This window comes from Streptococcus sp. V913, assembly GCF_054353455.1.
Genome location: NZ_JBTHHX010000005.1, coordinates 1 through 57,671, shown reverse-complemented (window position 1 = coordinate 57,671; position 57,671 = coordinate 1). Strand labels below are relative to the sequence as shown.

The window sequence follows — 57,671 nt, the reverse complement described above, 5'->3', positions numbered from 1 at the left end:
GCTGGAAGAACAGGATCACGAGCTCGTCTTTCTCTATATCTCCTACCTACGCCAAAAACTCCAAAGTGTACAGTCTAGCTTACAAATACTTGGGGCTGCAGAAGGCCCCTTCCAATTGACAGGAGGTGACTAGATGTTTCGAAAACTACGCATCAAATTTATCGCAACGGCTACTCTTACCATTGCTCTGATTCTAACCTTCTTTCTAGTCTTGATGAATAGTATCGTCTACACTCAGACGGAGGGTAACATCCACACCGTCCTCTCTATCTTAACCAAGAATGAGGGCGAACTTCCTATTACAGACGAAATCAAAGAAAGTCTGACTGAGAAAAATATCCAAGAAGGGATTGTCTATAATTTTCAATACTTCTCCGTCAGAGAAAAGGAAAATGACTACGCCATCTCCCTTACAAATGTCCAGTCCTTAACTGAGGCTGAAGTCAAAAGTTTTCTCCCAAACATCCTCAAAAAGCAAGAAACTTATGGTTCTATTACTCATAAGGGACGCTATTTTACCTACCAAGTGAGCCAATCTACGACTGGGAAACTACTGGTCTTCTTTGAGACGACTAACTATATCCGAGAACGAGATACCTTACTTCAGGTCTCTATCTGGCTGGCCTTGGCTAGCTTACTCCTCCTCATACTGCTCTTCACCTTAATTTCAGGGATTGTTATTCGTCCTTTTATCAAAAACTATGAAAAACAACGGATGTTTATCACCAATGCAGGACACGAACTCAAAACGCCTCTAGCCATCATTTCGGCCAATACCGAGCTACAGGAGTTAATAGAGGGAGAGACTGAGTGGAGTATCAGCACTAAAGAACAGACGGAACGACTCAACCACCTGATTGGAAGACTCATCCGACTTGCTCGGCTCGAGGAGCAAGAGGATATCAAACTAGCTCCTCAAAATATCTCCGTCATCGCTGAAAAGGTTGCCTCAGATTTTGCTCCTCTCTTTACCAAAGAAGATAAAAAATTTGAAAGTTCTATTGAAGCAGACGTTGTAGAAAAAGTAGCCCAAGAAGAATTTTATGAGCTTCTTAGCATCCTTCTTGACAATGCCCGAAAATACTGCGATCCCGCTGGAACAATTCGCTTGACACTCCAACGCAAAAATTACCTACTACGCAAACGAACTTGCATCACTATTTCTAATGATTATAAAGATGGACAAGCAGCTAATATTAAGCGTTTCTTTGATCGCTTTTATCGTGCGGAGACCTCTCACAACAACCAAACCATATCTGGACACGGAATTGGTCTCTCTATGGCTCAGCATCTCGTCAGCCTATTTAGAGGTAAAATATTTGTCACCTACAAAAAACAGGTGATTACCTTTACAGTCTGGTTATAGCTATAGCTCTTTTACTCTTTATCATTTCATAAAAAGCGAACAAGTCCGCATTCTAAAAACAGAATACGAGCTTGTCCGCCTTTTTCTATGTCTACGATGTGGTTTTCACATCTCATCGTTCCAAGCGAATGCGGGTCACAATGCCGTCTGGGTCTACAAGATCCAACTCACTCAAATTTATCCACTTGATTGTTGCTTCTACCTCTTGTGCTTGCTTAACTATGTCCAAGAGTTCTTCCTTGCTTTCGACCTCAAGGACGTAGTAGGCCAAGCCAGGCAAGCCTGATTTGCGCGGAGCTAGACCTTTTCCAGCCCATTCATTGACAGCCAGGTGGTGATGGTACTGACCAGCCGCTATCCAACTAGCACTTGGAATACTAAACTTATCCTCTAGCCCTAACACCTTTTGATAAAACTGGCTCGCCGCGTGGCTATCCTTAACCGATAGATGGATATGCCCCATTCCCGTCCCTTCAGCTAGGACAAAGGGATCCACCTTTTCCCCTAACTCATAGATATCCTGTGCCGCAAGGGCTTCGGTCACACCGATAATGCGGCCGTCTTCTCGAATATCCCATGAAGACACTGGCTTATCACGGTAGAGTTCAATGCCATTTCCTTCTAAATCCTCTAGATAAATGGCCTCGCTGTATCCATGATCTGCACCCCCGACCAGAGGAATCCGTAAGTCACTTAGGTGTTTCAAGACATCTGCTAAGGCTTTTCGTGTCGGCAACAAAATCGCCAGATGGTAGAGCCCATAATGCTCCCTTACTTCACCATCCTTTTCGGCCTGAATCAAGTGAACCAAGGCTTTTTTACCAAGTCCCAAAATCGCTTCTGTCTCCGTTTGCGATAAAATCTCCAAGCCAATAATCTGGTGATAAAAAGCCGTTTGACTCGTCACATCCTTGACATTTAAAACCGCCTCTGCTAGGTAAATGTGGCTTTTGTAAGCATAAGTCATAGGGTGTCTCCTTTTTGCTGTAACTTCATATATTACATCAATTATACACTGTTGAAATAAAATGTCAACGAAGACAACTCAAAAGAGCTGGAAACCAGCTCCTTATAAATCTAAGATTTCAAAAAATTTTATATTTTTGATTACGAAGAAAAAGACGGAAGAAGATACCCTCAAAAAGGATCTCCCCCTTAACTTTAGAGTATTTTTATATCATCATTTAGAAATTTTCTACTCCAAATGATTTTTAATAGATTACGAAAATTTACATTTTCAATACTAAAAACTATTATAAAACAACATACATTTAACAACTAGCAATAAAAGGCCGTTTTATTTACGGCCTTTGTTTCTACATTATATTTATCTAGCGCCTCTTCGCTTTCCTAGTTGGCGACCCCACCGATTTGACTAGATGAAATTAGTAGAAGACCTGAAAATAATGTCAAGTATATCACCTTATTTCTAATTGATTGATTTTCCCAAAAGAGATATTCAATAACTTTTTGGTATAAAATAGAAGTAATCATAACAATGCCATTAGTAATTAGAGCGAATGATGGGGGTAGGATTCGAACCTACATTACTAATTACTTTATTCAGGTATAAATATTATAGCACAAAACAATAAATTAAGGAAGATTGTTCTAATTGTTAATATAATTACTAACTAAATGTATATGTAATTGTAATATAATGTCTATCTACCGAAGAAGCATTTATTTTTCTAACACATCAGATAGAAAAATCTAATTCTTTTTATTTCACAACAAGCTCATAACGCGTCTTACTTGTAAAAGTTTGCCCTGCTTTGAGAATGACTTGGTCTTTGAGGTCACTGTGAATGGCATCTGGTAAGGCCTGAGCTTCAAGGGCAATGCCATTGTGCTGTACCATTGGCTGACCTCCTATGACGACAGTCTCATCCACAAAGTTTGCTGTGTAGACCACAAAGCAAGGGGCCTCTGTCTTGAAAAGTAGGAAGCGACCTGAGTTTTGGTCATAAAGGAAACCAGCATTGTCATGACCTGCAGGGAGGGCAAATGGATGATCCAAACCAGATACTAGCTGGATTTGCTCATCGTCCTCTGCAAAGATATCCTTGAGCAAAGCACCATTGTAGATGTGTTTCACCACATCACGATCAGCATCTGGAGTCTTGGCCGGAACACCGTCGGGAGCGATTGGGTAAATGCCCTCCGTATTTAGCTGGAAGACATGGCGGTCAACTGTCTGCGTGAAATCACCAGACAAGTTGAAGTAGCTGTGATTAGTTGGATTGACCAGCGTATCCTGATCTGTCGTTACCTTGTAGCTGACTTCGTAGGCACCAGTTTCTTCCAAGTAGTAGCTAATCCAGATCTTGAGATGACCAGGAAATCCTCCTGTCCCGTCTGTACGTTCTGTGTAGAGAGTCAAGCCATGGTCGCTCACCTCGACCAATTCAAACAAGCTCGAATCCCAACCTGTTGAACCACTGTGGTTACAGTTGCTAGCATTGTTGACTTCAAGATTATAGGTCTGGCCATTGAGCTCAAATGTTGCACCTGCAATACGGCCCGCTACAGGTCCTACACTTGCTCCATGCTTGGGACTATTGCCTACGTAGCTAGCAAAATCATCAAAGCCCAAGATCACATTGGCAAAATTTCCAGCCTTGTCAGGTGTGACATAGCGCAAGATGGTCGCACCATAAGTCATAACTTCAAGCTGGTAACCACCATCAGTCTCAAAGCGATAGGCCAAGACATCCTTGCCCTCATGATTTCCAAATACACGCTCTGTGTATGCTTTCATTTTCATCTCCTTTTTTCTATTTCTATTAAGTAAACAAACCATAGAGAGTGTATGCACCATCTATGGTTGTAGTTTCTATTTTCAGAATCCTTTGTCAGAAAACCTTGAATATCTTCTTAACAAAAAGAGATTCTTCTATTCTTGTTTTATGCTTCCACACGTTCAGTCCATGAAGTCGCTGTTGTTTGAAGAACCTTGTTGAGTTCGTCAATGTTCTCAAATCCAGTTGTACGCAACCATTCACGAGCTGCTGCTTCACCATCTTTGATGTAGGCTTCAACTGAACCAGCCCAGGTTGCACGGCCGCAAAGAACTCCGTTGAAGTTTGCACCCGATTCGTGGGCAAAGACAAGGGTTTCTTGGAAAAGTTTAGCTGAAACCCCTGCACTCAAGTAGATGTATGGCAAGTTCGTTGCTTCATCTTGTGCTTTAAAGAAGGTTGCTGCTTCTTCGCGGCTATGGACGATTTCACCATCGCCAAAACCTTCAACGTATTTGACATTAACTGGAACTTCTACTTTCAAAACATCGATGTTAAAGCGTGGGTCTGAGAAGACCTTCATGGCACCGATAACCTTGTGTGGTTTCACTTTTGCGTATTCTGCAGAACCTGCATCAGCGATTTTTTCATCGTAAGCCAAGATTTCAAGGAAGAAAGGAATGTCTTCTGCCACACACTCAGAACCGATACGTTCGATGTAGGCTTGTTTTTCTTGGTTGAGTTCGTCAGCGCTGTCTACGTCATAGTAAAGCAAGAACTTCACAGCGTCTGCACCTTGTTCTTTAATGCGTTTTGCAGACCAAACATCCAAGCAGTCTGGTAAGCGTTTAGTGCTTGTTGTGTCGTAGCCAGTTTTCTCATAAGCAAGGAGAAGACCAGCATTTGGATCAAGCGCTTTTGTAGCTGGAAGACCATATTCAGGGTCGAGAAGCATAGATGATGCATATTTTGTCAATTCATCTGCAACCAAGACTTTGAGTTCTTCCATTTGAGCCACTGTTGGCTCTTCTGTTTGGTATTGAGCCATGAGGCGTTTCAAAGCACCACGTTGGTCAAAGGCAAGAGCTGAGATAATGCCGTTCTCGTCAGAGAGTTTTTTCAAGCAAGCTACTTTATTGGGACTTAATTGTAATTTACTCATAGACACTTCCTTATTTTTGATAGTCATGAATGATAACACCTTGTACCACACGGTTTACTGTACCTGTAGGAGACGGTGTATCTGGTTTGTTTTCCACTTTGAGCGAAGTCAACAGGGCAAAGAGTTGGGCATAAACGATGTAAGGGAAGACACGGTAAATATCATTCAAGACACCTCCACAACCAAGGGCCACTTCTTTGACATTTTCAAGACCAGAGGCTTGATCACTCAAAAGAACGACACGACGAGCAATGTGATCACCAGCAACTTCATGAACCAAGTCCAAGTCGTACTTGCGAGTGTATTCTGACGTTGTGCCAAAGATCAAAACAACTGTATCTTCATTGATAAGAGATTTTGGACCGTGACGGAAGCCAACTGGGCTTTCATACATGGTCGCCACTTGACCAGCTGTTAATTCCAAAATCTTGAGCTGAGCTTCATGAGCAAGACCAAAGAAAGGACCAGCGCCCAGGTAGATAACACGGTTAAAGTCAAGGTCAACCAGCTCTTTGACATCTGCTGCATTTTCTAGAACCTTACGCGCAAGGCTAGTCACAACTTCAAAACGTTCAGCTTTCACAGCAAATTCTGTAGGATCAAAGACCAAGAGAGCTGTCAACATCATAGACGTAAAGCTAGAAGTCATGGCAAATCCAGCATCATTAGAGGCAGCTGGTTGCAAGAGCAAAAGATTGCGCTCATCGCCATGAGCTTGAAGCGCCAATTTACCATCTGCAGCACATGTAATGGTCACTTGATAGAGGTCGTCAACCAAGGCTTTAGCCAAATCAACAGTCGCCACACTTTCAGGTGAATTCCCACTACGAGCAAAGGAAACAAGGACCGTCGCCACATCTTTTTTCAAATAAGTTTCTGGGTTGGCTACAATATCTGTTGTCGCAATAGAATTGAAATTCCATTTGCGCTCGTCATAGACTTCCTTAAAGTATGGCACCAAGGTATCTCCCACATAAGCAGAAGTACCAGCACCCGTCAAGATGACCTTGATATAGTCATGTCTATCAGCGATACCTTGCAGAAAGGCTGCAATTTCTTCACGTTTCGCTTGATAGGCTTCAAAAGCTTCTTTCCATACATCAGGCTGTTGGTAGATCTCACGAGTTGTGATTTCTGCACCCAGTTCAAGTAATTCTTCTTTTGTGTAATTTAGCATAGAGTTCCTCTAATCTATTATTGTTTCATTCCTATTGAAAATATGGGAATGGGAGTGACTCCCATTCCCATGTATATTCTATACAAGCTGTTCTAACGGTTTAGCCGTTGTCACATCTTATACTCGATGAAAATCAAAGAGCAAACTAGGAAGCTAGCCGCAGGCTGTACTTGAGTACGGCAAGGCGACGCTGACGTAGTTTGAATTTGATTTTCGAAGAGTATTATTCATCTTCGTCATCATCGAAGCCTGCTAACAAATCATTGACTTTCACAATGCTTTCTGCAGCACAGCTCTTGTAGTCCGCATCTGCACCTGTAAGGCTAGCATTGATAAATTCAATCACCATTGGAAGATTCATCCCTGCGTAGAGTTCAATGTCGCGACCTTCCATGATCAAACGGCTCACCACGTTACATGGTGTTCCACCGAGAAGGTCCGCAAAGACTAGGAAATCATCCAATCCTTCGATAGCAGCTTCAAATTTTGCAGTAAATTCTTCTGGGCCATCTTCTGGAAGAAGAGCCACTGCATGAATGTTGTCTTGTGGACCCATAATCATTTCCGTGCTACCTTTCAGTTCTTCACAGAAACGACCATGACTCACCAAAATTAACGATTTCACCATAAATTATGCGCCCATTCCAAGCAAGAATTTACCGATGAATGAAAGACCTACTGCAAGAACGATAATGATACCGATCGCTTTAGTAGAGTTCATACCTTTCTTACCAAGCAACCAGAAGATAAAGGCAGTAAAGATTGCTGGAAGCAAGCGTGGGAAGATTGAGTTCAAGATGTCTTGGAAGTCAATCATCTTTTCACCGATTGGCAATTTGTAAGAAATGTCAAAGTTGATCATTGTTGCTACAAGAGCACCCATCATGAAGACACCAAGTACAGATGCAGCATCAATCAAAGCTGTCAAGGTACTTTGCATGTTGTTGATAAGGTTAACCCCTTCTTTGTAGGCAAATTCCAATTGTTTCCAACGGAAGATGTCATAAGCAACTGCAACTGCGATCCAAAGGAAGATACCCCATGGTTGGCCGGCGATAGCCATAGTTGCTGCGATAGATCCCATGATGGCAGGTACAAGTGAACCAAAGATTGTGTCTCCAAGAGGAGCGAATGGTCCCATCAAACCTGTCTTGATACCGTTAACGGCATCTTTCGAACCTACACCATCTTTTTCTTCCATGGCAAGGTCAAAACCAGCGATAATTGTGTGGAAGAATGGAGAAGTATTGAAGAATTGAGTATGAACTTTCATCATTTCTTTCAATTCAGGAGTTCCATCCCCATACATTTTACGCAATTGAGGCAAGATCATGTAAAGGTAACCAGAAGCTTGCATACGTTCGTAGTTCCAACCTAATTGGAAAGTAAACAAGCTACGTTTGTTGATTTGATTAAAATCTTCTTTTGTAAGTTTGTAATTAGAATTCGTCATCTTCGATTTCCCCACTTTCTGATGGTGTAGAAGGTGCTGCTACAGCTACTTTTTGGCTGTTCTTAAAGTGAACAACTGCAAGGAAGATACCTACGATAGAAACACCGATCATAGACAAACCTTTGAAGTTATTAGCAAAGCCAATCTTTTCAGCAACATCAGCAGGAAGAGTACCAAGGATACCTGCAACAACTCCACCAAGACCTGTTACATATGAGTAAAGAACAGTCAACATAGCTGTCAAACCAAATCCCATTGCAAGGTAGTGAAGGTTACGTTTAACTGGAAGGTAACGAAGCAAGATTGCAAATCCAAGACCTGGAAGCATACGACCTGCAAGCGTCAAACCGTCTGCAACCCATTGGTATTCTTTAACAAGGTTTACAACACCTTGTACGAATTCTCCACCAAAAGCAAGGGCGAAGAATACTGGAAGGGCACGAGATAGAGCCCATGGAAGCGCACCAAGAAGGTAGTTGCGTTCGATTCCTTTGTAGTCAAAGCGTTCGATCGCAGCATCAATACGGTGAGCGAAGAATGTAGTAGTCATACGACCAAGTACGTCGAAGTAAGTCAAAAGTGCTGCTACTGGTACAGCGATTGTAGTGATCGCAAGGTCTGTTTCGATTCCTTGAGAAACTGAGAAAGCAGTCGCAAGAACCGCACCAGAAGTTGCGTCGATACGTGAAGCACCACCGAAGGTACCTACCCCAAGTACGAACAACTGCAAGCTACCACCGATAAACAAACCAGTTGTCAAATCTCCCATGACTAAACCAGTAATGAAACCAGCGAATACAGGGGAACCTGCAGAAGAAACGATCGTCAACTCATCACAGATTTGATAAGCTGAGTACAAAGTGAGAAGTAAAATTTGCCACCATTGTATCATAACAATGACCTCCTAAAAATTTTTTCCTATTTTAATAAGCTCAAAAAGTCTGAAACTGGATCATTTGGAACCATTTGAGCAGTGAGTTTCACACCTTTTTCTGCTAGTTTGTGGAAATCTTCCACATCCTTATCTACCACATTGATAGAACGTGTGATAGAGCGAGTTTCTGGTGTTTGAGACATATTGCCGACGTTAAGTGTTTCAAGTGGAACACCTGCTTCGACCAAACCAAGGAAACGGTCTGGTTTACGTGCAACGATAAAGAGACTTTGGCTATCGTATTTACCAGCAAGGATATTTGCTGCTGCTTTCTCAACTGGCAAGATACTGAGTTTCACACCTGGTGGTGTCGCAAGTTTCAAACCACTCTTTTCAATATCGTTGTTAACAACTTCGTCGTCTACAACCATAATGCGTGAAACATTTAGTTTTCCAGCCCAAAGATTGGCTACTTGACCGTGGATCAAACGTCCATCGATACGGCATCCTACAATTGTCATAAGTTTTCCCCCTTTATGTGTTTTAGTGTAGGTTTACGAGTTAAGTGAATCTCTTCTTTATATTCGCCTTCAGTTTCAAAGATGATGATGCGGTTAGCAGCTTCCTTGAGATAACTATGAGGGATATAAAGTGAGAGGGTCGGGCCGACATTCCAGAAACGCCCTAGGTGACGCCCATTGACAAAGGCAACTCCCTTACCAAACTCAGATAAATCTAAGTAGGTATCCTTCGGCTCTTCAACAGTAAAGTCGAAAGCGTAAAAGGCTGGTTGTCCTTCTGTCCATCCTTTTGAAAAATCAATTTTCTCAGGATTATCCAGTGGAAGTGGATATTGTTTCCAATTCAGTAAGAAATGTAGATCTTTGCAGACACCTGTACGAATTCCTTTATGTTGCGTATCTGCTAAGAACTTGTGTCCATAGTTAACACGCCCCATATTTTCGATCAGGATATCAATCTCTGAACAGCCTTCTCGGTTTCCCTGACAGTAGATGTCTTCACCAATCTCTGTCTGGTATTGAGTAGCAATCCATTGACCATCTACAAAGAGTTGAGCTCGGTCACGTCCATCGATGATACGGAGGCGTTCCTCTTCTGCATCCCAACTTGCCTCAGTGCGGTAGAGAAGGTAGCCATAGCTTTGACCAAGTTCTTCCATCGCCTTTGGATAGAGGCTTTCAGTTGGACTAGAGAGACTATCCAGGGTTTCAAACAGGGAAACTTTTTCGGCCAATGGAACTGCCTCTATCTCCATGCTTTCCTTATAGAGTGGTTCCAACTGTGGATACTCTGGGAAGTGTGTTGCCATCATCTTCTTGACTGCTAGATATTTAGCAGTTGGATTTCCTTCTTCATCGAGAAGGGCATCATAGTCGTATGATGTGACTTGTGGTAAATCCAGAGTTCCTCGAGCTGAGCAACCATTCATGAAACCAAAGTTTGTCCCACCATGGAACATGTAAAGGTTGATAGAGCCTTGCTCCAATACCTCTCGAACAGCTTCCGCCAACTCTTTTGGATCGCGTGTGATGATGGGTTCTTTCCAACGGTTGAACCAACCATCCCAGAATTCCATACACATGAGAGGCCATTTCTTGCCATGCTCATCAAAGAATTCTTGCATTTGTGAAAAGTTGTAAGGAGCCTTAGAACCGAAGTTCCCTGTCACAAAGAGATCATCTTCGATCAAGGTCCCGGCTTTCAGAGTAGCCCTCCATGGGCCATCTGAAGTAAAGAGTGGGCAATCAATCCCTCGCTCTTCCATCAATTTCCGAATTGCTCGTAGATAAGACTTATCTTCTCCATAAGAACCATATTCATTTTCGACTTGCATCATGAGAATGTTTCCGCCATTATCCAACAAGCGAGGCACAAGCCTTGGCAATAATTGGTCATAATAGCGAGCAACTGCCTCGATGTAGGCCGGGTCGGACGAGCGGATTCGCATGTCCTTGGTCAAGAGCCAAGCCGGCAAGCCACCAAATTCCCATTCCGCACAGATAAATGGAGACGGGCGTACAATGGCATAGAGACCCAAATCTTGTGCTATTTGAAGAAATCTCTCCAAATTTCTGGCACCTTCAAAATCAAATTCCCCTTCAACGGGTTCATGTAAATTCCAAGCCACATAGGTCTCGACCGTATTAAAGCCAAGCGCCTTTAAGTTATAGAGAGAATGATACCAATCCTCTGCTGGAATCCTAAAATAATGAATGGCGCCAGACAAAATCTTGAACGGTTTCCCATCTAAATAGAAATCGTCCTCAATTTTAAATCTTGTCATGTTACCACCTCTGACGAATTAAGTTTGCGCTTTCATTTATTATAATATTAAATATAATCAAATATTTTGCATTTGTCAATAGGTTTTAGAAAATTCTTTAAAATTTTTCTATTTTTTTACTTACTATTTACCAAAATTATCTAAAAATAGCATGAAAGCGATATTTTAATGTATGATAATTCACAAGGTTATAAAATGGAATTTTTTACATGTAACATAACATTTTTAGTCTATTATTTTAATTTTTTTTACCTAAATACTACTATTTTGTCTGTATTTATGGTAAAATCAGAACTGGAGAAAGAGAATCGAGGTGAAAATTATGGCTATTCCAAAATACCAATATATTAAAGATGAATTAAAAAACAAAATCATCTCTGGTCAATTTGCAAGTGGGGATAAATTTTATACAGAAGCAGAATTGATCGCGATGTACGATGTTAGTTCAATCACTGTTGTGCGTGCTTTGAATGACCTTGCAAAAGACGGCTATATTGTCCGCCAACAAGGTAAAGGGACTTTCGTTTCACGTGCACGTAAGCACAAACTCGTTGAATTTTCAGATGTCGAAATCTTTGAAACAAAAGATGATAAAGTTACTGTTCTTTCTATCGAGCGTGGAAACAAGCTTGAATACCTAGAGAAGCTTGGACTACGTGGAGATCAGTTCTATTATAAAATTGAACGTACCCGTCAAACAAATGGCGTAACTTACATCTACCACACATCTTATATTCCTGAACAATATATCAATGCTAACTATCCAAATCTTGACTATTATAGTTCTATCTATAAACGTTTCAAGCTGGATTACCGCATTCACATGACTGATGAGCATTTTGAGGAAATCAATGAAATCGCATTTCCAACACCAGAGCATGTTGCTTCTGTACTTGGAATCGATACGCAATTTCCAACAGTCTTCCAAACGAAGACTACTAAACTTGAGGCTACTGGCCAAGTCCTTGCCTATAGTGAAACTTATAAGCGAGCAGACTACTACAAAATTAAATTCCTCTCATGTAATCGAGGTCATTAAGAAAAAGCTTGAGCCTAGCTCAGGCTTTTTCTATATTCATTATAGCACGAGAAAGAAGTTGTGAAAACGCTATGGAGGACTCTTATTTAATTAGTAGCGTTTTTACTAAAAACAAGTTAAATATTGGTTTTCTCTTTCTCATTTCTAGAAATAATTTTCTTCTAAATCTTATGATTTCCTCTATTCATCAAATCTCACGGTCTCAAGCCAATGGCATTCAACGATGGTTTCTACTACGAGGACAAGGATGATGTTGAGTTTGACAAGGATGTCATCATCTCTTACTGGTCTAAAGGATGGTGGGGCTACAACCTTGCATCTCCTCAGTATCTAGCAAGCAAAGGCTACAAACTTCTTAATACCAACGGAGATTGGTACTACATTCTCGGTCAAAAACCAGAAGATGGTGGTAGCTTCCTTAAGAAAGCTATTGAAAATACCGAAAAAACTCTATTTAACCAGCTAGCTTCAACTAAATATCCTGAAGTTGACCTACCTACTATTGGTAGCATGCTTGCTATCTGGGCAGACAAACCAAGTGCTGAGTACAAGGAAGAAGAAATCTTTGAACTCATGACTGCCTTCGCAGACCACAACAAAGACTACTTCCGTGCTGACTACAATGCTCTCCGTGAGGAACTTGCTCAAATCCCTACTAACTTGGAAGGATACAGCAAAGAAAGTCTCGATACCTTAAATGCAGCTAAAGAGGCTCTCAACTACAACCTCAACCGTAGCAAACAAGCCGAGTTAGACGCTCTCGTAGCCAAACTCAAAGCAGCCCGCCTAGGCCTCAAACCAGCGGAAACTCACTCAGGAAGCCTTGATGAAAACGAACTAGCTGCCAATGTTGAAACTAAACCGGAACTCATCACAAGAGCAGAAAAGATTCCATTTGAGGTCATCAAGAAGGAAAATCCGAATCTCCCAGCCGGTCAGGAAAAGATCATCACACCAGGTGTAGAGGGCGAACGCACTCATTACATCTCTGTCCTTACTGAAAATGGGAAACAAACAGAAACTGTTCTAGATAACCAAGTAACCAAAGAACCTGTGACACAAGTGGTTGAAATCGGTGCCCCTATTACTCACAAAGGGGATGAACACGGTCTTGCTCCAGCCACAGAGGCAAAACCAAGACTAGATATCCAAGAAGAAGAGATTCCATTCACTACCGTAACACGTGAAAATCCACTCTTGCTCAAAGGGAAGACTCAAGTCCTTACCAAAGGTGTTAACGGTCGTCGCAGTCATTACTACTCTGTCAGCACTACTGCTGACGGCAAAGAAGTGAAGACTCTTGTCGATAGCCTTGTAACGCAAGAAGCAGTGACACAAGTCATTGAAGTCGGCACTGCCGTTGAGAAAGCTGAGCAAACTGCACCAACTACTGCCAAAGCAGATGAAAAACAACTCCCTGCAACAGGAAGTCAAGACTCTGCAGGCTTGATCGCAGCAGGATTCATGGCGACTCTAGCAGCCTACGGACTAACTAAGAGAAAAGAAGATTAAACCTCTTCGACAAGAATAGAAAAAAGCGAGATTGAATCTCGCTTTTTTGATTTATGATTAGTCCCCCAGTCCGAGACGGTCAAAGATGTCATCTACTCGTCTGGTGTAGTATGCAGGGTTGAAGATTTCATCGATTTCTTCTTGAGTGAGGCGTGATGTTACTTCTGGATCTGCTTCCAGAAGTGGCTTGAAGTCTACTTGGTTATCCCATGAGTGGGCTGTTTTTGGTTGAACCAAGTCGCAAGCTTGAGACCAAAAGTTGTCGGCTCAGCATGCACACCGTGGGTACGCCCCATCATGATTGTGAACTTGTGTTCTTTAGCCTTGTCAGCGATGATGTTGGTGAAGTAAAGACCGCTCCGCAGATAGCAGCCGACAGCATGCCCTCGCCGACAAAGCCAGCGTGGGAAGGCTCATGGCCGCTTCCACCACCAGAAATCAGGCCAACCTTGCCCGTCTTCTCACTCTTGCGAGCGATGATATCAAAGCCCTCGACCCGATAAACCAAATCGCTGTGAATATAGGCCAAGCCATCCAGCATCTAGTTCACAACTGCTGTTGGATCGTTGATAATTTTCTTCATAGGTGTCCTCCTTTTCTCCGCGCTTCTTTCAAATTGAGTTATTCGCCCTAAAAAGAAAGCGCTATCATTTTGACGTTGTTTTAACATCTTATCTTACTAAAAGCAAATTCTGCCGCATCTTAGACTAGAAGGAAGCATCAAATTAGTTGACAAGAAAAAGTAGACAGTGTATACTAAAGATAGATAAGTAGACAGTGTATACTTTTGGAGGAGATACATGAAACGCAATACTGCCCAACTGAAAGAACAGCTGATCCAAACAGGGATTGACGAAATCGGAAAACATGGAATTGAACAGCTTTCACTCAGGACTGTTGCCAAGATCTGCGGTGTGACTCACGGCAGCCCTTACCGCCATTTTGAGAGCAAGGAAAGCTATCTCAAAGTCGTTTTGACTCAGCTTTCGCTCTTTCTCAATCAGGAAATCAATGAAAATATTGATGCGACTGGTTCTGCGCGCGATCAGCTGACCCAGCTTGGACTTAATTTCATTATTTTTGCCAAGACCTACCCTCATTTTTTTGAAGCTCTCTTTATCAAATTTCCTTTTAAATATATGAAGGTGACGCAGGACACTATTCTCTTGGAGTCTGACTTGCCTGGATTTGATAAATTTAAGGAGCTCGTTTTAAAGCTTCGCAAGGAGGAAAATTTTAGCAATAGCGAAGCAGAAAGCCTTTTTCACTTTTGGAGCTTTATCACAGGCCTAGCCGTTCTGGCCAACAGTCCTATCGGACAAGACCTTGATCCTCAAGCCATCCAAAGCACGATTGAGCATATGCTTGACATTTATATCAAAGGAGAACAATCATGAAAACCTTGATTATTTACACCCACCCCAGCCCAACTGGCTTCAATGCTGCTATTCTCAAAGAAGTTCAAAGCAATCTTTCTAAAAAGCACGAGGTGAAAACTTTGGACTTGTATGCTGAAAATTTTAATCCGATTTTGCGCTTTGACCAAGAACATAGACGCCGTGACCTGCACAAAGACCCTGAAATGGCAAAATACAGGGATTTGATTACTTGGGCAGACCAGCTGATTTTCATTTTCCCTATCTGGTGGAGTGGTATGCCGGCCATTCTCAAAGGCTTTATCGACCGCGTCTTTGCTGCTGACTTTGCTTACTCTTATAAAAAAGTTGGTCTCCAAGGCCACTTGCAAGGCAAGTCCGGCTGGATTATCACCAGCCACAACACACCTGCTTTTGCCTTGCCTTTTGTCCAAGACTACGGCAAGGTACTGAAAAATCAAGTCCTGAAACCGTGTGGAATTACTCCAGTCAAACTGACCGTCCTCAACAGTGTAGAACGCAAAACAGACCAAGAACGCCAAGAAATGCTCAAGAAAGTCGGACAACTGGCCAGTCAAATTTAAGATAAAGAAAACGGGAGCGGGCAAGAACTCCAAACAAGTTAAAAAAAGTTCGTCTTCCCACCCCCGCTTGGAGCTTAAAAAGCGAAGGAAGATGCCAATCAACCACTGCGTCATCTATTTTTTCTAATTTATTTTCAAAAGCCTGGACTTTTTGCCCAGGCTCTTTTTTTATATTTAATCCAACCCCACGCGCTTGAAAATTTCATCTACGCACTTGGTGTAGTAAAGAGGGTTGAAGATTTCATCAATCTCTTCCTGAGTCAAACGAGAAGTGACTTCTGGATCCGCTTCGAGAAGCGGTTTGAAGTCTATTTGGTTATCCCATGAGTGGGCTGTTTTTGGTTGCACTAGATCATAGGCTTGCTCACGGGTCATGCCTTTTTCAATCAAGGTCAACATCGCACGTTGGCTGAAAATCAAACCAAATGTAGAGTTCATGTTGCGAATCATGTTTTCTGGGAAGACGGTCAAGTTCTTGACGATATTTCCAAAACGGTTGAGCATGTAGTCAATCAAAATGGTCGTATCTGGTGTGATGATACGCTCAGCTGATGAGTGAGAGATGTCACGTTCGTGCCAGAGAGCGACATTCTCATAAGCTGTAATCATGTGGCCACGGATAACACGCGCAAGACCTGTCATGTTTTCAGAACCGATAGGGTTGCGTTTGTGAGGCATTGCTGAAGACCCTTTTTGCCCTTTGGCAAAGAACTCTTCCACTTCACGTTGCTCAGACTTTTGCAGACCACGGATTTCAGTCGCCATACGCTCGATGGAAGTAGCGATGCTAGCAAGAACTGCAAAGTACTCAGCGTGAAGGTCGCGAGGAAGGACCTGTGTAGAGATTTCTTGAGCACGGATACCAAGCTTGTCGCAGACGTATTTTTCAACAAAAGGTGGAATGTTGGCAAAGTTCCCAACCGCACCAGAAATTTTACCAGCTTCCACACCAGCAGCCGCATGCTCGAAACGCTCGATATTGCGCTTCATTTCGCTGTACCAAGTCGCTAATTTGAGACCAAAAGTTGTAGGTTCAGCATGCACACCGTGGGTACGCCCCATCATGATAGTGAACTTGTGTTCTTTCGCTTTATCAGCGATGATGTTGGTGAAGTTTTCAAGGTCACGACGGATGATGTCGTTGGCCTGCTTGTAGAGGTAACCGTAAGCCGTATCCACCACGTCGGTAGACGTCAAACCATAGTGAACCCACTTGCGCTCTTCGCCAAGCGTTTCAGAAACTGCACGCGTGAAAGCCACCACGTCGTGGCGCGTCTCCTGCTCAATCTCCAAAATACGGTCGATGTCAAAGTCCGCCTTCTCGCGAATCAAAGCCACATCTTCCTTAGGGATTTCCCCCAACTCAGCCCATGCCTCGTCAGCCAAGATTTCCACCTCAAGCCAAGCACGGTATTTATTTTCTTCACTCCAAATGGTCGCCATCTCAGGGCGAGAGTAACGGTTGATCATGTTTAAGATACCAAGGGCGACTAGAAAGTGACTGAATTTTAGGAAACCAACGACGGACGCTTACGTCCTAGGAGGTTTATCTAAATTCCGAGCTTTCCGCCCGGGTTCAGTTCTGCAAACTAGATGCCCATTTCCTTTCTTTGTTTACAATTAGGATGTGCGTAAGCCCGTATTCGGTTAAAATGAAACAAGGGAATTTGTTTCTTTCTTTTTTCTGTCTATAACTGGATATATAAGAACAATTGCTTGGATACTAATAACTTTTCTTATTTCCCTTAAAGCAAGTCAATACACTCTGCTAATTCCTTTGTTCTCTTTGTATTTTTAAATAGATTTGCTGGATATGCATCTGGGTATAATTTTTCTTTTGCAATTATTAATTTCTTAATTAATTGATTATACTCTTTTTCTAAATCTGGTAACTCATTCATTTTAATATAGGTATCTTCAAAGTTTAGATTTTTATTTTTCTTTAACTCTTGAAAAATAAGATGAAGTATAAATCTATTACCATGAATTGAAATTAATTTACTTGACTGATTTTGTGGATCTTGTTGATATGCAAATTCTACCTGTTGTAATTTTCTATATACCTCTACACAATTCCACAATTTATAAGCAGATGTACCAGAATTAAAAATATGCTTATATGGTGGTTTATTAATATTGTCAAAGATACTACCATATGCTCGTTTTAGTTGCGTTGAAATAGCAAGATCATCTAAATAACATCCTAAAGCTACCGTAGCACTATCTAAATCACATCCTTCCGAAGGATCCGGGAGCTCTACTCCTTGTCTGTAAACATATTTTTTACCATCTATAGCTAGATCTTTCATCAATCTTTTTTGTTCGTTATCTTGTGCTGCAAAATCTTTATTCTCTATCCTATTTTGAGTATTAGACAGTTTAGTAATTGTTTGTCCTAAGTTATCAACATCATCTCCTAAAATAATAATTTGTACTTGCACTATAACATTAGTTAAATCAATATCTTCCGCTTTATATGCTTCGTATAATGCTCCTGTTGTTTGGGCACCATTTATTATACTTGCTCCAACTAATTTTAATGTAGTATAATCATTTGTTGATGCACCCTTCAATAATTTTTCCCCTCTCTCTGCAATAATTTTAATACCATTATTATAAAGGTAAAAATTCTGAGGTTCCTCTCTCAATACTTGGAGTATACCTTTATTAACATCTGTATTCTGCTTGAAATTTCTAATATTATTTTCAAAGATTTTATCTCCATACTGCTCTCGCCAATTTACAATATCAACAGCAGACATCCAGCCGTAATATACCTTATAGTTATCATTAGACAGTGTGGGTGACCCCCAGTTATGTAATGTTACGTTCTCTAAATCAATATTTGGGGCTACTCCCTGATTAGCCATATGGGAGTACACATCATTAAGCTGTATCAATCTGAATGTTACTAATTCATCGCTACCATCAGAATTTGTATCTTTTAGAAAATCATCAATCACCTCTTGACTATTATTCGAAAGTTTCTGATTTGAAGAGATCGAAACTACAATTTCTAGACGGTAATCAAAATCGGAAAGAGCTTCTTCTATCTCTGTTGCCTTCGCACATATCAAATCATTAAAATTTGAAAAATCAAGATTCAATATCCTTTTTACACCTTTAATAAATTTTAAAGTATCACCTTCCGAAATAGAACCACTCGCTTCATTACTAAATTTTGTTTGTATAAAATACAGAATTTTTTTATTCTTATCATTAAAAATAGCATCTATACCATTATCTTTAAAACCATCAGTAACTGATACAACTGCATCCTCAATGTTTTCTGAACCAATTAAAAATGTTGAATATGCAGCATATGCTCTGCTATACCACATTTTTTCATAATCATCTGTTTCTGGAAGAACCTTAACATTCCCCATATATATACTATTCTTGAACATTTTTTTCAATTTACTTTTTATACGGTTTATCTGAATATTTGTTGCCATTGTTTCTTATCTCCAATAAATCATTTTCTAAAACTCAACCACACTATCTGGCACACTACTAAACAAAGTCACATGTCCCATTTTACGGTTGTACTTCGCTTCTATTTTACCATACATGTGGAGGTGGGCGCTTGGATTTTCTGCGACATATTTTTCAGCGGCCTCGACATGCTGTCCGAGGACATTAAGCATAACAGCTGGGGCATGCAGTTTAATAGCTGGCAATGGTGCTCCCAGAACACCTAGGATATGTGTATCAAACTGGGAGAAGTCGCAAGCTTCGATAGAGTAGTGCCCAGAGTTATGTGGTCGTGGGGCAATTTCGTTGACGATAATGTCGTCAGCTGTCGCAAACATTTCCACGCAAAGAGTTCCAGACAGATTTAGCTGTTCTGCAATACGTACAGCCATGGCTTTGGCTTTTTCGGCTAGGCTTTCTGAAATGCGGGCTGGTACAATGGTCTTAGACAGGATATTGTTGCGGTGGATATTTTCCTGAACTGGGAAAACCGTCACGTCCTTGCCATTTCCTGATACGATGACGGAAATCTCAAGGTCAAAATTGACAAATTCTTCCAAGACACAGTCTGCTGAATCAGCCAGTGCATAGGCTTCTTCCAAATCTGCTTCCGAGCGAATAACCTTCTGACCATGGCCATCGTAGCCACCAGTCGCCGTTTTGAGGACATAGTTTTTGGACAGGTCGATATCCGCCAAGTCTTGGCTAGAAGTCACGACTTTGTAAGGTGCAACAGTGACTTGGGCCTTGTTTGAGAGAAAATCCTTTTCAAAGATGCGATTTTGAGAAATGCGGAGCAGGTCTGTCCCTTGAGGGAGTTGTCCCTCCTTGATAACAGCATCCAAACCGTCAGAATCGACATTTTCAAACTCATAGGTCAGGACATCGCAACGCTCAGCCAACTGACGGAGGGCATCCACATCGTTATAAGGCGCCACGATAATTTCCGCCACACGAGAGGCCGGGCAATCAGCCGCAGGATCCAGCGCGATAACCTTGTGCCCCATGTAGATAGCAGAAATGGCCATCATCTGACCCAGCTGACCGCCACCGATAATTCCGATTGTTTTAGATGAGCTCATTTGTTGACTCCTCTGCGATTTTTCCTTGTTCTTCTGCAAAATCCGCCAAAGCTGTCGCAATAGCCTGATCCTCTACTGAAAGGAGACGGAGGGCAAAGAGACCCGCATTTGTCGCACCTGCCTCACCGATAGCCATTGTCGCAACAGGCACACCGCCCGGCATCTGTACGATAGAGTAGAGCGAGTCCACGCCACTAAGGGCACGTGATTTGACGGGCACACCAATGACTGGAAGAGTTGTTTTGGCTGCTACCATACCTGGCAAATGGGCTGCGCCTCCAGCACCAGCTATGATGACCTTGATACCGCGACTCCGTGCTTCCTCCGCATGTCTGAACATAAGGTCTGGTGTGCGGTGGGCAGAAACAACTTTCTTTTCGTAGACTACACCGAAGCGGTCTAAGACTTCGGCGGTTTTTTGCATGGTTGCCCAGTCGGATTTTGAGCCCATGATGATGGAAATTACTGGTTTAGTCATAATTTTTCCTTTTTTTCTTTTTTTGATAATGGTCTTAGGTGGTGGGGACGGAAGCAAACCTTCGGTTTCATTCCTAAATTTTGAGCCTAAGTCTCAAAATTTCCCCCGACCAGAACATTCACTGTGCTGGTCTTTTCACCACGGCGACCATTATCGTATTTGGCGACTTCGTCGCGTTATTCTTATATCTTTACTTAATGGCCTTGCTTCCGATATCTGTTCGGTAGAAGAGGCCTTCTGTTTTTTGTTGGGAGAGTTCTTGGTAGATGCTTTCTTGGGCTTCTTTGACGGTATCTGCTGTGGTGACGAGCATATAGACACGTCCGCCATTTGATAGCAGTGCTCTGCTATTTTCTGCAAACTTAGCTCCTGCATAGTAAGTGATGATGTCGCCCTCCGTTTTTGCTGGCAAGTTGACACCTTTTTCATAGTCTAGCGGGTACCCATTGGATGCGACAACCACGCCCAGCGTCACACCCTTGTCCGTCCACGTGATCTTCGGATCCTTACCATCGAGGATATCCGTAATATTTTGTGCAAAGTCAGATGTCAAACGAGGTAGGATAATCTGAGTTTCAGGATCTCCGAAACGAGCGTTAAACTCGATAACCTTAGGTCCATCAGCTGTCATGATAAGCCCTGCGTAAAGAACTCCCAGATAAGGACGGCCTTCTTTAATCATGCCCTCTAGGACTGGCTTGACAATCGTGTCAACCGCTGTATCAACTACACTCTGTGGCAAGTGTGGAACTGGCGCATAGGCACCCATACCGCCCGTGTTAGGCCCCTTGTCGCCATCATAGGCACGTTTGTGGTCCTGAGCTGTTGGCATGATGTAGAACTTGTCACCATTGACAAAGGCAAAAAGTGAAAATTCCTCTCCTGCAAGAAACTCCTCGATAACCACACGCGCACCTGAGTCACCAAATTTATTGTCCAAAAGCATCTCATGAGCAGCTTCGACCGCTTGCTCGACTGTCTCAGCAACGACGACACCCTTACCAAGCGCTAAACCATCTGCCTTGACTACGATTGGAGCGCCTTTCTCCTCAATATAAGCCTTAGCTTCCTCGAAATCTGAAAATGTGCCATAGGCTGCTGTCGGAACGCTGTATTTGACCATTATTTCCTTAGCAAAATCCTTGGACCATTCCAGCTCCGCTGCAGCCCTAGTCGGACCAAAAGCCTTGAGGCCTGCTGCATTGAAATCATCCACTATTCCGGCGGCAAGAGCATCATCCGGCCCAATGAAGGTCCAAGCGATATCGTTGACCTTTGCAAATTCAATTAACTTAGAATGTTCGGAAATAGATATATTTACCAAATCAAGTCCATCTAAGGTCATCCCGTCATTCCCAGGTGCCACAAAAACTTGCTCAACGTCTTTAGACTCCAATAACTTCTTAGCAATCGCATGTTCACGACCACCCGAACCGACAACCAACAGTTTCATCTCTTAACCTCTTTTGCGAATTATTTACTAACATTATACCACAAACGTTCGTTTTAATCTTGTTTCACTTAGCATTTTAAGCCAAAAAAGGAAAGAAACTGTTTTCTTCCCTTTTGCTTCTTAATGTCTAAAATGTCTCACTCCTGTAAAGACCATAGTCAAGCCATATTTATCAGCCGCTTCAATAGAGTATGTTTATAAATTAAATTTTTAATAATAAAGACAGGTTTCGAAAATCTAAGTTCAAATAGAAATTGATTAAAGTAAGTCCAATATTTCTTTAACAAATTCAAGCTCATCAATCTCTAAAGCAATAGATAGGTTACGAATATTTTCTAACGATGGAATATTTTTACCGTTTTCGTAGTTACATAGCGTTTTTTCACTAATCCAATCATCACAATCAAAAAATTTTTGGCTACGATCATCTATAAATCCCTGTCTAGATTTTGGTAAATCCGTTAAGCTCGCTCTATGTTTTCTTATTAAATTTCCTATTTCTCTGTGTTGGGTTTCATTTTTTCTCAAAGTCATATTTTTATTATACCAAAAAGAACCTAGGTTCCTTTATTTATTTTTAAAAAAAGATATAATGCTAGTATAGCAATTGAAAAATCAACTTGCTGAATAAATTTTAGGAGGCTTACTATGAGCTCAACATTTAATTTTAAGGCTAGCGCCGTTCGAACTATCGAATCCCCGTCGCAAAAAGGTGTCACTACCTATTTTGTATATCTCAACTTTAGAGATCTCCCTTCCAACTTACCGATGGAAGTCAATCCGAGACAACCTAAAATGACTACAGCTGTTGCCAAATCGTTAATTAATGCTGTCAAATCGCCTGATACTGATTTCGATATCAATAATCGAGGAATAGTAATTGTTGCTAAACAATTCAAATTCACACCCAATCAAAATTTGGTATCTTTAGATCTAGGAGATGACCCTCAAAATTACGGAATCCTGGATGGTGGTCATACATACAAAGCGATTATAGATAATAGAGATCAGATTCACTCCGGACTAGATAAGTTTGTCAAACTTGAAATTATTGTTGGAGAACAATTGACAGTTTCACGTATAGCCGATGCACGAAACACTTCTGCTCAAGTTAGTGATATCGCATTGTTTGAACTAGACGATAAGTTTGATCTAATTAAAGACTCGTTGTCAAATGAACAATACGCTTCAGAGATTGCTTATAAAGATAACGAGAATAAAAGAATTCCAATTGCTGAATTAATTCGTTTGATGTTTACTTTCAATATTAAACGTTTCCCAGATGATAGTACTGCACCAGTATCTGCGTATTCTGGAAAACAAGCAGTATTCAAAGATTACCAAAAGGAATTCGGAACAGACAATAATATCTATGAAAAATTAGCACCTTTTCTTCCTGACTTAGTTGATCTTTATGAACTAATTCAAAAGGAACTTCCTAACAAATACCAAGAATACAAAAATTCTGAAGGAAAGAATGCAGCATTCGGAAGAATTCGTGGAGTTGAGGGCTCTGGAAGTTATTATACTGACTTTACTGAACAATCTATCAATTACAATATCTCTACTGGTTTTCTGATGCCTATTTTCGGTGCTTTTAGAGCATTACTTAGAGAATCCGATGGAAAAATCAGTTGGGAATTCGATCCTAAAGATGTATGGAAAATTGCTGGGACAAGACTGGTACAAAATACTTTCGATACAGATACTAACCCTCAACAAATTGGAAAAAGCAAAACACTATGGCAAGCTAATTATAGAATCGTTGATAGTGTCAGAAAAGATTTGCTTTTAGACAAGCTTTTGAATGAAAGAAATTAAGATAAAATTTTTTATAGAAGAATCTGCACAGTTTATGTAATTTAACTATCAAAAAAGCGCTCAACTTTGACTTGAGTGCTTTTTCTATATTTTAAAATTTTTATCATTAATACTGTTACACGATAAAATAAATTTAACGAAAAATGAATAAAATTTTAATGTCTAAAATGTCTCACGCCTGTGAAGACCATAGTCAAGCCGTATTTGTCAGCAGCTTCGATAGATTCTTGGTCACGGACCGATCCACCTGGCTGGATGATAGCCTTGATACCTGCTTTGGCGATTTCTTCCACATTATCCGCAAATGGGAAGAAGGCATCAGAAGCAAGCACAGCGCCGTCAAGACGGTCTTTAGCTTGGTCAATGGCAATACGGACTGAAGCCACACGGTTAGTTTGACCAGGACCAACACCAAGTGTCATGTGGTCGTTAGTCACAATGATACCGTTTGATTTAACATACTTGATGGCTTTCCAAGCAAACTCAAGAGCTGTCGCTTCTGTCTCAGTTGGTTGGCGTTTAGTAACCACTTGCCAGTCAGCTGGGCTTTCCTTGACCACGTCTTGGTTTTGCACAAGAAGTCCACCAACCACGCCTGTGTATTCTGCTTCCACTTCACTGGCCTCTTGAGCATCAAATGGCAAGGCAAGGATACGCAAGTTTTTCTTTTTGTTGGTCAAAATGGCTAGCGCTTCATCCGTATAGCTTGGTGCAATGATGATTTCAAGGAATACACCATGCATCTTCTCAGCTGTCGCAGCATCCACCTCACGGTTAAGAACAACGATACCACCAAAGATAGACACTGGGTCAGACTCATAAGCGTAGTCCCAAGCTGTTTCGATATCATCAGCTTGACCGATACCGCATGGGTTCATGTGTTTGAGAGCCACAACGGTTGGACGGTCTTTGAAGTCACGGATGATACGGATAGCAGCATCCGCATCACGGATGTTATTGAAGGACAATTCTTTACCGTTGAGCTGTTTCGCTGATGCAATCGAATAGTCAGTCGGCAAGGCTTTTTGGTAAAAGTCTGCATCTTGTTGAGGATTTTCCCCATAGCGCATGGCTTGTTTGAGGTCATAGGTCAAAGTGAGCTTTTCAGGTTTGCGTTCTCCGACTTGAGCTGTGAAATACTCTGCAATCAAGGCGTCATAAGCCGCTGTGTGACGGAAAACCTTAGCTGCCAGACGTTGACGGGTTTCGTAAGTCGTTTCGCCATCGTCTGACAACTCGTCCAAAACCACTGCATAGTCCGCAGGGTCTACTACAACCGTAACGCTAGCGTGGTTTTTAGCCGCTGAACGAAGCATGGATGGCCCACCAATATCGATGTTTTCAACTGCGTCAGCGTACGTCACGTCTGGTTTGAGGATTGTTTCCTTGAAAGGATAGAGGTTGACCACTACAAGGTCGATAAGCTCGATCTGATTATCCTTAGCCGCTTCCAAGTGGCTATCCAGGTCACGACGAGCGAGGAGCCCCCCGTGGATATTTGGATGAAGGGTCTTGACACGACCGTCCATCATTTCTGGGAAGCCAGTCACATCATCGATCGCAATGGTCTCCACCCCAGCATTGTCAAGGGCAACTTTGGTACCACCTGTTGAGATGATATCCCAACCAAGTTTTTTAAGTTCTTGGGCAAATTCAACAATGCCCGCTTTGTCTGAGACGCTGATTAAGGCGCGTTTAGTCATGTTATTTCCTTTCATTTACTTATCCAACAATTCTCTAATAACTTCTGGATACAACTTGTACTCTGCCTCATGAATCCGAGCTTCAAAGCTTTCAATGGTATCATCAGCTAGCCGTGGCACACGCACTTGTTTGATGACCTTGCCTGTATCCACACCAGAGTCCACCCAGTGAATGGTCACGCCGCTCTCACCAACACCAGCATTCCAAGCGTCCTCAATCCCATGAGCTCCCGGAAATTCTGGCAGGTAGGCTGGATGAATGTTGATGATTCGACCTTCATAAGCCTCCAATAAGGTTGGCCCAACGATTTTCATATAGCCCGCGAGGCATACCAAGTCAATCTGGTGTTCTTCCAATAGTTCAACAAGGGCTGCTTCATAGTCTGCCTTGTTCTCAAACTCCTTGAGTTCAAAGGCATAGGACAGAATGCCAAGTTTGTCTGCACGCTCTAGCACATAGGCGTCACGATGGTCTGAAAAGACAAACTCCACCGGAAACTCTTCGGCAATCACCTGAAAATTTGAGCCATTACCAGAAGCAAAAACCGCTATTTTTTTCATTTGATGATGACACTTTCGTTTTCTTTCGTGACGATGCGACCAATTTCATAGACTGGTTCATCCAGCAATTCTTTGACACGATCTACATTTTCAGGGCTAACTGCCAACATGAGTCCTACGCCCATATTGAAGATTTCAAACATTTCTTCATGCTTGATCTGACCGTATTTTTCAAGGGCTTTGAAAATTGGAAGAACTGGAACCTTGCTTTCCTCAATCTCTGCAGCCAAGTCAGCTGCAAACATTCGAGGGACATTTTCGATAAAGCCACCACCTGTGATGTGGGCAATACCGTTTACCAAGCCTTCCTTGATGAGTGGCAGAACAGCTTTGACATAGATACGAGTCGGCTCAAGAAGGACTTCCTTGAGTTTCTTGCCTTCCAATTCTGGCAAGACTTCCTCACCTGTATAGTCGGCAAAGACACGACGAACAAGTGAGTAACCATTTGAGTGAATCCCACTTGAAGCAAGCCCGAGAAGAACATCTCCTTCCGTCACTTTTGAACCATCAATAATTTGAGATTTTTCAGCCACACCAACTGCAAAACCAGCCAAGTCATAATCATCTTCACCGTACATACCAGGCATTTCAGCCGTTTCCCCACCGATGAGGGCAGCGCCTGCCTGCACACAACCTTCTGCCACACCAGCAACGACTTGTTCTAGCTTGGCTGGTTCATTCTTCCCTGTCGCTACGTAGTCAAGGAAGTAAAGAGGCTCAGCTCCTGCAGCGATGATATCATTGACACACATGGCCACACAGTCCTGCCCAATCGTATCGTGCTTGTCATACTTGATAGCCAGCATGAGCTTGGTTCCGACTCCGTCAGTCCCTGAAATCAAGACGGGCTCTTTGACACCTGTTTTTGAAAGGTCAAACATACCACCGAAACCACCAAGAGCTCCCATAACACCTGCGCGTTCCGTACGAGCCACATGTTTTTTGATTCGTTCAACTACTTCATAACCCGCTTCAACATCCACACCTGATTGAGCGTATGCATTCTTATTTGTCATTTTGTCTCCTCTTCCTTTTCTTTCATGGAGAATTTCATCTGTCTATTTGTAAAAACTCGTCTTATCCCCTAAGCTTCTACGATATTCTTCTTCATAGTCGTAGAGAGGAGTTGGGTAGTCGCCGTCAAAGTAAGCGACACAGAGACCACCGTTTGGCGCATCTGTTTCGATGCCGATAGAATTAATCAAGCCATCAATCGAAAGATAGGTCAGGCTATCTGCACCAATGATTTGGCAGGTTTCTTCTACCGTATGATTGGCAGCGATCAACTCCTGACGCGTCTGGATATCAATCCCGTAGAAGCATGGATAAGCTAGCGCAGGACTTCCAATGGCAACGTGAACCTCAGACGCACCTGCTTCTTTTAAAAGCTGAACGATACGGCGAGAGGTTGTCCCACGGACAATGGAATCATCCACCATAACCACACGTTTGCCTTTGACAACACCCGAAACGGCAGATAGCTTCATCCGAACCCCTTGCTCCCGCAATTCTTGAGTCGGTTGGATAAAGGTACGTTGGGTATATTGGTTTTTGATCAACCCCATTTCATTTGGCAGACCGGACTCCTCCGCAAAGCCCATGGCTGCGCTGAGTGAGGAATTGGGCACACCGACTACGATATCCGCCTCATGCTTAAATTCACGCGCCAATTGGGCACCCATACGTTTCCGTGCCGTATGAACATTGACACCATGGATATTGGAGTCAGGGCGGGCAAAGTAGATATACTCCATAGAGCAAATCGCGAGCTGAGTATCATTCGTATAACTATCGTACTGGATACCATTGTCGTCAATAATGACAATCTCGCCTGGTTTCACATCGCGAATCCACTCCGCACCGATGACTTCAAAGGCACAAGTTTCAGATGAAACGACAACTGCTCCATTAGCCATTTTCCCGATTGATAGAGGACGGAATCCGTTTGGGTCAAGTGCTGCAATTAACTTATCTTCAAACATCAAGAGGTAAGCGAAACCACCTTTGACAAGACTAAGTGCTTCCTTGATTTTACCCATTAGACTAGGATTGTGACTACGACGAATGAGGTGAGCCAAGATTTCCGAATCGGAAGTCGAACTGAAAATAGCTCCTCTTTGTTCCAATTCTTTCTTGAGCGATTCGGCATTGGTCAGGTTTCCGTTGTGAGCAAGTCCAAACTGCATATCGTGAAAGCGGAAGAGAAAAGGCTGGATATTATCTACAGAAGCTTCGCCAGCAGTCGCATAACGAACATGCCCAATCGCGCTCGTTCCAGTCAGTTTATCCAAATTAGCTGGATTTCTGAACACTTCTGATAAAAGCCCCATATCACGATGACGCTTCAATTGCCCCTGATCATTAGAAAGGATTCCCGCCCCCTCTTGACCACGGTGCTGAAGACTATGGAGACCAAAATAGGTCAATTTAGCAGCATCTGGATGCCCCCAGATACCGAAAACACCACATTCTTCATTAAGAGATTTTACTTCGTATGTCATTTTTTATACCTAATTTTTATTTGTGTATCATTCCTTTAGTAGAGCGGAATGATACGGTAGGAGCTCATTTCACTCGCAAAACAAACCTTTTGCAATCACCAAGAGCTAGATCTACATGACTTTTATATTACAGATACTATCTAATCTATTAGAAAATCTGTAAGTCTTATTTCCCAGTAAAGTATTTAACCGCCGACGCAAACAGATGCTGGTCTTTATTTCCTGGGATGTTTTGGAAGAGACCGTCTTCATAACGTTCTGAGTGGCCCATCTTACCGATAATTTGGCCGTTCTTGCTAGTAATTCCTTCGATGGCATTTACAGAACCATTCGGATTGTACTTAGAATCCATACTTGGTTTGCCGTCAAAGTCAACGTATTGGCTAAAGATTTGACCATTGTCGCGGAGCTCTGCGAATTCCTCAGCTGTCACGACAAACTTCCCTTCACCGTGCGATACAGGAATAGCGTGGATATCACCCACTTGCACTCCAGCCAACCATGGCGAGTTGGTATTGGCAATCCGAGTTTCCACCATCTTGGCCACGTGCTGGTTGGCATCATTGTAGAAGAGGGTTGGGCTGGTACTGTTAGCATCTTCAAAGTTTCCATATGGAAGAAGACCTGATTTGACCAAGGCCTGGAATCCATTACAGATACCGATAATCAAGCCACCACGAGCAATAAAGCTATCAATGGCCGCACGCACTTTTTCATTAAGAAGGATATTGACAATAAACTTAGCTGATCCATCCGGCTCATCCGCAGCTGAGAATCCACCTGCAAAGAAGAGAATGTTTGCCTTGCCGATATTGTCAACCATGGTTTCAACCGACTTGACAATAGCCTCTTCATTCAAGGTCACAAATGGCACCAAGTTGACCTCTGCACCTTCTTTTTCGAAGGCCTTTGCTGAATCATATTCTGAGTTGGTTCCTGGGAAGACTGGGATGTAAACCACAGGTTTTTCAATGGTTTCTTTAGCTTTGATAACTTCGTTAGAATCGACAGCTGGAACTTCTTCCAGTTCTTTAGCTTGGGCAAATTCTGTTGGGTAAACTTCTTCCAGTTTTCCTTGGAAGGCACTGTCAAGTTTCTGTCCATCTAGCTTCACACCGTTGACAATCAGTGTAAAGTCTGCTTTCGTTTGTCCAATTTTCTCTACTCCAGTAATCTCTTCAAGAGATGTGAAGACAAATCCGCCTAATTGAGCTGTCAAAGAACTTTCAAATTCAGGCAAGGTCACCTCTGCACCGATATGGTTCCCAAAGGTAGCAAGAGCCAAACTTTCAAGGATACCACCATATTTAACAGCTGATGCAGATGTCACTTTGTGATCCTTTTGAAGGGCTTCAAACTGAGCAAAATTAGACTTAATCAAGTCAAAATCAATCTCTGCTGAGAGGGCTTGACCTGGGATGTAGTAGATGTTTTCACCAGCAGTCTTGAATTCAGGCGAAAGCACCTTACGGCTATCTGCTGTCGTTACCCCAAAGGCAACCAAGGTTGGCGGTACTGTCAATTCTTCAAAGGTACCGGACATAGAGTCCTTACCACCGATAGATGGCAAACCAAGTTGAATTTGTGCTTCGATAGAACCTAGAAGAGCCGCTACTGGCTGACCGAAACGCTCGGCTTGCTTGTCCATCCGCTCGAAGTACTCTTGGTAAGAGAAGCGAGCCTTGGACCAGTTTGCACCAGTCGCAACCAAACGAGCGGTTGCTTCGATCACTGCATAGGCAGCACCGTGGTATGGAGACCATTCTGCTACATAAGGATTGAATCCTTGAGCCATAACAGACGCAGTATGAGTCACACCATGTTGAACTGGCAATTTTTGTACAGATGCCTCAGTCGGTGTGAGTTGGTAACGACCACCAAGCGGGTGATTGACTGTAGAACGACCGACCGAACAGTCAAAGATAGTTTGCAATCCTTTTTGACTCGCATGGTTGAGATCAGATAGAACCGCAAGGGTATCAGCTTCAAGTGTGTCAGCAGATGTTTGACGTTCTTCTGGAAGTTCGACATCCTTGTCCACCACCTTTGCATCAACGACTACACGCACACCGTTTGTATCAAGGAAACGACGTTCCAAGTCGACGATGGTTTCACCATTCCAGTGCATGACAAGATTTGGTTTTTCAGTCACTGTTGCCACAACAACAGCGTCAATATTTTCTTTATTACATTCTGCAACGAAGGCATCTACATCCTCAGGACGCACCACAACTGCCATCCGTTCTTGTGATTCAGAGATCGCAATTTCTGTTCCATTCAAGCCTTGGTATTTAAGAGGAACCTTGTTGAGGTCGATTTCAAGACCATCTGCCAATTCACCGATAGCCACACAGACACCACCCGCACCAAAGTCGTTAGATTTCTTGATGAGACGAGTGACATCGCCATTGCGGAAGAGGCGCTGAATCTTGCGTTCTTCGATGGCATTTCCTTTTTGAACCTCGGCACCAGCAGTCTCCACAGACTCAACCGTTTGAACCTTAGAAGACCCTGTCGCACCACCGACACCATCACGTCCTGTCTTACCACCAAGAAGGATAATCACATCTCCCGCTTCCGGTTTTTCACGGACAACATTCTCTTTTGGAGCAGCCCCAACAACAGCACCCAGCTCCATGCGTTTGGCTACAAAGCCTGGGTGGAAGTACTCACGAACGTAGGTCGTTGCAAGACCAATCTGATTCCCGTATGAAGAATAACCATGGGCCGCTGTTTTAGAAATCACTTGTTGTGGCAATTTACCAGCACGAGTTTCCGAAATCGGTGCTGTAATATCACCCGCACCAGAGATACGCATGGCTTGGTAAACGTAGGAACGGCCTGACAACGGGTCACGAATGGCTCCACCGATACAAGTAGCAGCCCCACCAAATGGTTCAATTTCCGTTGGGTGGTTGTGAGTTTCGTTTTTAAACATGAGGAGCCAAGGTTCCTTGACACCATCAACCTCCACTTCTATTTCGATTGAGCAGGCATTGATTTCGTCAGACACCTCCATATCGTCCAAACGACCATTAGCACGCTCATAACGACCAAAAATAGTCGCCATATCCATCAAGGTTTGTGGTTTCTCCGAACGCCCCAACTCATCACGCATGGCAATATACTTGTCATAAGTCGCTTGCAATTGCTTTTGGAATTTAGAAGCTGAGAAATCAATCTGTCTCAACTCTGTCTCAAAAGTCGTGTGACGGCAGTGGTCAGACCAATAAGTGTCCAAAACCTTGAGCTCTGTTTCCGTCGGCACGCGCCCGATTGACTTGAAGTAGTCTTGGATAAAGAGCAAATCGTCCACTTCCATGGCCATCCCTTGCTCTGCCTTGTAGCGGGCAAAGTCTTCTGCTGTATAGCTTTCAAAGAAAGTCAATTTTGGAATGGTCTTGTCTGACTCTGAAAATTCCTGTTTAGCAATCCCTGTCGCGATGTCCTTAAAACGAGAATCCACTGGATTGAGCAGGTAGTTCTTGACCGCTTCTAACTCAGCAGCATCAATATCTTTATTAACCAAGTAAAGTTGGGCTGTATTGACAATAACATCACTCGAACTTCCCAGCAAAAGCAAGGCTTCCTGTGAAGAAGCTGCACGCTGGTCAAACTGCCCTGGCAAGCTTTCAATAGCAAAGAAAGCATAGTTAGCAAGATCAGCCTGCACAGCCGCTTCATCCAAGACATGGTCTGTCACCTGCTCAGAGAAGATGTGCTTCTCGGCAGGCGCAAACAAGTCCTCTGCTAAATCAAAGACATCATAAACTTGCACAATGCGAATACTTTTCAAAGTTGAAAGTCCCAAGTTAAGCTGGAGCTCCCTTACCAAACTCTCTGACTTGACCTGAAAATCAGCCTTTTTTTCAACAAAAATACGTTTATCCATCAATTCTTATTCCTTTATTTCAGCTCTTGCAATGTTCCCAAACGAACTCATGGTTGTTATTTCAACTCCTGCAACTTTTCCCAGACAATCTCATAAACATCTGTCAATTCTCCGAGTCCTCTGCGGAGTGAAAAGGTCTGGGGGACCTTTTCAGCCTGAGTCCTTTTAGTTGAGAGACGAAGGTTTTCCGTTACAAACAGATTATTTCAAACTCTGCAATTTTTCCCAGACAACCTCGTAAACATCTGTCAGTTCTCCCAAGCCCCGACGGAAAACATCCTTGTCCATGTGATTGCCATCCGCATCCCAAAGTCGGCAGTTATCTGGTGAAAATTCGTCTGCCAAGATAATCTTGCCATCCTTGTCAAAACCGAACTCTAGCTTAAAGTCAATCAATTTGAGACCAATCTCAGCAAACCAAGCTTTCAAAAGTTTATTGATACGACGGGTTTCTTCCTTCAAGTAGGCAATCTGCTGGTCATCCGCAATGTTAAGGAATTTCACATGCTCGTCATTGATAAAGGGATCATCCAAATCATCATTTTTGTAGTAAAATTCGACAATCGGAGTCTCCAAAGCGATACCTTCATCTACGCCAAAACGTTTTGAAAAGGAACCAGCTGTATAGTTGCGGAGCACAACTTCCAAAGGAATAATCTCAACCTTTTTATTGAGCTGTTCCGTGTCTGAAATTTTCTCCACAAAGTGAGTCGCTACACCAGCCGCATTTAATTTCTCAAAAATAAAAGATGAAATCTGATTATTTAACACTCCCTTGCCCGCAATCTGCTCCTTCTTGACACCGTTGAAGGCAGTCGCCTGGTCCTTGTAAGTTGAAATAATGAGATTTTCATCCTCAGTTGTATAGATATCCTTGGCTTTTCCCGAATAGATTAGTTGTTTTGACATTTTAAAGTTCGCCTTTCGTTTTACTTGAGCACATTCTAACATAAAAGCATGAAAAATTCAAGGTTTTTACGAATAAATAACGTTTTTCCTATTTTAAGCGTAAAGAAAAACTGCAAGATAAGCTCCTCTTACAGTTTTAAAATCATTTATCCTCTGAAAAACACGAATATTACCCTCTATTTAAAAATTGATCCCAAAAATAACGGAGATAGCTTTTCTTTCCCGTAATCATCTGCAGGCGACCTTCTAAGCCATAGCGAAGTGTTGTAGCCTGCTCAGAAGTCAGATGGGTCTCCGCCTCAATTTTAAAGAAATTTCCTTTTTCAGTCTTGGTAGCTGTCGCATCAATACTTGTAATCGTAGAATCTAGGAAAATTTGATTCTTTGCATCATTAGTTGTAGTATAACGAACAGAGTCCCCAATCTTGACTCTAGCAACATCTTTTGAACTGAGATAAGCTGTGAGTTTAGTTTTGCCTTCTTTTTCCAAGGATGGATAGAGCTGGGCTAGCAAGGTTCCTTCTGCGACCATCGTAGATTCACTAGTCTCAGGATTAAGGTGAAGCACCCCATCCTCACTCGCTGTAATCTTCCCTTTATCTAGGAGACCTCCTTGAACCTTCTTACCCGATTCCGCCTCCAAAATTTTCTGATCTAGAAGAGTTAATTCCTGACCAACCTTAGCCAAGTGTTGTGATTTGAGGGATTCCAATTGACTATCCAGTCCCGTTGCGTAGGCTTGTTGAGCTCCAGATCCCGCATACTGCACACGATAAGTAGCTAAACTAAACTCTAGCTGGGTAATTTGTGCATCCACCTGTGCAATAACTTGCGATTTAGCTTGCGAATCTTCTACGCCTTGGTTTTTATAGGTCTGATAAAAAGAGTAGGCCGCATTTTGACTATCCAATTGAGCTCCTGTTTCAATCGCCGACTTAGCTGTTTTGTAGTCTCGGATTTTATCCTCTGTTTGGCTGATAAGATTGCTAATCTCGGCCTGGCTCTGACTTGCTGCTGCATTCTGGGACGCGATGGTCTCATTTTGCTGAGAAACATTGCTCCTAAGACCATTCGCTTGGCTGAGATAGTCTCGAAACATCTCCTGATATCCAAACTTATCCGCCTCTGGAAATTGATCACTCCCCTCTTTCAAACTGGATTGCAAATAACCCAACTGCTTTTTTTGATCCTTTAACATCTCCAATTGACTGGCATATGCTTCGACCTGGACAGCCTCCGCCCCTTGCTGGTACTCAACGAGTAGTTCGCCTTGCTTGACCAACTTGTTTTCTTCCAGATAGTTGGCCACAATCCGTTGATTGCTAGTTGACTGGATGTTGGCAATGATCCGACTAGGTTCGACAGTTGCTCGGGTAGACAAACTAATCTCTTTCTCTGCAAAAACTGCAAATCCTAACAGAAACACGAGCAGAAGCGACATAGGTAAAATCACCCGACTGGAAAAATTATGGTAACGGCGATGGTAAAACTCCGCACTTTCTAAAAATTCTGGTTTCATCTTCTCCTCTTTCTAGCTATTGACCAAATGGGCGTAAAAGCCATCCTGTGCAAGCAAGTCTGCATGGGTGCCTTCTTCGACAATCTTGCCCTGATCCAGGACAACAACCTTCTCTGTCCTCTCAGCAATAGTCAAGCGGTGGGCAATGAAAATCAAGGTCTTGTCCAAAGCCATAAGATTATCCACAATCCGCTTCTCTGTCAAAATATCCAAACTGCTGGTCGCCTCGTCCAATATCAAAACAGGTGCATCCGTTAAAAGAGCACGCGCCAGAGCAATTCTCTGACGTTGTCCACCTGAAATCCCTGCCCCATCCGAAGTTAATTCTGTTTGGTAATTCAGGGGCATGCGCTCAATATCCTCCCGAATCTCGGCCAATTCAACTGCTCGTAAGATATCTTCCTGTGTCGTCCCCTCCTTAGCTCCCAGGAGAAGATTCTCCAAAATCGTTCCGTTAAAGACATAGGGCTGTTGAGGCAGGTAGTTGATATACTGGCGCAAGGCTTTTTTATCAATCTGATTGAGATTGACACCACCCAGACTAATCTCTCCCTGACTAGGGTCGTAGAAATTAACCATCATCTTTGCCAAGGTGGTCTTACCCGAACCTGAAATCCCCACGAAGCCATCTTAGACCCTTGGGGAATCGTCAAATTGATATCTGACAAGACGTCACGACCATAGCCATACTTATAGTGAACCTGCTTAAAGGTCATATCTCCCTTCATCATGCTCAAATCCTCAACTGTTTTCTTCTCCTCAAACTCCGAAGCGACCAGATAGACCTCGTTCAGACGATTATTGGCAACCTGCGCTGTTTGAAGTTTGGTTTGCAGATTGATGATATTTTCCAAAGGATTGGTAAAGTAAACAAGCAAAGTATTATAGGTAATCAATTGCCCCAAACTCATCTTCCCATCCATGACCAGAACTGCTCCCAGCCAGAGAACGACAACATTGAGCAGGAGCTGAGCAACTTTTTTCAGTGCCTTTTGCTGGCTTTCTGCCCGACTGTAGGTAAAGGATTTTTTCAGATAAGCCACAAATTCCTTGTCAATTTTTTGGTAACGCTGACTCTCACTGGTCAAGGACTTGATAGTCTCAATACCGTTGATGTCCTCAATGATAGAAGAAGACAGAGCGGCATTGGCTTCCATGGTATCACGATTCATCCTTTCAAAAGGCTTCATAAAGGCAAAGATAATCACTGTATAGATGGGAAGCGCAAGCAGACTAATGAAAAAGAGTATCATATTTTGTGAAAACAAGACAAGCGAGATAATCAAAATCGTCGACACATCTAGGAAAATCGACAGAATGGTCGATGCCAGCGCATCGATGATACTATTGGCATCTGTAAAACGAGACACAATTTCTCCTGTCCTGCGTGTCGCAAAAAAGGACATCGGCAGGTGAAAAACATGCTTGATGTAGGACAAAATCACGTCAATTGACAACCGTTGCCCCAGAACAAGTAAGAGGTATTCCTGCGCATACGATAAAATCTGCTGGAGAATATAGACAATGACTAGTCCCATTGAGATAATGCCCAAGGTTGAACGCATCTGGTCTGGTACGTAACTGTCAATGATAGACTGCAGATAATAAGAACCTACAATGTTAATCAGGGTTACCAAGAGTGTTGCCAAAACGATATTAGCAATCAAGCCCCGCTGTTTGAGTAATATTGGCAAGAAGGATAGGAGTCCCTGTTTTTTCTCCTTATGGGGTTTATAGTCTGGAGACGGAGCCATAAAGAGACTGACTCCTGTCCATTCTTGCGCAAATCGCTCACGAGAAATCTTGGCCAGCTTGACACCAGGATCTGGATCAGCGATATGGATTGTCTTCTTATCCTGACCTATCACCACATAGTAGTGAAGCAATTTCCCTTCCTTAAGCACATGAGCCACAAACGGAAAGGTCAAATCGGGCAAATCAAAGAGCGTCATATCCGCCTTGATAGCCCGCGTTTCAAAACCAATCTCCTCTGCTACCTTTACAAGCCCCAAAGCAGTCGTCCCATCCATGGTCGTCTTGGCTAACTCTCGTAGATGAGCCAAGGAGTAATAACTACCGTAGTAACCAAATACCATGGCCAAGGAAGCCACGCCACAATCCATCTGATCCACCTGAGGACGATAGTGCCTTTTCCCAAATTTCATATCCATCTCCTTTTTTCTAATAATCTCTAAAAACTTTGTAAGATTATTTTAACCAAACAAGGAAGAAATAAGGGAATTATTTCTGAAAAAACTATTTTTACGCCTAAAACGCACTTTAAAAAGCATAAACTATCGTTTAAATGTAAAAAGGCAGAACGAAAGTTCTGCCTGCTTAAAGCAACCGTTAAAAAATGAATGCCCAGAAATAAATTATTCTGAAATGATATTTTCTTTACTTTTATAAAGTAAGATAAAGGTCATCAAAAATAATGAAATCGTAGGTATATCAAAACATTCAAACCATGTAGGTAAATTTATTTTGTTTACATCAGCCACAATTCTAATCATTAGATAAGCCATTGAACTAAACAATACAATAAACTCTGGCCAAGCTTTTTGTAGTAATTGAACGACTTTCATCTCAAACTCCGATCTGATGGTTCATCAATTCCCTATCTTACTTTCTTTTGTTTTGTACTTGTATACTAGATAAAACAGACCAAGTAGAATTGGATAGGTTTCTGGATAAAACAGGGTATTAATCGGATTTTTCATAATCAAATACGTTGCGATATAAATAATAATCGATACGACAAAATACCCCTCAGCAAATCCTAATAAGAATTTTTTCATGATAGACTCCTATTTACCTGAAAAGAAAGGCGGGAAAACTCCACCATTTACATGCATAAAATCCTTTTCATTCAGATTGATCTTTTATAGTTTTGATTATTTTTCGTCAAATCCTTACAAAAAATACCAAAATAGCCCGAAGCAAGTAAACCAACTACAGTCCATTGCCAATCAAAGGATACTAATGAACCTGTACGAATCACATGAAGTACAAGATTGAGAGCTATAGCCAAGAAAGGAACTATAGTAGCTAATTTGGGTAAGAGTGTATTGAGATTAAGGTTCCGATTGTTCATAGTCTAACGCCCTCTGTATCCATTATAGACTCCCAATCCAAGTGTACCTCCTGCTACAGTAGCCGCTGCTCCATAAGCTGCTACTGCTTTCCAGCCTACAAGCACTGCCGTACCTATCGTTAATGTAATAACACCGCCTTGAACCTCTTCAAGTTCTTGAAAAGATAATTCTTGAAATTGTTTCATTGTTAAGCCTCCTTTCTAATCATATTAAGGTCGCAATGCTTTTCCAATAGCATATCCTGCTCCATAAAGAGCTCCTCCAATTGTAACCACAGCACCTGCTACTTTTCCTGCTAAAATAATTCCAGCTGCTGTAATAATCAATCCCCCATTCACATCCGTCAACTCTTCTTCTGTAAGAGCTGCAAAGTTCTGTTCCATTTTGTCAAAGTTTGTCATCTTTCTTCTCCTTATTTTTTTCTATATATCTAATCTTTAACCTCTAAGCCACTTAAATAGCCAGATTGGGTAAATTACTGAAATCATTTTCTTATCTCCTTCCCTTTTTCCTTACCTATCTATTCGAAAAACAATTCGAAAATGAGCAACTCATTCATTTTTATTTTAAAAACCACTTAATGAACCACGGATAAAGACCAGTCACATACATAAACATTCCTCCTTTTATCTTTCTCATCTCTTTATTCGCAATTTCTACTAAAAGTTTTTCTTTTTTCTGCAAACAAAAAAGCAACATGCAAATCATGTTGCTTTTTGCTATTCTTTACTTTTGACAACTGCTACCACATCTCCTACACTTTGCAGTTGGTCAATTTCCTCATCACTGATTTCAATTCCAAATTCATCTTCTAGTGTCAAGATGAACTCCATCAAGTCCACTGAGTCCGCATCTAGGTCATCTTTCAAACTCAAGGCCTCTGTTACGACAAAGTCCTCTCCCTGTCGCTCTTGGATAATGGTTACAATACGGTCAAAAATTTCTTTTTCTGTCATCTTTTTTATTCTCCTGAAAATTCACGCGCAGCCTGGGCAACTACGTCTGTTTCTAGCATAGTACGAATCTGGCGAATCGTACTATACACAGCCTTGGCATCACTTGAGCCATGAGTCTTGACAACCGGTGCCTTAACACCAAACAAGACTGCTCCACCAACATCTGAATAGTTGAGTTGCTTTTTCAAACCTCTAAGGCTATCCTTGAGAAGAAGAGCACCTAGTTTCGCTCGAAGACCACCACCTGTGATAGCTGTCTTAAGCAAGCCCATGATACCCATGGCTGTCCCTTCAATAGATTTGAGCACAGCGTTTCCCGTGAAACCATCTGCCACAACAACATCTGCAACGCCATTCATCAAATCACGCGCTTCCACGTTTCCGACAAAATTCAAGCTTTCATCCGCTGCTAGCAAGGCGTAGGTTTCCTTACGAAGAGGATCACCTTTGCTACTTTCTGTTCCATTATTGAGCAAACCAATACGTGGTTTCGAAATCCCACGAACATTTTTCGCGTAAAAGGAACCCAAAACAGCGTATTGGTGCAGATGATGAGCTGTATTTTCTGCATTGGCTCCAAGATCTAGCATGTCAAAGCCCTTGCCATCAATGGTCGGTAAGGTCGACATGAGTCCAGGACGGTCGATATTCTTGATACGACCTACAATGAAGAATCCTGCAGCCAACAAGGCACCTGTATTCCCAGCCGAGAGAACAGCGTCTGCCTCTCCTTCTTTGACTGCCTTAGCCGCTAATACCATACTGGCATTTTTCTTCTTACGAATAGCTTTTGTCGGCTCATCATCAAAATCAATCTTCTCATCCGTATGGATAATGCTGACGCGTTCTGTCGCTGTTAGATATTGCTTGATTTTACTTTCGTCTCCATAGAGTTGAATCTCAATATCTGAAAAGTCAGCAAGGGCTTGATTGACACCCTCAACGATGGCTTGAGGTGCGTAATCGCCCCCCATAGCATCTACTGCAATTTTTTTCATTTATCTTCCTCTTTTAGTAATTGTCCCCAGTCTGCTAGGGAATCAATAAATTTCTTTGATTTTAGGTGAATTCCAACATACTCTTCGTAGATTTGGTCTATAAACTTGCGCAAGTCTTGCTTGATTTCAGGCTTGAGCGAAATAGTCTCCAAGGTCTCAAAATCAATAGCTTGAAATTGATTGAGCAGATAAGGGATATTGGGATTCAGATGACAACGTCTATCATCTTCATGATAATGCTCTGGGCAGAGGCAGGCTCCATATTTAAAAGAAAAGTCAAAAGCCTGACCGACCCGATGGCAAAAGACACACTCATTAAAATTGAGACTAATTCCAAATCGAGTCAAGATTTGGATTTCAAAAATATTGGTCAAAACCTGATAATCCAATCCTGCTTCCATCAACTCCAAAGTCTTTTGTAAAAAAGCAAACAAGGGAGCATCCTGCTGATTATCCTGCAAACTAGCATCTGCAAGGGCAGCCACATAGGTCGCATAAGCCATAACAAAGAGATCACTATTAATCTTAGGAAAGGTCATGACCTCATGATAGTCCTCGATATAGCTGAGCCCATCATCATTGATTCGTAAGAGAAATCGCGCCAACACCAAGGGCTGAATAACCGGAGCTAGTTTGGACTGACCAGCGTGTTTGACGAAAAACATACGCTTGCCAGCCTGCTCGGTAAAAATCTTGACTAACTTGTCATCCTCACGAAAGTTACGATTGTAGAGCACCAAGCCTTGACTCGTGATAGACTGAATCATGCTTCTCTCATGTACTCCCCAAGTCGTTTCATGGCCTCTCTGATCGTTTCCATGCTAGCTGCATAAGATAGGCGAACATAGCCTTCTCCGTAGCGTCCAAAGGCTGCACCAGGGATAAAGGCAACGGCCTTCTTCTGAGCAAAATCCTTCAGAAAAGCAAAGGAGTCTTGATTGTAACCTACTGGAATCTTAGCAAAGATATAGAAGGCACCGTCTGGCTTGATAATCTCAAAACCAAGAACAGTCATTTTCTCGATAATATAATCACGACGCTGGATGTATTCCTTCTTCATAGGCTCTGCGTCGTTTTTACCAGCGGTCAAAGCCTCCACCGCAGCATGTTGCGCCATAGTGTTTGCAGCAGTAACCAAATATTGGTGACTCTTGATTAACTGAGCTGTGAAAGCTGCAGGAGCAAAGATGAAGCCTAAACGCCAACCTGTCATGGCATGAGACTTAGATAAGCCATTGATAATAATAGCCTGGTCTCTCAGCATAGTTCCCAGAGATACATGGGCTTGCCCTGTATAGGTCAATTCCGAGTAAACCTCATCACAGACAACGAAAATCTCATACTTGCGTAAAACGTCTGCCAAGGCTTCCAACTGCTCCCGACTATAGGTAATTCCTGTCGGATTAGCCGGATAGTTGAGAATGACCGCCTTGAGCTTGTCGCCTTGCTCCAAAATGGCCTTTTCCAACATTTCAGGGGTCAAGACAAAACCATTTTCAGTCGTATCAATCTCGACAACCTCTGCCCCAACTAGATTGACAATTGGCTCATAACCTGGATAGGCAGGAGCTGGCAAGAGCACCTTATCTCCCTCTTCCAAAATAGCTGTCAAAGTAGCAGATAAAGCCTCTGTCGCTCCAATTGTAACCAAGATTTCATTTTCAGGATTGTAATCTAGCTGGTATTTTTCTTTTACAAAATCACTGGCTGCCTGACGTAATGTTAACAGACCACTCATCCCTGTATAGTAGGATTGGTTCTGGTCGATGGCCCGCTTAGCCGCTTCCTTAACATGATCTGGCGTTGTAAAATCAGGTTCCCCCAAGGTCAAACGCAGGACCCCAGGAATCTCCGAAATAGCCTGGTCAAACTGGCGAATCAACGAAACTTGAATCTTATCTAATTGTTTATTAAAGCGCTTAGTTAAGTCCATAGATACCTCCTACTCTCAAACCGTATCTCTATTATACTACAAAAGCCCCCCGACCGCAAAAATACATTATAGAATAGCTTTCCACTTTCTATTTTACTTTTCCCGTTTACAGGTCTATAATGGTAACAGATTATGATTGGAGGTTTTTATGTCATTTCTATCAAAAAATGGAGCAGGCATCTTGGCCTGCCTTCTCATTTCTATCATTTCTTGGTTTCTAGGAGGACTTTTCCCCGTCGTGGGTGCACCCGTTTTTGCAATCTTTATAGGAATGCTCCTACACCCCTGGCTCTCGCCCTACAAACAACTAGATGCAGGTTTGACCTTTAGTTCCAAAAAATTACTCCAGTATGCCGTCATCTTGCTTGGTTTTGGTCTCAATATCTCGCAAGTCTTTGCAGTCGGACAAACCTCACTCCCTGTCATCCTTTCCACCATTTCGATTTCCTTAATCGTCGCCTACCTCTTCCAGCGTTTCTTTGCACTAGATACAAAACTGGCTACCTTGATTGGAGTGGGGTCTTCGATCTGTGGTGGCTCTGCCATTGCGGCGACAGCGCCTGTTATCCATGCTAAGGAAAAGGAAGTCGCCCAAGCCATTTCCGTTATCTTTTTCTTCAATATCTTGGCTGCGCTCATCTTTCCAACTCTAGGAACCTGGCTTCACCTATCTAATGACGGCTTTGCCCTCTTTGCAGGAACTGCGGTCAATGATACTTCTTCTGTAACGGCCACAGCTAGTGCCTGGGACAGTCTTTATCAGACCAATACCCTCGAGTCTGCAACCATTGTTAAACTCACACGCACCTTAGCGATCATTCCCATCACTCTCTTTCTCTCCTACTGGCAAAGTCGCCAACAAGAAAATAAACAAGGCGTACAACTGAAAAAAGTTTTCCCACTTTTTATCCTTTATTTTATCCTGGCCTCTCTCTTAACGACTCTACTTACCTCTCTTGGTGTGTCCAGTAGTTTCTTTACCCCTCTCAAACAACTCTCTAAATTCTTTATCATCATGGCCATGAGTGCTATCGGTCTCAAAACCAATCTAATTGCCATGGTTAGATCCAGTGGTAAATCTATTGTCCTCGGAGCTCTTTGCTGGATTGCCATCATCCTCACCAGTCTTGGTATGCAAGCATTGATTGGTACTTTATAATACAAAAGGTAGCCCATGGCTACCTTTTTATTGCTCAAGAATTAAGCGAGTATGTTCTCTCTTGATACAGCGATTCATCACGATGTCATCGCATCCTCCAGCACGCAAGATTTCTTCCGCTTCTAGATTTTCAAGTCCTAATTGCGCCCAAAAAATCTTGGCATCAGCCTTGAGAAAATCACGCGCCACATCTGGCAAAAACTCGCTCCGTCGGTATACATTGACAATATCCACAGGAAAAGGAATCTCAGCTAGACTCGTATAAGCCTTTTCTCCCAGGATTTCCCCACCTGCAGCCTTGGGATTAACTGGAATGATTTTATAGCCCCGAGCCTGCATTTCCTTGGTCACTCGATTGCTAGTTGTTTCCTCACGATCGGACAAGCCCACTACCGCTAACGTTTTACTGGTTGCAAGATATTGACGGACCACACCATCACTTGGATTGATAAATTCTTGGCTCATAGAAATCCTCCTTTTTCATCAGTATAGCATATTTTACTAATATTGACTATATTTTACAATTCATCATATAAAAAACTTCTTAAATCTGTTTAAAGGATTTAAGAAGTTAAAAAATTATTTCTTTTTATTTTAGTTTATCTTGTTGCTTTATATGCAAGTTGATCACCATGTTGCTTCACAAACTCATTGATCTCTGAATCAGGAATTTGGCGAAGGTAAAGATTGGCACGAATAGTATCATCCTCTTCACGACAAGTTGAGAGGACAAGATACTTATCTGTAGCAGATACTTTTACATTTGGTTTCTTAACCTCTGCTGTATCATAAATTGTAGTTAACTGCTTTTCAAAATCTTTATCATCTTCAAAACTGGTACGATAGAAGGCTGTTTCTTCTGGTACAATAATCATCGCAACAGCTTCGTAGTAATACTTTCTATCGGGTGTTTCAATAACAACATAGGGGTGCTCATTAAAATATTCTTGACGACTATAGTAGTTCACATCGTTAAACATACGATGATCACCAACCTTACTACCTCTAGCATGACCAAATAGCCAAGTTAAATGATCACTAAAATCTTTCTTATTATCAGCATCCATGAATACCGCACCCAAATAAGGTACCTGTTCTCCTTCAAAGGTCTTATTTAGATAGGTCTCATTATCCTTTGTTTGAACAACAGGCTCGTCTAACTGTGTTCCGGGAGCGTAGACATAAGCAATTGTTTCAGAATTAGTTGCAGTTAAGCCCTTAAATCTATTTGAAAGGTATTCTTTTTCTTCTGCACTAATAACATAGGATGGTTTCGATGCTTCTTGAGTAACTTCTGGTTCGTTAGTTGTTCCCTTTGGAGTTGCAAAACTATTAAATACAAAATAGCCACCTATTGCAACAAGCGCTACTGTAAGCGCGGAGAGAATAATTTTCCAAATGGATACTTTGGTTTTTTTAGAACGTTTACTCATTTTTTCTCCTTCAACTATTCTACTATTATCAAAAAAATCACTGAAACAAAGTTTCAGTGATAGGATACTTCACCAAATAAATGAATTATTTAGCAGCGTGTGTTTTTGGAAGAGCTTTTTGACCAGCTTTTGCATCTACACCAGCTTTTTTAGCTGCTTCAGCAGATTTTTTAGCTTGATCAGCTACACCTGGTTTACCTTCTTCTGGTTTAGCAGATGGTTTATCAGCTGCTGCTTGATCAGCTGCTGCTTGATCAGCTGCTGCTTGATCAGCTGCTGCTTTACCATGTTCTTTCTCGTAACGAGCATTCTTTTGTTCTGGAGTTTCGTTCAAGATGTAGTATTTACCTTCAGCTTTCTTCGCTGAATTTTGAACTTCTTGGAATTTTTGTACATATTTGTTACGTACGTTCAAGAATGCAGTGTTGAATGCTGCTTCATAAGCTGCTTTCTTTTCACCGTAAAGGTGTGAACCACCTTCAACAGCATCAAGTTCAGCTTTAGCTGCAACTACAGCAGGATCTTGTGCTGCTTCAGCCTTGATGTTTTCCATATGACCGTTAAGGTACTCTTCAACTGTACGAGCACTTACAAATTCAGATTGGTTTTCATATGCTTCGCGTGAATCATATGCTCCAGGAGTGTTAGCTCCACCATTGATATCTGCAAATGCTGGGGCTGCTGCAGAAAATACTGCAAGAGCTGCTACTGATGATAATAAAACTTTCTTCATTGTTTTATCTCCTCTTTAATTTCTTATTTATTTATAAGGCCTCGCCCTATTACCTAAAGTATATCACATATATGGTGATTGTCAAGTATTTTTTTATTTTTTTTAAAAAAATCTAATAAAGCAAAGAAAAATTTCGTTACACAATAGAAGAAAGCGTTTTTAATCTATGCCAACTAATAAAACATTTGCAAAAAACGAACAATATATGCTCTAACTTCTTTAGGTTTATAGATTTACTAAATCTACGTTTAGAATCTCTTATAAGAGATTCTAAAACAAAGTTTTCATTACTATTAGACTCTTATATAACTCACATATTTTCAGTTGTAAGTTTTAAATCTTTTTCTCAATACAAAATAGAGGAGAGAGAGGGCGTTTTTCGTGGATACGTACAATAGCATCTCCTAAGAGATGGGCAATAGAGATTTGCTCAATCTTATCAATCAAACGCTCTTCTGGTAGGTAGATAGTATCCAAAACAACCAATTTCTTAATAGCTGATTTTTGGATATTGTCCATAGCTGGCCCAGAAAGAACTGGGTGCGTACAGCTTGCGTAAACTTCAACAGCACCTGCTTCAGCAAGAGCATCTGCCGCATGACAAATAGTTCCAGCTGTATCGATCATATCGTCAATCAAGATACAAGTCTTACCTTCTACCTTACCAATGATGTTCATCACTTCACTGGTATTCATCTTGTCTACACTACGGCGTTTGTCAATAATCGCAATCGGAGTTTTCAAAAACTCTGCCAATTTACGAGCACGAGTTACCCCACCATGGTCTGGGCTGACAACCACGTAGTCAGAGCCAACCATGCCACGACGTTCAAAATAGTCCGCAATCAATGGAGCACCCATCAAGTGATCTACAGGAATATCAAAGAATCCCTGAATCTGTGCAGCGTGCAAATCAATCGTCAACAAACGATCTACCCCAGCAACTTCTAGCATGTTTGCAACGAGTTTTGCTGTGATTGGCTCACGCGCACGCGCTTTTCTATCCTGACGTGCATAGCCATAGTAAGGCATGACAACGTTGACAGATTCTGCACTAGCACGCTTCAATGCGTCCACCATAATCAAAATTTCAAGTAAATTATCATTTACAGGTGAACTAGTTGATTGTAGGATAAAGACGTGTTTTCCACGGATTGATTCCTCAATGTTGACCTGAATCTCCCCATCTGAAAATTGGCGAACAGTCGATTTCCCCAACTCTATCCCAATTTCTTGCGCCACACGCTCTGCCAATTCTCTATTAGAAGAAAGGGCAAACAGCTTTAAATCAGAAAAAGACATGATTTCCTCCGGTATTTATGTATCACTTGTTTTTACACAACATTTTCCATCTACCATTGTAGCGCTTTTTCCTTTATTTTTCAATCAAAAATAAAACAAGAGTAAACATTTATACCCTTGTTTTATACTATTTTATATTAGCCATATTAAAACTAAAAATCCTACATTTTAACAATCGATTTTATGCTAGGATGAGATTTTTTCGAGACAAAGTTAGTATACTTCTCTCATACTTCCTGTATCCACATCATAGACAGCACCTGAAATAACCACATCATCAGGAATCAGTGGAGATTCTCGAAGCAATTGCATATCCTCTCTCACACTCTCTTCAACATCCTGGAATGGTAAAAAATCTTGATCAGACACATCAACCCCGAGCTCGTGTTTCAAATGTTCATGAAAACTTTCATTTTGAAAGGTTTGAGCTCCACAGTCTGTATGGTGAAGCACTACAATCTCTCTAGTCCCCATTTGTTGCTGGGAAATCACTAGTGAACGAATCATGTCCTCAGTTACTCGACCACCCGCATTCCGCAAGATATGAGCATCCCCAAGGGCCAAACCAAGAGCATGGGCAACGTGTAGACGCGAGTCCATGCAGGTCACGATCGCTACTCTGGTTTTGGGTTTAAGTGGCAAATTTAACTGCCCATGTAGGGCAACATAAGCCTGATTGGCTTTCATAAACTGTTCAAAATACGACACGATTCCCTCCTCAAAAATTTGATAATCAAATATTTCTCCTATCTTATCATTTTTAAGAGGATTTGTCACGGATTATGCAAAGACCTTTTTCAAAACTTCCTGAATAGTCGTCACACCAATGACCTCAATTTCCTTGGGTGGAGTGATTCCTGTTAAGGAATTCTTGGGTACATAAATCTTGGTAAAGCCCAATTTTGCCGCTTCATTGATACGTTGTTCGATACGATTCACGCGTCGAATTTCTCCGGTCAAGCCCAGTTCACCCACAAAACATTCCTGAGGATTGGTAGGCTTGTCCTTATAACTAGAGGCAATAGCCACTGCAACGGCTAAGTCAATGGCAGGCTCATCCAATTTCACACCACCAGCAGATTTGAGATAGGCATCCTGGTTTTGCAAAAGAAGCCCTGCTCGTTTTTCCAAAACAGCCATAATCAGACTTGCACGATTGAAATCAAGTCCTGTCGTCGTGCGTTTAGCATTTCCAAACATGGTTGGTGTTACCAAAGCCTGAACCTCCGCCAAAATCGGACGAGTCCCTTCCATGGTCACAACGATTGACGAGCCAGTAGCCCCATCCAAACGCTCCTCTAGGAAAACTTGACTCGGATTGAGTACCTCAACCAATCCGCCCGACTGCATCTCAAAGATGCCGATCTCATTAGTGGAACCAAAACGGTTTTTGACTGCTCTCAAGATACGGAAGGTATGGTGGCGTTCCCCTTCAAAGTAAAGCACTGTATCTACCATATGCTCCAACATACGCGGGCCGGCCAGAGTACCTTCCTTGGTCACATGCCCTACGATAAAGATGGCAATGTTATTAGTCTTGGCCAGCTGCATGAGCTCAGCTGTCACCTCACGCACCTGAGAAACAGACCCTTGTACCCCTGAAATCTCAGGAGACATAATAGTCTGGATAGAGTCAATAATGAGAAAGTCTGGTTGGATACGCTCTACCTCAGCTCGAACACTCTGCATATTGGTCTCTGCATAGAGATAAAACTCACTATCAATATCCCCCAAGCGCTCTGCTCGTAACTTAATCTGCTGAGCAGACTCCTCCCCACTGACATAGAGAACGGTCCCCACTTGAGACAGCTGGGTTGAAACTTGTAGGAGAAGGGTTGATTTCCCGATTCCTGGATCCCCACCGATGAGGACGAGACTCCCTGGTACCACTCCGCCTCCAAGTACACGGTTGAATTCCTCCATCTCCGTCTTGGTTCGATTGACGTTGATTGAAGTCACTTCAGCCAGTTTCATAGGCTTGGTTTTTTCACCTGTCAAGGACACACGCGCATTCTTGACCTCAGCAACCTCAACCTCTTCTACAAAAGAAGACCAAGATCCACAGTTTGGACAGCGTCCTAGGTATTTTGGGGAGTTATAAGCACAATTTTGACACACAAATGTCGCTTTTTTCTTTGCGATGATAAACCTCTTTCTAAATTTCTATCTCACATTCAATCACTTGGCAAAAATTAATCTTCTCGTCTGGTACAAATTGGCGCATGAGCATTCGATGAGCGACAACTAGCACTGTCTGGTAGTCTCGGTACTTTATCATAGTTTCCAAAAAACGCACCTTCATCTCTTCAGCTGTCTCATACTGAATAGGACTATTAGGAAGCAACTCCCCCTTGTTTTCTAAAAACAGAGTACGTGCTTTTTCAAAATTCTCTATACCACTTTCGTAAACCTGCCATTCATGCAATAAAGGCTCTACTCTTAAAGGAAGGCCCGTAGCACAAGTAAGATAAGAAGCCGTTTCTAATGCTCGCGTCACTGCAGAAGACACCAGTATATCAGCTGAGCCAAGCAAAGGATTTTGGCAAAGTTCCTGAGCTTGTCGCCTTCCTTTCTCAGACAAAGGAGCCAAATCTAATCCAAAGCCAGTGTAGGAACACTCCTCTAACTCACGGTAGTCTGGCTCCCCATGACGTACAAAGATTATCTTCATCTTAATACCCTGTCGATCCAAATCCACCAGTTCGCACGCCATCTGCCTCATCTCCGTCTGCAATTAAGAAAGGAGCAAAGACAGCCTGAACCACACGCTCTCCAACTTCGAGAACCACTTCCTGATCAGTAATATTTTTCATCTGAGCAAAGATATGGCCTTCATTCCCAGGATTTCCATAATAATCCCCATCAATGACCCCAACTGAGTTAATCAAAACCAAACCCTTCTTGCGAGGGTTTGATGAACGGTCATAGAGATAGAGCACTTCTGTCGGCTGCATATAGGCCTTAACACCTGTCGGAACCAAGACAATCTCTCCTGGCGCAATAACCGTACGCACAGCAACCTTTAAGTCGTAACCAGCTGCATGAGCCGTCTCACGCTTAGGTAGCAAACTTTCATCTGTAAAACTCGAAACCAATTCAAAACCACGAATTTTCATATTTTTCTCTTTTCTATAATCATTTATTCTAGGCTATTTTATCTTATTTATTCGAAAAAAGCACGAAAAAAGAGCACACAATTCACATCGCTTAGGGCTGCTGGATTCCTCCCCTGACCCGCTTCACGCAGAACTGTTGCTCCACTATTTATTATACCACATTCCCTTCTATTTTTAAAGAGAAATTATTTTTTCCGTCGATTTCGGAAAAAATCCTGCATAATCGCTGCACAGTCATCTTCCAAAATTCCCGTTTCTACCTCTACACGATGATTGAGACGCTCATCTGTCAAAATATCGTACAAACTTCCAGCTGCACCAAATTTCTGGTTTTTAGCCCCATAAACTACGTTTGGAATACGGGCAAGCCCAATCGCCCCGCTACACATGACACAAGGTTCAATGGTCACAAAAAGCGTACAATCGAGTAGGCGCCAACTCTCTTCACTCGCATTCGCATTCTCTATAGCCATGATTTCTGCATGCATAACCGCCCGTTGCAACTCCTCGCGCGCATTATGCCCCCTACCAATGATTTCTCCATCCTTGACAATCACACAACCAATTGGAATTTCATCGTGTTCTAAGGCAATCTCAGCCTCTCTCAAAGCCTCTCTCATAAAGGCTTCTTTTTCTTCAACTGTATAATTCATCGTTCTTCTCTTTTTCTACTTGTCGATTTTATTATTATATCATGATTCTCAAGACAAAAAAAGCCACCCAATGGGGTGACTTAATAGGGAGATTATTATGAAAAAGAAAAGTTTAGGATTTTGCTACAACAAGTTAGGAGGTCTTCTTGTAACTGTCTATAGTATACCCAACCTCTCTTAAACTAATCTTAAAAATCTCCTATGACCAAACACTTTCTAAAATATTGGTTTGTTCACGACCAGGACCTACTGAGAATGTTGAGATGCGAACACCAACCAACTCACTTACACGACGAACATAGTTGCATGCATTTTCAGGAAGGTCTTCTAAATTACGGACTCCAGTGATGTCTTCTGACCAACCTGGCAATTCCTCATAGATAGGCTTGCAACGTTTCAACTGCTCGAGGCTAGCTGGATAGTAGTCAATACGTTGACCATCAAGATCATAGGCCACACAGATTTTCACTGTATCCAAACCACTCAAAACATCAATAGAGTTCAATGAAAGATTGGTAATACCAGATACACGACGACTATGGCGCATCACAACTGAGTCAAACCAACCCACACGACGTGGACGGCCAGTTGTTGTACCGTATTCATGACCTACTTCACGAATGCGATCCCCTACTTCATCAAATAATTCAGTTGGGAAAGGTCCATCTCCTACACGACTTGTGTAGGCTTTACATACACCTACAACCTTGTCAATCTTACTTGGACCAACACCAGACCCAATTGTCACACCACCAGCGACAGGGTTTGACGACGTAACAAATGGATACGTACCTTGGTCAATATCCAACATAACACCTTGCGCACCTTCAAAAAGCACACGTTTGCCATTATCAAGCGCATCATTTAAGATAACAGACGTATCTGTCACATACTGCTTGATTTGTTGGCCGTACTCATAGTACTCTTCAAAAACATCATCAATTGAAATAGGAGTACTGTCATACAATTTTTCAAACAGACGATTCTTTTCCGCAAGATTGCGTTCCAAACGTTCACGGAAAATATCCTTATCCAAAAGATCAGCAATACGAATCCCAACACGAGCAGCTTTATCCATATAGGCTGGACCAATACCCTTGATAGTTGTCCCAATTTTATTGTCGCCCTTAGCTTCTTCTTGTAGACGGTCTAATTCAATATGATATGGCAAAATGACATGCGCACGATCCGAAATGCGTAAATTATCTGTTGTCACACCTTCATCATGAAGATAGGTCAATTCTTTTACTAGAGATTTAGGGTTTACAACCATCCCGTTCCCAATAACAGAAATCTTTTCGGGGAAGAAAATACCTGATGGAATCAAGTGTAACTTAAATTTCTTGCCATCAATCACAATTGTGTGACCAGCATTGTCACCACCTTGATAACGAGCAATCACTTCTGCATTAGCTGAAAGAAAATCTGTAATTTTCCCTTTACCTTCATCACCCCACTGGGTACCAACAACAACAACTGAAGTCATAGTAAAACTTTGTCTGAGCCGTGTGGCTCTTCCTTTCTCATATACATGGCAGGAGTCTCACCTGCAATTATATCTTACAATTTATTATAAGAAAAAAACACTATTTTATCAAGAAGAAACACTAGAAAAGATTTGGAATTTCTGTAAATTATAAAAATCCTAACCTTAAATTTTAAATAAAATCCTTAAATTCACAAATTCAATGCTGATTATTGTTCGTGATAAATGATATATATGAAACTCACTAGTTTAGAGTAGTGCCTTCTAGCAAGAATTTATCTAAATACAAGCGATAGGCCGTCTGAAAATGATATAAATAAAAGTCTTTAACACTTGTAATTCTAAATCTTATCAAGTAATAAAGTAAAAAACGAAGATGAAGTGATTCCCACTCAGCACGACTCTGACCTAAAGAAGCATATTCTTGTTCAACTAATTTCAAAAAGACAAATGCTCTATCATAAAAATTTTGAAGCATATAAAAAATCCCTTTCTTATTATTAACACTAGTCTAACAAAAATAAGAACTAAAAAAGCTTCAAATCCTATAAAAGTAGAATTTAAAGCTAAACGGACTAAAAATAAAATATAGAGGCATTTATAGATGAAAAAATTAAGTTTTGAATTTTGAGAAGTTTACTTTATTTATAAAATAAAAAACGTTCGATTGAACGTTTCTAATAGTACTCCGCCAGTAGGACTCGAACCTACGACATCATGATTAACAGTCATGCGCTACTACCAACTGAGCTATGGCGGATAAAAGCTAAGCGACTTCCATATCTCACAGGGGGCAACCCCCAACTACTTCCGGCGTTCTAGGGCTTAACTGCTGTGTTCGGCATGGGTACAGGTGTATCTCCTAGGCTATCGTCACTTAACTCTGAGTAATACCTACTCAAAATTGAATATCTATCAAATACCAAGTAAACCTCACACTTCGTATCCTCAGTTACTTTGGATAAGTCCTCGAGCTATTAGTATTAGTCCGCTACATGTGTCGCCACACTTCCACTTCTAACCTATCTACCTGATCTTCTCTCAGGGCTCTTACTGATATATAATCATGGGAAATCTCATCTTGAGGTGGGTTTCACACTTAGATGCTTTCAGCGTTTATCCCTTCCCTACATAGCTACCCAGCGATGCCTTTGGCAAGACAACTGGTACACCAGCGGTAAGTCCACTCTGGTCCTCTCGTACTAGGAGCAGATCCTCTCAAATTTCCTACGCCCGCGACGGATAGGGACCGAACTGTCTCACGACGTTCTGAACCCAGCTCGCGTGCCGCTTTAATGGGCGAACAGCCCAACCCTTGGGACCGACTACAGCCCCAGGATGCGACGAGCCGACATCGAGGTGCCAAACCTCCCCGTCGATGTGAACTCTTGGGGGAGATAAGCCTGTTATCCCCAGGGTAGCTTTTATCCGTTGAGCGATGGCCCTTCCATACGGAACCACCGGATCACTAAGCCCGACTTTCGTCCCTGCTCGAGTTGTTGCTCTCGCAGTCAAGCTCCCTTATACCTTTACACTCTGCGAATGATTTCCAACCATTCTGAGGGAACCTTTGGGCGCCTCCGTTACCTTTTAGGAGGCGACCGCCCCAGTCAAACTGCCCGTCAGACACTGTCTCCGATAGGGATCACCTATCCGGGTTAGAGTGGCCATAACACAAGGGTAGTATCCCAACAACGTCTCCTTCGAAACTGGCGTCCCGATCTCTTAGACTCCTACCTATCCTGTACATGTGGTACAGACACTCAATATCAAACTGCAGTAAAGCTCCATGGGGTCTTTCCGTCCTGTCGCGGGTAACCTGCATCTTCACAGGTACTAAAATTTCACCGAGTCTCTCGTTGAGACAGTGCCCAAATCATTACGCCTTTCGTGCGGGTCGGAACTTACCCGACAAGGAATTTCGCTACCTTAGGACCGTTATAGTTACGGCCGCCGTTTACTGGGGCTTCAATTCATACCTTCGAGTTACCTCTAAGCACTCCTCTTAACCTTCCAGCACCGGGCAGGCGTCACCCCCTATACATCATCTTACGATTTAGCAGAGAGCTGTGTTTTTGATAAACAGTTGCTTGGGCCTATTCACTGCGGCTGACCTAAAGTCAGCACCCCTTCTCCCGAAGTTACGGGGTCATTTTGCCGAGTTCCTTAACGAGAGTTCTCTCGCTCACCTGAGGCTACTCGCCTCGACTACCTGTGTCGGTTTGCGGTACGGGTAGAGCATGTTTAACGCTAGAAGCTTTTCTTGGCAGTGTGACGTCACTAACTTCGCTACTAAACTTCGCTCCCCATCACAGCTCAATGTTACAGATATAAGCATTTGACTCATATCACACCTCACTGCTTAGACAGACTCTTCCATTCGTCTGCTTTAGTTAGCCTACTGCGTCCCTCCATCACTACATACTCTAGTACAGGAATATCAACCTGTTGTCCATCGGATACACCTTTCGGTCTCTCCTTAGGTCCCGACTAACCCAGGGCGGACGAGCCTTCCCCTGGAAACCTTAGTCTTACGGTGGACAGGATTCTCACCTGTCTTTCGCTACTCATACCGGCATTCTCACTTCTATGCGTTCCAGCGCTCCTCACGGTACACCTTCTCCACACATAGAACGCTCTCCTACCATACCTATAAAGGTATCCACAGCTTCGGTAAATTGTTTTAGCCCCGGTACATTTTCGGCGCAGGGTCACTCGACTAGTGAGCTATTACGCACTCTTTGAATGAATAGCTGCTTCTAAGCTAACATCCTAGTTGTCTGTGCAACCCCACATCCTTTTCCACTTAACAATTATTTTGGGACCTTAGCTGGTGGTCTGGGCTGTTTCCCTTTCGACTACGGATCTTAGCACTCGCAGTCTGACTGCCGACCATAATTCTTTGGCATTCGGAGTTTATCTGAGATTGGTAATCCGGGATGGACCCCTCACCCAAACAGTGCTCTACCTCCAAGAATCTTTATGTCGACGCTAGCCCTAAAGCTATTTCGGAGAGAACCAGCTATCTCCAAGTTCGTTTGGAATTTCTCCGCTACCCACAAGTCATCCAAGCACTTTTCAACGTGCCCTGGTTCGGTCCTCCAGTGCGTCTTACCGCACCTTCAACCTGCTCATGGGTAGGTCACATGGTTTCGGGTCTACGACATGATACTAATGCGCCCTATTCAGACTCGGTTTCCCTACGGCTCCGTCTCTTCAACTTAACCTCGCATCATATCGTAACTCGCCGGTTCATTCTACAAAAGGCACGCTCTCACCCATTAACGGGCTCGAACTTGTTGTAGGCACACGGTTTCAGGTTCTATTTCACTCCCCTCCCGGGGTGCTTTTCACCTTTCCCTCACGGTACTGGTTCACTATCGGTCACTAGGGAGTATTTAGGGTTGGGAGATGGTCCTCCCAGATTCCGACGGGATTTCGCGTGTCCCGCCGTACTCAGGATACTGCTAGGTACAAAGACTATTTTAAATACGAGGCTATTACTCTCTTTGGCTGATCTTCCCAAATCATTCTTCTATAATCTTTGAGTCCACTTTGCAGTCCTACAACCCCGAAGAGTAAACTCTTCGGTTTGCCCTCCTGCCGTTTCGCTCGCCGCTACTAAGGCAATCGCTTTTGCTTTCTCTTCCTGCAGCTACTTAGATGTTTCAGTTCACTGCGTCTTCCTCCTCACATCCTTAACAGATGTGGGTAACAGGTAGTACCTGTTGGGTTCCCCCATTCGGAAATCCCTGGATCATCGCTTACTTACAGCTACCCAAGGCATATCGTCGTTTGTCACGTCCTTCTTCGGCTCCTAGTGCCAAGGCATCCACCGTGCGCCCTTATTAACTTAACCTTATTTTCTGACCTTTCAGTCATAAACTCTTTTAATACTACAGCGTTTCGGTTTATTTTCTTGTTACTATTTGATATAGATATTCAATTTTCAATGTGCATTACTTGGTGATCTCTCACCAATGGAGCCTAGCGGGATCGAACCGCTGACCTCCTGCGTGCAAAGCAGGCGCTCTCCCAGCTGAGCTAAGGCCCCACAAGACCTCTCAAGACTAAACAAGACCAATGTGCAGTTCCTTATCCTTAGAAAGGAGGTGATCCAGCCGCACCTTCCGATACGGCTACCTTGTTACGACTTCACCCCAATCATCTATCCCACCTTAGGCGGCTGGCTCCTAAAAGGTTACCTCACCGACTTCGGGTGTTACAAACTCTCGTGGTGTGACGGGCGGTGTGTACAAGGCCCGGGAACGTATTCACCGCGGCGTGCTGATCCGCGATTACTAGCGATTCCGACTTCATGTAGGCGAGTTGCAGCCTACAATCCGAACTGAGACTGGCTTTAAGAGATTAGCTTGCCGTCACCGGCTTGCGACTCGTTGTACCAGCCATTGTAGCACGTGTGTAGCCCAGGTCATAAGGGGCATGATGATTTGACGTCATCCCCACCTTCCTCCGGTTTATTACCGGCAGTCTCGCTAGAGTGCCCAACTGAATGATGGCAACTAACAATAGGGGTTGCGCTCGTTGCGGGACTTAACCCAACATCTCACGACACGAGCTGACGACAACCATGCACCACCTGTCACCTCTGTCCCGAAGGAAAACTCTATCTCTAGAGCGGTCAGAGGGATGTCAAGACCTGGTAAGGTTCTTCGCGTTGCTTCGAATTAAACCACATGCTCCACCGCTTGTGCGGGCCCCCGTCAATTCCTTTGAGTTTCAACCTTGCGGTCGTACTCCCCAGGCGGAGTGCTTAATGCGTTAGCTGCGGCACTAAACCCCGGAAAGGGTCTAACACCTAGCACTCATCGTTTACGGCGTGGACTACCAGGGTATCTAATCCTGTTTGCTCCCCACGCTTTCGAGCCTCAGCGTCAGTTACAAGCCAGAGAGCCGCTTTCGCCACCGGTGTTCCTCCATATATCTACGCATTTCACCGCTACACATGGAATTCCACTCTCCCCTCTTGCACTCAAGTTAAACAGTTTCCAAAGCGTACTATGGTTAAGCCACAGCCTTTAACTTCAGACTTATCTAACCGCCTGCGCTCGCTTTACGCCCAATAAATCCGGACAACGCTCGGGACCTACGTATTACCGCGGCTGCTGGCACGTAGTTAGCCGTCCCTTTCTGGTAAGATACCGTCACAGTGTGAACTTTCCACTCTCACACTCGTTCTTCTCTTACAACAGAGCTTTACGATCCGAAAACCTTCTTCACTCACGCGGCGTTGCTCGGTCAGACTTCCGTCCATTGCCGAAGATTCCCTACTGCTGCCTCCCGTAGGAGTCTGGGCCGTGTCTCAGTCCCAGTGTGGCCGATCACCCTCTCAGGTCGGCTATGTATCGTCGCCTTGGTGAGCCGTTACCCCACCAACTAGCTAATACAACGCAGGTCCATCTGGTAGTGATGCATTTGCACCTTTCAATGAATTATCATGCGATAATCCATTTTATGCGGTATTAGCTATCGTTTCCAATAGTTATCCCCCGCTACCAGGCAGGTTACCTACGCGTTACTCACCCGTTCGCAACTCATCCGCTCGGTGCAAGCACCAAGCTTCAGCGTTCTACTTGCATGTATTAGGCACGCCGCCAGCGTTCGTCCTGAGCCAGGATCAAACTCTCATTAAAAGTTCGAGTTCTCACTCATTTCTGTCACTGACAGATTTATTGTTTTTCATTGTTCAGTACTACAACATTAGTTGTAGTGCCCTGCACATTGGTTCGTCTTGTTCAGTTTTCAAAGGTCTTTGTCACTCAATCTCTCTCAAGCGACAACTATATTAGTATATCACAGCT

The 57,671-nt window shown here is 42.6% G+C and carries 50 protein-coding genes, 2 tRNA genes, 3 rRNA genes, 1 other RNA gene and 5 pseudogenes (1 of these 61 running past the window's edge); 8 read left to right on the top strand and 53 right to left on the bottom strand.

All coding sequences use genetic code 11. The annotated features are described in order from the left end of the window. Nucleotides 1–133: the 3' end of a response regulator transcription factor gene (locus tag ACXYSL_RS08470; RefSeq protein WP_458624475.1), read on the top strand. The gene continues 542 nt to the left of window position 1, outside the view; 133 of the gene's 675 nt are visible here — the last part of the coding sequence; the start codon falls outside the window, past its left edge; its stop codon occupies nt 131–133. Next, nucleotides 134–1,366: a sensor histidine kinase gene (locus ACXYSL_RS08465; RefSeq protein ID WP_061420201.1), complete on the top strand. Its 1,233-nt coding sequence runs from the start codon at nt 134–136 to the stop codon at nt 1,364–1,366. Between the two features lie 112 nt (nt 1,367–1,478). Here ACXYSL_RS08465 and ACXYSL_RS08460 read toward each other — a convergent pair whose 3' ends face one another. The 9 genes from ACXYSL_RS08460 to ACXYSL_RS08420 all read right to left on the bottom strand — a co-directional run bounded on the left by ACXYSL_RS08460 (nt 1,479) and on the right by ACXYSL_RS08420 (nt 11,078). Next, on the bottom strand, nt 1,479–2,333 hold the full coding sequence (locus tag ACXYSL_RS08460) for a VOC family protein (protein WP_458624474.1): 855 nt from the start codon (nt 2,331–2,333) through the stop codon (nt 1,479–1,481). Nucleotides 2,334–3,089: 756 nt separating this feature from the next. Then, the gene (locus tag ACXYSL_RS08455; protein ID WP_458624473.1) at nt 3,090–4,127 is read right to left on the bottom strand and encodes an aldose epimerase family protein; all 1,038 of its coding nucleotides are present in this window, start codon (nt 4,125–4,127) and stop codon (nt 3,090–3,092) included. Nucleotides 4,128–4,273: 146 nt separating this feature from the next. Then, complete coding sequence (gene lacD / locus ACXYSL_RS08450; protein ID WP_458624472.1) at nt 4,274–5,269, bottom strand: tagatose-bisphosphate aldolase; 996 nt, start codon at nt 5,267–5,269, stop codon at nt 4,274–4,276. Nucleotides 5,270–5,279: 10 nt separating this feature from the next. Continuing rightward, the gene (locus ACXYSL_RS08445) at nt 5,280–6,446 is read right to left on the bottom strand and encodes an SIS domain-containing protein (protein WP_458624471.1); all 1,167 of its coding nucleotides are present in this window, start codon (nt 6,444–6,446) and stop codon (nt 5,280–5,282) included. A gap of 223 nt (nt 6,447–6,669) precedes the next feature. After that, complete coding sequence (locus ACXYSL_RS08440; protein ID WP_458624470.1) at nt 6,670–7,074, bottom strand: PTS sugar transporter subunit IIA; 405 nt, start codon at nt 7,072–7,074, stop codon at nt 6,670–6,672. Between the two features lie 3 nt (nt 7,075–7,077). Further along, complete coding sequence (locus tag ACXYSL_RS08435) at nt 7,078–7,899, bottom strand: PTS system mannose/fructose/sorbose family transporter subunit IID (RefSeq protein ID WP_000185284.1); 822 nt, start codon at nt 7,897–7,899, stop codon at nt 7,078–7,080. Then, nucleotides 7,886–8,791, bottom strand: coding sequence for a PTS mannose/fructose/sorbose/N-acetylgalactosamine transporter subunit IIC (locus ACXYSL_RS08430; protein WP_295590399.1), 906 nt, complete (start codon nt 8,789–8,791; stop codon nt 7,886–7,888). The genes ACXYSL_RS08435 and ACXYSL_RS08430 overlap by 14 nt, the downstream gene beginning before the upstream one ends. Before the next feature lie 26 nt (nt 8,792–8,817). Next, nucleotides 8,818–9,294: a PTS sugar transporter subunit IIB gene (locus tag ACXYSL_RS08425; protein ID WP_458624469.1), complete on the bottom strand. Its 477-nt coding sequence runs from the start codon at nt 9,292–9,294 to the stop codon at nt 8,818–8,820. Continuing rightward, nucleotides 9,291–11,078, bottom strand: coding sequence for a glycoside hydrolase family 35 protein (locus ACXYSL_RS08420; protein WP_458624468.1), 1,788 nt, complete (start codon nt 11,076–11,078; stop codon nt 9,291–9,293). The genes ACXYSL_RS08425 and ACXYSL_RS08420 overlap by 4 nt, the downstream gene beginning before the upstream one ends. 322 nt (nt 11,079–11,400) lie before the next feature. Between ACXYSL_RS08420 and ACXYSL_RS08415 the strand changes: the two genes are divergently transcribed. Both ACXYSL_RS08415 and ACXYSL_RS08410 read left to right on the top strand, forming a co-directional pair. Further along, nucleotides 11,401–12,117: a GntR family transcriptional regulator gene (locus ACXYSL_RS08415; RefSeq protein ID WP_001007188.1), complete on the top strand. Its 717-nt coding sequence runs from the start codon at nt 11,401–11,403 to the stop codon at nt 12,115–12,117. 189 nt (nt 12,118–12,306) lie between these two features. Beyond that, nucleotides 12,307–13,629: pseudogene (locus ACXYSL_RS08410) on the top strand (G5 domain-containing protein); the annotation flags it as partial. A gap of 57 nt (nt 13,630–13,686) precedes the next feature. Here ACXYSL_RS08410 and ACXYSL_RS08405 read toward each other — a convergent pair. Together ACXYSL_RS08405 and ACXYSL_RS08400 are read right to left on the bottom strand one after the other, a co-directional pair. Then, nucleotides 13,687–13,878, bottom strand: a pseudogene (locus ACXYSL_RS08405) (adenylosuccinate lyase); the annotation flags it as partial. Nucleotides 13,879–13,966: 88 nt separating this feature from the next. Beyond that, nucleotides 13,967–14,170: pseudogene (locus ACXYSL_RS08400) on the bottom strand (dihydroxyacetone kinase subunit DhaK); the annotation flags it as partial. Nucleotides 14,171–14,429: 259 nt separating this feature from the next. On the opposite strand from ACXYSL_RS08400, the gene ACXYSL_RS08395 reads away from it, so the two are divergent. Then, nucleotides 14,430–15,026 (top strand): TetR/AcrR family transcriptional regulator, encoded by a 597-nt coding sequence (locus ACXYSL_RS08395; protein ID WP_045616643.1) that lies wholly within the window; start codon nt 14,430–14,432, stop codon nt 15,024–15,026. Then, nucleotides 15,023–15,589: an NAD(P)H-dependent oxidoreductase gene (locus tag ACXYSL_RS08390; RefSeq protein WP_045616641.1), complete on the top strand. Its 567-nt coding sequence runs from the start codon at nt 15,023–15,025 to the stop codon at nt 15,587–15,589. The genes ACXYSL_RS08395 and ACXYSL_RS08390 overlap by 4 nt, the downstream gene beginning before the upstream one ends. Before the next feature lie 174 nt (nt 15,590–15,763). On the opposite strand, the gene purB is transcribed toward ACXYSL_RS08390, so the two are convergent. The 7 genes and pseudogenes from purB to ACXYSL_RS08355 form a co-directional block, all read right to left on the bottom strand. Beyond that, on the bottom strand, nt 15,764–17,059 hold the full coding sequence (gene purB, locus ACXYSL_RS08385; protein ID WP_458624467.1) for an adenylosuccinate lyase: 1,296 nt from the start codon (nt 17,057–17,059) through the stop codon (nt 15,764–15,766). A gap of 275 nt (nt 17,060–17,334) precedes the next feature. Then, the gene (locus ACXYSL_RS08380; protein ID WP_125418745.1) at nt 17,335–19,044 is read right to left on the bottom strand and encodes an AIPR family protein; all 1,710 of its coding nucleotides are present in this window, start codon (nt 19,042–19,044) and stop codon (nt 17,335–17,337) included. A gap of 27 nt (nt 19,045–19,071) precedes the next feature. Further along, nucleotides 19,072–20,145, bottom strand: a complete 1,074-nt coding sequence (gene purK, locus ACXYSL_RS08375; protein ID WP_458624466.1) for a 5-(carboxyamino)imidazole ribonucleotide synthase — start codon at nt 20,143–20,145, stop codon at nt 19,072–19,074. Then, the gene (gene purE, locus ACXYSL_RS08370) at nt 20,132–20,623 is read right to left on the bottom strand and encodes a 5-(carboxyamino)imidazole ribonucleotide mutase (RefSeq protein ID WP_458624465.1); all 492 of its coding nucleotides are present in this window, start codon (nt 20,621–20,623) and stop codon (nt 20,132–20,134) included. Before purE ends, purK begins: the two co-directional genes overlap by 14 nt. A 190-nt stretch (nt 20,624–20,813) precedes the next feature. Continuing rightward, the gene (gene purD / locus ACXYSL_RS08365; RefSeq protein WP_458624464.1) at nt 20,814–22,076 is read right to left on the bottom strand and encodes a phosphoribosylamine--glycine ligase; all 1,263 of its coding nucleotides are present in this window, start codon (nt 22,074–22,076) and stop codon (nt 20,814–20,816) included. A 120-nt stretch (nt 22,077–22,196) separates the two neighbouring features. Continuing rightward, nucleotides 22,197–22,265, bottom strand: a pseudogene (locus ACXYSL_RS08360) (IMP cyclohydrolase); the annotation flags it as partial. 69 nt (nt 22,266–22,334) lie between these two features. Beyond that, nucleotides 22,335–22,610, bottom strand: a complete 276-nt coding sequence (locus tag ACXYSL_RS08355) for a helix-turn-helix domain-containing protein (RefSeq protein WP_033685261.1) — start codon at nt 22,608–22,610, stop codon at nt 22,335–22,337. Nucleotides 22,611–22,724: 114 nt separating this feature from the next. On the opposite strand from ACXYSL_RS08355, the gene ACXYSL_RS08350 reads away from it, so the two are divergent. Beyond that, nucleotides 22,725–23,897 carry an AIPR family protein gene (locus ACXYSL_RS08350; RefSeq protein WP_096422937.1) on the top strand — a complete coding sequence of 391 codons (1,173 nt, stop codon included), beginning with the start codon at nt 22,725–22,727 and terminating at the stop codon, nt 23,895–23,897. Between the two features lie 155 nt (nt 23,898–24,052). Here ACXYSL_RS08350 and purH read toward each other — a convergent pair whose 3' ends face one another. From purH to ACXYSL_RS08260, 18 genes and pseudogenes are all read right to left on the bottom strand, one after another. Beyond that, nucleotides 24,053–25,600 (bottom strand): bifunctional phosphoribosylaminoimidazolecarboxamide formyltransferase/IMP cyclohydrolase, encoded by a 1,548-nt coding sequence (gene purH / locus ACXYSL_RS08345; protein ID WP_458624463.1) that lies wholly within the window; start codon nt 25,598–25,600, stop codon nt 24,053–24,055. A gap of 15 nt (nt 25,601–25,615) precedes the next feature. Next, the gene (gene purN / locus ACXYSL_RS08340; RefSeq protein WP_458624462.1) at nt 25,616–26,161 is read right to left on the bottom strand and encodes a phosphoribosylglycinamide formyltransferase; all 546 of its coding nucleotides are present in this window, start codon (nt 26,159–26,161) and stop codon (nt 25,616–25,618) included. Beyond that, the gene (purM, locus tag ACXYSL_RS08335; protein ID WP_458624461.1) at nt 26,158–27,180 is read right to left on the bottom strand and encodes a phosphoribosylformylglycinamidine cyclo-ligase; all 1,023 of its coding nucleotides are present in this window, start codon (nt 27,178–27,180) and stop codon (nt 26,158–26,160) included. Before purM ends, purN begins: the two co-directional genes overlap by 4 nt. Nucleotides 27,181–27,222: 42 nt before the next feature. Continuing rightward, nucleotides 27,223–28,665 carry an amidophosphoribosyltransferase gene (purF, locus tag ACXYSL_RS08330; RefSeq protein WP_458624460.1) on the bottom strand — a complete coding sequence of 481 codons (1,443 nt, stop codon included), beginning with the start codon at nt 28,663–28,665 and terminating at the stop codon, nt 27,223–27,225. A gap of 166 nt (nt 28,666–28,831) precedes the next feature. Further along, the gene (locus ACXYSL_RS08325) at nt 28,832–32,557 is read right to left on the bottom strand and encodes a phosphoribosylformylglycinamidine synthase (RefSeq protein ID WP_458624459.1); all 3,726 of its coding nucleotides are present in this window, start codon (nt 32,555–32,557) and stop codon (nt 28,832–28,834) included. 56 nt (nt 32,558–32,613) lie between these two features. Next, the gene (locus tag ACXYSL_RS08320; protein ID WP_365897340.1) at nt 32,614–32,757 is read right to left on the bottom strand and encodes a phosphoribosylaminoimidazolesuccinocarboxamide synthase; all 144 of its coding nucleotides are present in this window, start codon (nt 32,755–32,757) and stop codon (nt 32,614–32,616) included. 1 nt (nt 32,758) lies between these two features. Beyond that, nucleotides 32,759–33,466 (bottom strand): phosphoribosylaminoimidazolesuccinocarboxamide synthase, encoded by a 708-nt coding sequence (purC, locus tag ACXYSL_RS08315; protein ID WP_458624458.1) that lies wholly within the window; start codon nt 33,464–33,466, stop codon nt 32,759–32,761. Between the two features lie 169 nt (nt 33,467–33,635). Then, the gene (gene comB / locus ACXYSL_RS08310) at nt 33,636–34,985 is read right to left on the bottom strand and encodes a competence pheromone export protein ComB (RefSeq protein ID WP_458624457.1); all 1,350 of its coding nucleotides are present in this window, start codon (nt 34,983–34,985) and stop codon (nt 33,636–33,638) included. A 12-nt stretch (nt 34,986–34,997) separates the two neighbouring features. After that, nucleotides 34,998–37,150: pseudogene (comA, locus tag ACXYSL_RS08305) on the bottom strand (peptide cleavage/export ABC transporter ComA). Nucleotides 37,151–37,360: 210 nt separating this feature from the next. Beyond that, entirely contained in the window at nt 37,361–37,570 is a 210-nt protein-coding gene (locus tag ACXYSL_RS08300; protein WP_000869800.1) for a hypothetical protein, read from the bottom strand. 24 nt (nt 37,571–37,594) lie between these two features. Then, nucleotides 37,595–37,783, bottom strand: coding sequence for a hypothetical protein (locus ACXYSL_RS08295; protein ID WP_000714130.1), 189 nt, complete (start codon nt 37,781–37,783; stop codon nt 37,595–37,597). A gap of 71 nt (nt 37,784–37,854) precedes the next feature. Next, on the bottom strand, nt 37,855–38,079 hold the full coding sequence (locus ACXYSL_RS08290; protein WP_080585587.1) for a bacteriocin immunity protein: 225 nt from the start codon (nt 38,077–38,079) through the stop codon (nt 37,855–37,857). A 3-nt stretch (nt 38,080–38,082) separates the two neighbouring features. Continuing rightward, complete coding sequence (locus ACXYSL_RS08285) at nt 38,083–38,265, bottom strand: Blp family class II bacteriocin (RefSeq protein WP_000808856.1); 183 nt, start codon at nt 38,263–38,265, stop codon at nt 38,083–38,085. A 24-nt stretch (nt 38,266–38,289) separates the two neighbouring features. Continuing rightward, a complete protein-coding gene (locus ACXYSL_RS08280) occupies nt 38,290–38,481 on the bottom strand; it encodes a class IIb bacteriocin, lactobin A/cerein 7B family (protein ID WP_000180812.1) in 192 nt (63 codons plus the stop codon). A gap of 318 nt (nt 38,482–38,799) precedes the next feature. Next, entirely contained in the window at nt 38,800–39,036 is a 237-nt protein-coding gene (locus tag ACXYSL_RS08275) for an acyl carrier protein (RefSeq protein WP_061599065.1), read from the bottom strand. A gap of 5 nt (nt 39,037–39,041) precedes the next feature. Next, nucleotides 39,042–40,034 carry a phosphate acyltransferase PlsX gene (gene plsX, locus ACXYSL_RS08270; protein ID WP_458624456.1) on the bottom strand — a complete coding sequence of 331 codons (993 nt, stop codon included), beginning with the start codon at nt 40,032–40,034 and terminating at the stop codon, nt 39,042–39,044. Beyond that, nucleotides 40,031–40,801 carry a DNA repair protein RecO gene (recO, locus tag ACXYSL_RS08265; protein WP_414336646.1) on the bottom strand — a complete coding sequence of 257 codons (771 nt, stop codon included), beginning with the start codon at nt 40,799–40,801 and terminating at the stop codon, nt 40,031–40,033. The genes plsX and recO overlap by 4 nt, the downstream gene beginning before the upstream one ends. Beyond that, entirely contained in the window at nt 40,798–41,967 is a 1,170-nt protein-coding gene (locus tag ACXYSL_RS08260) for a pyridoxal phosphate-dependent aminotransferase (RefSeq protein ID WP_458624455.1), read from the bottom strand. The genes recO and ACXYSL_RS08260 overlap by 4 nt, the downstream gene beginning before the upstream one ends. A gap of 148 nt (nt 41,968–42,115) precedes the next feature. Here ACXYSL_RS08260 and ACXYSL_RS08255 point away from each other — a divergent pair, with 148 nt between their 5' ends. Continuing rightward, entirely contained in the window at nt 42,116–43,126 is a 1,011-nt protein-coding gene (locus ACXYSL_RS08255) for a YeiH family protein (protein WP_033605809.1), read from the top strand. A gap of 27 nt (nt 43,127–43,153) precedes the next feature. Here the strand turns inward: ACXYSL_RS08255 and ACXYSL_RS08250 are convergent, their stop codons facing one another. The 17 genes from ACXYSL_RS08250 to ACXYSL_RS08170 all read right to left on the bottom strand — a co-directional run bounded on the left by ACXYSL_RS08250 (nt 43,154) and on the right by ACXYSL_RS08170 (nt 57,503). Next, nucleotides 43,154–43,591: a CoA-binding protein gene (locus ACXYSL_RS08250; protein ID WP_250315621.1), complete on the bottom strand. Its 438-nt coding sequence runs from the start codon at nt 43,589–43,591 to the stop codon at nt 43,154–43,156. A 134-nt stretch (nt 43,592–43,725) separates the two neighbouring features. Further along, a complete protein-coding gene (gene srtB / locus ACXYSL_RS08245; protein WP_458624454.1) occupies nt 43,726–44,559 on the bottom strand; it encodes a class B sortase, LPKTxAVK-specific in 834 nt (277 codons plus the stop codon). Nucleotides 44,560–44,644: 85 nt separating this feature from the next. Next, nucleotides 44,645–45,292 (bottom strand): amylase-binding adhesin AbpA, encoded by a 648-nt coding sequence (gene abpA / locus ACXYSL_RS08240; protein WP_458624453.1) that lies wholly within the window; start codon nt 45,290–45,292, stop codon nt 44,645–44,647. Between the two features lie 333 nt (nt 45,293–45,625). Beyond that, entirely contained in the window at nt 45,626–46,594 is a 969-nt protein-coding gene (locus tag ACXYSL_RS08235) for a ribose-phosphate diphosphokinase (protein WP_000010177.1), read from the bottom strand. Nucleotides 46,595–46,807: 213 nt separating this feature from the next. Then, nucleotides 46,808–47,302 (bottom strand): beta-class carbonic anhydrase, encoded by a 495-nt coding sequence (locus tag ACXYSL_RS08230; RefSeq protein WP_007522536.1) that lies wholly within the window; start codon nt 47,300–47,302, stop codon nt 46,808–46,810. Nucleotides 47,303–47,374: 72 nt separating this feature from the next. Beyond that, complete coding sequence (gene radA / locus ACXYSL_RS08225; protein ID WP_080585586.1) at nt 47,375–48,736, bottom strand: DNA repair protein RadA; 1,362 nt, start codon at nt 48,734–48,736, stop codon at nt 47,375–47,377. Between the two features lie 13 nt (nt 48,737–48,749). Continuing rightward, nucleotides 48,750–49,307 carry a histidine phosphatase family protein gene (locus tag ACXYSL_RS08220; protein ID WP_458624452.1) on the bottom strand — a complete coding sequence of 186 codons (558 nt, stop codon included), beginning with the start codon at nt 49,305–49,307 and terminating at the stop codon, nt 48,750–48,752. Then, nucleotides 49,267–49,710 carry a dUTP diphosphatase gene (locus ACXYSL_RS08215; RefSeq protein ID WP_000701997.1) on the bottom strand — a complete coding sequence of 148 codons (444 nt, stop codon included), beginning with the start codon at nt 49,708–49,710 and terminating at the stop codon, nt 49,267–49,269. Before ACXYSL_RS08215 ends, ACXYSL_RS08220 begins: the two co-directional genes overlap by 41 nt. Nucleotides 49,711–49,769: 59 nt before the next feature. Further along, an RNA gene (ffs, locus tag ACXYSL_RS08210) (signal recognition particle sRNA small type) lies at nt 49,770–49,863 on the bottom strand. 32 nt (nt 49,864–49,895) lie between these two features. Beyond that, a complete protein-coding gene (gene tadA, locus ACXYSL_RS08205) occupies nt 49,896–50,363 on the bottom strand; it encodes a tRNA adenosine(34) deaminase TadA (protein WP_061599054.1) in 468 nt (155 codons plus the stop codon). A 199-nt stretch (nt 50,364–50,562) separates the two neighbouring features. Next, a complete protein-coding gene (locus ACXYSL_RS08200) occupies nt 50,563–51,849 on the bottom strand; it encodes an adenylosuccinate synthase (RefSeq protein WP_458624451.1) in 1,287 nt (428 codons plus the stop codon). Between the two features lie 244 nt (nt 51,850–52,093). Further along, nucleotides 52,094–52,327 carry a sigma(X)-activator ComW gene (gene comW, locus ACXYSL_RS08195; protein WP_045616591.1) on the bottom strand — a complete coding sequence of 78 codons (234 nt, stop codon included), beginning with the start codon at nt 52,325–52,327 and terminating at the stop codon, nt 52,094–52,096. Nucleotides 52,328–52,535: 208 nt separating this feature from the next. After that, nucleotides 52,536–52,609, bottom strand: a tRNA-Asn gene (locus ACXYSL_RS08190). A gap of 5 nt (nt 52,610–52,614) precedes the next feature. Next, nucleotides 52,615–52,730 (bottom strand): 5S ribosomal RNA (gene rrf / locus ACXYSL_RS08185). A gap of 76 nt (nt 52,731–52,806) precedes the next feature. Continuing rightward, a 23S ribosomal RNA gene (locus ACXYSL_RS08180) occupies nt 52,807–55,708 on the bottom strand. 122 nt (nt 55,709–55,830) lie between these two features. Continuing rightward, nucleotides 55,831–55,903, bottom strand: a tRNA-Ala gene (locus tag ACXYSL_RS08175). Between the two features lie 51 nt (nt 55,904–55,954). Next, nucleotides 55,955–57,503: ribosomal RNA gene (locus tag ACXYSL_RS08170) — 16S ribosomal RNA — on the bottom strand. The 16S, 23S and 5S rRNA genes sit together here with 2 tRNA genes alongside, the layout of an rRNA operon. Between the last annotated feature and the right edge of the window lie 168 nt (nt 57,504–57,671).

What these genes read in the sequence shown, in the direction of transcription:
- ACXYSL_RS08325 (WP_458624459.1), bottom strand. Translation starts at nt 32,557, where the DNA reads ATGGATAAACGTATTTTTGTTGAAAAAAAGGCTGATTTTCAGGTCAAG.
- purB (WP_458624467.1), bottom strand. Translation starts at nt 17,059, where the DNA reads ATGATCAACCGTTACTCTCGCCCTGAGATGGCGACCATTTGGAGTGAA.
- purF (WP_458624460.1), bottom strand. Translation starts at nt 28,665, where the DNA reads ATGACATACGAAGTAAAATCTCTTAATGAAGAATGTGGTGTTTTCGGT.
- ACXYSL_RS08355 (WP_033685261.1), bottom strand. Translation starts at nt 22,610, where the DNA reads ATGACTTTGAGAAAAAATGAAACCCAACACAGAGAAATAGGAAATTTA.
- tadA (WP_061599054.1), bottom strand. Translation starts at nt 50,363, where the DNA reads ATGAATTATACAGTTGAAGAAAAAGAAGCCTTTATGAGAGAGGCTTTG.
- ACXYSL_RS08200 (WP_458624451.1), bottom strand. Translation starts at nt 51,849, where the DNA reads ATGACTTCAGTTGTTGTTGTTGGTACCCAGTGGGGTGATGAAGGTAAA.
- purE (WP_458624465.1), bottom strand. Translation starts at nt 20,623, where the DNA reads ATGACTAAACCAGTAATTTCCATCATCATGGGCTCAAAATCCGACTGG.
- ACXYSL_RS08280 (WP_000180812.1), bottom strand. Translation starts at nt 38,481, where the DNA reads ATGACAAACTTTGACAAAATGGAACAGAACTTTGCAGCTCTTACAGAA.
- ACXYSL_RS08455 (WP_458624473.1), bottom strand. Translation starts at nt 4,127, where the DNA reads ATGAAAGCATACACAGAGCGTGTATTTGGAAATCATGAGGGCAAGGAT.
- purH (WP_458624463.1), bottom strand. Translation starts at nt 25,600, where the DNA reads ATGACTAAACGCGCCTTAATCAGCGTCTCAGACAAAGCGGGCATTGTT.
- ACXYSL_RS08460 (WP_458624474.1), bottom strand. Translation starts at nt 2,333, where the DNA reads ATGACTTATGCTTACAAAAGCCACATTTACCTAGCAGAGGCGGTTTTA.
- ACXYSL_RS08255 (WP_033605809.1), top strand. Translation starts at nt 42,116, where the DNA reads ATGTCATTTCTATCAAAAAATGGAGCAGGCATCTTGGCCTGCCTTCTC.
- ACXYSL_RS08250 (WP_250315621.1), bottom strand. Translation starts at nt 43,591, where the DNA reads ATGAGCCAAGAATTTATCAATCCAAGTGATGGTGTGGTCCGTCAATAT.
- ACXYSL_RS08260 (WP_458624455.1), bottom strand. Translation starts at nt 41,967, where the DNA reads ATGGACTTAACTAAGCGCTTTAATAAACAATTAGATAAGATTCAAGTT.
- purN (WP_458624462.1), bottom strand. Translation starts at nt 26,161, where the DNA reads ATGAAAAAAATAGCGGTTTTTGCTTCTGGTAATGGCTCAAATTTTCAG.
- plsX (WP_458624456.1), bottom strand. Translation starts at nt 40,034, where the DNA reads ATGAAAAAAATTGCAGTAGATGCTATGGGGGGCGATTACGCACCTCAA.
- lacD (WP_458624472.1), bottom strand. Translation starts at nt 5,269, where the DNA reads ATGAGTAAATTACAATTAAGTCCCAATAAAGTAGCTTGCTTGAAAAAA.
- ACXYSL_RS08220 (WP_458624452.1), bottom strand. Translation starts at nt 49,307, where the DNA reads ATGGCGTGCGAACTGGTGGATTTGGATCGACAGGGTATTAAGATGAAG.
- purC (WP_458624458.1), bottom strand. Translation starts at nt 33,466, where the DNA reads ATGTCAAAACAACTAATCTATTCGGGAAAAGCCAAGGATATCTATACA.
- ACXYSL_RS08395 (WP_045616643.1), top strand. Translation starts at nt 14,430, where the DNA reads ATGAAACGCAATACTGCCCAACTGAAAGAACAGCTGATCCAAACAGGG.
- ACXYSL_RS08420 (WP_458624468.1), bottom strand. Translation starts at nt 11,078, where the DNA reads ATGACAAGATTTAAAATTGAGGACGATTTCTATTTAGATGGGAAACCG.
- ACXYSL_RS08380 (WP_125418745.1), bottom strand. Translation starts at nt 19,044, where the DNA reads ATGGCAACAAATATTCAGATAAACCGTATAAAAAGTAAATTGAAAAAA.
- purD (WP_458624464.1), bottom strand. Translation starts at nt 22,076, where the DNA reads ATGAAACTGTTGGTTGTCGGTTCGGGTGGTCGTGAACATGCGATTGCT.
- purK (WP_458624466.1), bottom strand. Translation starts at nt 20,145, where the DNA reads ATGAGCTCATCTAAAACAATCGGAATTATCGGTGGCGGTCAGCTGGGT.
- ACXYSL_RS08290 (WP_080585587.1), bottom strand. Translation starts at nt 38,079, where the DNA reads ATGAACAATCGGAACCTTAATCTCAATACACTCTTACCCAAATTAGCT.
- ACXYSL_RS08430 (WP_295590399.1), bottom strand. Translation starts at nt 8,791, where the DNA reads ATGATACAATGGTGGCAAATTTTACTTCTCACTTTGTACTCAGCTTAT.
- ACXYSL_RS08235 (WP_000010177.1), bottom strand. Translation starts at nt 46,594, where the DNA reads ATGTCTTTTTCTGATTTAAAGCTGTTTGCCCTTTCTTCTAATAGAGAA.
- ACXYSL_RS08425 (WP_458624469.1), bottom strand. Translation starts at nt 9,294, where the DNA reads ATGACAATTGTAGGATGCCGTATCGATGGACGTTTGATCCACGGTCAA.
- ACXYSL_RS08215 (WP_000701997.1), bottom strand. Translation starts at nt 49,710, where the DNA reads ATGAAAATTCGTGGTTTTGAATTGGTTTCGAGTTTTACAGATGAAAGT.
- recO (WP_414336646.1), bottom strand. Translation starts at nt 40,801, where the DNA reads ATGATTCAGTCTATCACGAGTCAAGGCTTGGTGCTCTACAATCGTAAC.
- srtB (WP_458624454.1), bottom strand. Translation starts at nt 44,559, where the DNA reads ATGAGTAAACGTTCTAAAAAAACCAAAGTATCCATTTGGAAAATTATT.
- ACXYSL_RS08285 (WP_000808856.1), bottom strand. Translation starts at nt 38,265, where the DNA reads ATGAAACAATTTCAAGAATTATCTTTTCAAGAACTTGAAGAGGTTCAA.
- ACXYSL_RS08390 (WP_045616641.1), top strand. Translation starts at nt 15,023, where the DNA reads ATGAAAACCTTGATTATTTACACCCACCCCAGCCCAACTGGCTTCAAT.
- ACXYSL_RS08415 (WP_001007188.1), top strand. Translation starts at nt 11,401, where the DNA reads ATGGCTATTCCAAAATACCAATATATTAAAGATGAATTAAAAAACAAA.
- comB (WP_458624457.1), bottom strand. Translation starts at nt 34,985, where the DNA reads ATGAAACCAGAATTTTTAGAAAGTGCGGAGTTTTACCATCGCCGTTAC.
- abpA (WP_458624453.1), bottom strand. Translation starts at nt 45,292, where the DNA reads ATGAAGAAAGTTTTATTATCATCAGTAGCAGCTCTTGCAGTATTTTCT.
- ACXYSL_RS08465 (WP_061420201.1), top strand. Translation starts at nt 134, where the DNA reads ATGTTTCGAAAACTACGCATCAAATTTATCGCAACGGCTACTCTTACC.
- ACXYSL_RS08435 (WP_000185284.1), bottom strand. Translation starts at nt 7,899, where the DNA reads ATGACGAATTCTAATTACAAACTTACAAAAGAAGATTTTAATCAAATC.
- purM (WP_458624461.1), bottom strand. Translation starts at nt 27,180, where the DNA reads ATGACAAATAAGAATGCATACGCTCAATCAGGTGTGGATGTTGAAGCG.
- ACXYSL_RS08300 (WP_000869800.1), bottom strand. Translation starts at nt 37,570, where the DNA reads ATGAAAGTCGTTCAATTACTACAAAAAGCTTGGCCAGAGTTTATTGTA.
- ACXYSL_RS08440 (WP_458624470.1), bottom strand. Translation starts at nt 7,074, where the DNA reads ATGGTGAAATCGTTAATTTTGGTGAGTCATGGTCGTTTCTGTGAAGAA.
- ACXYSL_RS08295 (WP_000714130.1), bottom strand. Translation starts at nt 37,783, where the DNA reads ATGAAAAAATTCTTATTAGGATTTGCTGAGGGGTATTTTGTCGTATCG.
- ACXYSL_RS08350 (WP_096422937.1), top strand. Translation starts at nt 22,725, where the DNA reads ATGAGCTCAACATTTAATTTTAAGGCTAGCGCCGTTCGAACTATCGAA.
- ACXYSL_RS08275 (WP_061599065.1), bottom strand. Translation starts at nt 39,036, where the DNA reads ATGACAGAAAAAGAAATTTTTGACCGTATTGTAACCATTATCCAAGAG.
- ACXYSL_RS08445 (WP_458624471.1), bottom strand. Translation starts at nt 6,446, where the DNA reads ATGCTAAATTACACAAAAGAAGAATTACTTGAACTGGGTGCAGAAATC.
- comW (WP_045616591.1), bottom strand. Translation starts at nt 52,327, where the DNA reads ATGCTTCAAAATTTTTATGATAGAGCATTTGTCTTTTTGAAATTAGTT.